Consider the following 56,791-nt stretch of genomic DNA (forward strand, 5'->3'; position numbering starts at 1 on the left):
CACCCACATCGAGGGGATCATCAGGGCGCCGAGGCCGGACTCCTTCGCCCGGTGGATCTCGGCGACCACCCGGTCCACCTCACCGGTGACGGGCAGCAGCGCGACCCCGCAGTGGCGTTCGGGGTGCTGCGAGACGAACTCGGCGAGCCAGCGGTTGTGGGCCTGCGCTCCGGCCATGCCAAGCTCGGGGTCCTGGTCACCGGAGAGGCCGAGGCCTACCCCGAACGGGGCCGCAGTGCGGCTGTCGACGGCGTCCGCGTCGGGGAAGACGACCTCGGCCGCCACCCCGTCGCCGTCGAGCTCCTTCAGCCGCTGCGCGGCGTCCCAACCACCCTTCAGTCCTTCCTCGTTGTCGTGGAACCACTTGTCGGCGAAGGCTTCGTTGCGTACGCCGAGGCGGGTCATCTCCTCGCGGCGGCGGTCACGGCCGGCCAGGAATTCGTCGAACTCCCGGTGGAAACGGCGGTCGAGGTAGGGCCGGTACTCCTCGGTGGGCAGTCCGGCGTGGCAGTCGGAGGAGATGATCAGGTACGGGTCTTCGTCGGTCATCGCTGGTCCTGTCTCCTCAGTCGAGTACGAAACTCTCCAGGTACGACGGGTTGGCCCGGTCCAGCATCGACTGCGACCTGGCCCGGATCTGCCGGTCGCTGTGCTCGCTGTCGGGCAGCATCCAGAAGCGGTCGGCGCGTATCCCGTCCACGACGGTGGCGGCGACGTCCTCCACGGGCGTGAACTCCACCTCGTGGCCGCCCGCCTTCATGGCCCTCTCCCACTGGCCGAGGCTGCGGTACGGGGTCCTGCGCGGGCGTTCCTTCGCGTACCGGTCGGGCCGGTTGCGGTGCGACTCCCACAGGCCGGTACGCAGCATGTGCGGGCCGGGGAAGAGGACCGAGGCGCCGATCGCCGCGCCCTCCGCCTTCAGGTGCGCGTACAGCGACTCGGTCATCGTGACGACGGCGGACTTGGTGACGGCGTACACGGACGCGGTGGGCAGCGGGGCGATCCCGCCGTCACCGGACGAGGTGTTGACGACGTGGCCGGGGGCGCCGTCCGCCAGCATGCGCGGCAGAAAGGCCTGAATGCCGTGGAAGACACCCCACACGTTGACGGCGAAGGCCCACTTCCAGTCGTTCGGGTCGTGCTCCCACATCCGGCCCTCGGCTCCGGAGCCGACCCCGGCGTTGTTGCACAGCACGTGCACCGCGCCGAAGGTGTCGTACGCGGTGTCGGCCAGCGCGGTGACGGAGTCGCGTTCGCCGACGTCGACGGCCGCGGCGAGCACCTGCGCACCCTCGCGGCGCAGTTCGCCGGCCGCCTTGTCGAGTGCGCCTTCCTCGACATCGGCGAGCACGACCTTCAGCCCCTCGGCCGCGAACCTGCGCGCCATCGCGAGACCGATGCCGCTCGCGGCGCCGGTGACGACGGCGACCTGCCCCTCCTGAAGCCTCATCGGACACTCCCCCGCGGCGGGCCGTCGTGGATCTGCTGCGGGTCGTCGTAGCGCTGGTGGATGTACGGCAGCAGCGCGTCGGCGCTCACCCGCTCGACGGCCCTGCCCTGCTGGTCGCTGGTCTTCTCGCCGATGGTGAGGTCGACGACGCGGAGCACGGGGAGGTCGGCGACCGGGTCGTACATGGACTCGCGCAGCACCACGTCGCCGGTGATCCGCTCCAGCCGGCGGACCTTCTCATGGCGGGTGCAGTGGATCAGCACGGGGCCGGAGTCGAAGCCCTCGCCGTCCACCGCGGGCAGGAACTTGAAGTAGAAGTCGAGCTTGGCGGCCGGTGCGGGCAGCGGGAGCGGTTCGCCGACCGCGCCGCGGATCTCGACGAAGGCGATGCCGTGGCGGGCGAGCGAGGCGTGCACGACGAGTCCGTCACGCTCCACGCTCACCTCGCCGAGCTTCTTCGGCTCGCCGAACACCTCACGGCCGCCGGTCAGGGCCCGCTCGTGGGTCATCGGCATGACCAGCGGGTACCAGCCCTCGTGCCCGTCGTGGACGGCGGCGACGGCGACGGAGCCCGCGCCGAGCGGATAGCCGGGCAGATCGACCTTGCTGATGTTCGCCCGGACGAGCGGTCGTCCGGAGGGTTTCAGGGGCGGTGGGAGGACGGCCGCCACCGCGTCGGGGTCGCTCTCCCAGACGGCGCTCACGCCGGTGGACCAGATGTCGGGGAGCCGGGAGCGGGCCTCGCGGGCCGCCGCGATCTCGGCCTCGGTGCGCGCGCCGTACCGTACACGTGCCATGCGGTGCCACCCTTCTCGGTTGTCCGTGCCGGGTTCTGTAACACAGTTACACCCGCGCTCGTGAAGGGTAAATAGCCGTGCATGTAACGGAGTTCGGGAGCCTGGAGGAGCTGTGGCGCGATCGTCGCTGACGCGCGAGGAGGTCCTCGCGGCCGCTGCGGGACTCGTGCGGCAGCACGGCCCGCAGACCCTGACCATGCGCAAGCTGGCCGCCGAGCTGGGCACCGCCGTCACCTCGATCTACTGGCACGTGGGCAACCGCGAGTCGCTGTTGGACGCCCTGGTCGAGCGGACCGTCCAGGAGATGGGCACCCTGCGCCCCACCGGCCGCGTCCCGGCCACCCGGATCGTCTCCGTGGCACGCGGGCTCCGCCGGGAACTGCGCGCCCGGCCGCATCTGATCGCGATGGTCCACGAACGGGGCCTGACGGAACGGATGTTCCTGCCGGCCCAGCAGGCGCTCGCCCACGAGGTGCACGCCGCCGGCCTGCGCGGCGCCCGGGCGGCCGCCGCGGTGCGGGCGGTGCAGTTCCACACCGTCGGCTTCCTGCTCGTCGAGCGCAACCGGGAGCGGTCCCCCGTCCAGTCACCGGCGGAGGGCGATCTGTGGTCCGTTTCCACCGCGGACGACGATCCGGCACTGGCCCGGGCACTGGCCCGGCCCGCCGACCCGGACCGGCTGTTCGTCACGTCCGTACGGGCCCTGGTGGACGGGCTGCTGACCGGTGGCACGACGTCAGGGGGGACGGCCGAATAGGGGACTGTCGGTGGAGGCCCGTATTCTCTGTGACCATGCTCGACGACCGCCAGACCGCAGCACCGTGGCCGACCGCCTACCCACAGGGGTACGCGGTCGTCGACGTGGAGACCACCGGACTCGCACGGGACGACCGGATAATCTCCGCCGCCGTCTATCGCCTGGACGCCCAGGGCAACGTCGAGGACCACTGGTACACCCTCGTCAACCCGGAGCGTGATCCCGGTCCCGTCTGGATCCACGGACTGACGAGCGACGTCCTGGAAGGCGCCCCGCTCTTCCCCGAGGTCGCCGCCCAGCTCTCCGAGCGGCTCGCCGACCGCGTGCTCGTCGCGCACAACGCAGCCTTCGACTGGTCGATGCTCGCCCGGGAGTACGCACGCGCCGCGGTCGTCGCGCCCGTCCAGCAGCGGCTGTGCACCATCGCGCTCTCCAAGGAGCTGCGGTTGCCGCTGCCCAACCACAAGCTGGAGTCGCTGGCCGCGCACTTCGGCGTGGTGCAGCAGCGCGCACACCACGCGCTGGACGACGCACGCGTGCTGGCCGAGGCGTTCCGCCCGAGCCTGCACGCGGCGGCGCGGGGCGGGATGCGGCTGCCACTGCTGGAGTGCCGGCCGCTGACCGAGTGGTCGGACTCCCCCGTCACCCCGCGGGTCGGCTACCAGTCCTCGTACGGCGCGCAGAACAGCTGGCGCCCCTCGCGCAAGCGCCCGGCCTGCCCGTATCCGAATCCGGGGCGGTACGAGAAGGACAAACCTCTCATGCAGGGCATGCGGGTGGCGTTCTCCGGGGACACCTCGATCGACCGTGAGCTCCTGGAGGACCGGGCCGTGGAGGCGGGACTGCATGTGGCGACGAGTGTCTCCCGGCTGACGAGCCTGCTCGTCACCAACGACCCGGACGCGGCGACGTCGAAGACGGTGAAGGCCAAATCGTTCGGCACCCCGATCCTTGAGGAGAGCGCCTTCACCCATCTCCTGCGGGACGTGGCCGCCTCAACGAAGGTTCCGGCCCCCGACGCCGTCATCGGAGTGAACCGGGGGCGACTCGCCCGCCCGCCGCTCGCCCGTCACCGCCCGCGCGTCCCACCCTGTGGCGCATGGCACGTTGCGAGGTATGCGGAAACGACTACGGGATGTCCTTCGAGGTGCACGCGCAGGGCGCGATTCATGTCTTCGACTGTTTCTCCTGCGCCATTCACCGCATGGCGCCGATCTGTGAGCACTGCCGGGTCCAGGTCATCGGCCAGGGTGTCGAGGTCGACGGGCACTGGTTCTGCGGCGGTCACTGCGCCCGCGCGGAGGGGAAGGTGGGCATCATCGACAGAGTCTGAGCACCGGGCGCCGCACCCCTTCCCCCACCCCCTGCGCAATGCACCCCATGACGCAGTTGTACCGTCATGGGGTGTACCGCTTCCTGTTGACCCGGCAGTGGCTGATTCTCGCCCTCATCGCCCTCGTACTCATTCCCACGATGGTCGAGCTGGGCTTCTGGCAGCTGCACCGGCATGAGCACAAGGTCGCGCAGAACGCCCTGATCTCGCACAACCTCAAGGCGAAGCCCGTGCCGGTCGCCACGCTCACCTCGCCCGGTCACACCGTTCCGCGCTCCGACTACTGGCGTGCGGTGAGCGCCACCGGGACGTACGACGAGAAGCACGAAGTCGTCGTGCGCCGCCGGACCGCGACCGACGGCTCCATCGGTGTCCATGTGCTGATTCCGTTCGACCTCAAGGGCGGCGGCACGGTCATGATCAACCGCGGCTGGGTCCCCGCCGCCTCCGACCAGTACGCCTTCCCCGACGTCCCGGCCGTGCCCAAGGGCGAGGTGACCGTCACCGGGCGGCTCAAGGCGGACGAGACGACGGGCGCCAGCGGCATCAAGGACCTCTCGGATCTGCCGGACCGCCAGGTGATGCTGATCAACAGCTCCCAGCAGGCGAAGCTCCTGTCCCGGCCGGTGCTCGGCGGCTACATCGAGCAGACGGGACCGGAGCCGAAGGGCGACAGCCCCGAACTGATCGAGGCTCCCGACGACAGCTCCATCGGCCCGCACATGGCGTACGCCGTGCAGTGGTGGCTGTTCGCCGCCGGTGTCCCGGTCGGCTATGTGGTGCTGGCCCGCCGGGAGAAGCGCGACCGGGCGGCAGCGGCGGCCGAGGCCGCCGCACAGGCCGATGCGGCGGAGCCCGAGCCGGCGAAGGCCTGACGGACCGGCATCCGCCGGGGTGACTCCCGTAATCCCCTGACACCGTGTCTGCTTAGCGGGGACCAGGTTCGGGAACACGCCACAACGTGACCCCACGCATCGAGGACTACGCCCTCATCGGCGATCTCCAGACAGCCGCACTGGTCGGCAGGAACGGTTCTGTCGACTGGCTCTGTCTGCCCCGCTTCGACTCGGGCGCCTGCTTCGCCGCACTGCTCGGCGACGAGGACAACGGCCACTGGCGCATCGCCCCCAAGGGCGCGGACACCTGCACCCGGCGCGCGTACGCGGGCGACTCCCTCGTCCTGGAGACGTTCTGGGAGACCCGCACCGGCACGGTCAAGGTCATCGACTTCATGCCGCAACGCGACCACGAGCCCGATGTGATGCGGATCGTCGAGGGTGTCAGCGGCACCGTCGACATGTCCTCGGTGATCCGGCTGCGCTTCGACTTCGGCTCCGTCGTGCCGTGGATGCGCCGCTCGGACGGCCACCGGGTGGCTGTCGCGGGGCCGGATTCGGCGTGGCTGCGCAGCGAACCGCCGGTCAAGACCTGGGGCCAGCAGTTCTCCACGTGCTCCTCGTTCAGCGTCTCCGCCGGGGAACGGGTGGCCTTCGTCCTGACCTGGCACCCCTCGCACTCGCCCCGGCCCGATCTCGTCGACCCGTACGAGGCACTGGAGAACACGCTGTCCGACTGGGCCGAGTGGTCCGCCCGCTGCAAGTACGAGGGGCCCTACCGGGAAGCCGTGATCCGGTCACTGATCACTCTCAAGGCGCTCACCTTCGGCCCGACGGGCGGCATCGTGGCGGCCCCCACCACCTCTCTCCCGGAGGAGATCGGCGGCGTACGGAACTGGGACTACCGCTTCTGCTGGCTACGGGACTCCACCCTCACCCTCGGAGCACTGGTCTCGGCCGGCTATCTGGAGGAGGCGGCGGCGTGGCGGGACTGGCTGCTGCGCGCGGTGGCCGGGGACCCGGCGGATCTGCAGATCATGTACGGGCTCGCGGGCGAGCGCCGACTGCCCGAGTCGGAGCTGCCGTGGCTGCGCGGCTACGAGAACTCCGCCCCGGTCCGGATCGGCAACGCCGCCGTCAGACAGCGCCAGCTCGATGTGTACGGGGAGGTCATCGACTCGCTCCGGCTGGCCCGGGACGCCGGTCTGGACGACAAGCCGCATGCCTGGAGCCTGCAGCTCAGTCTGCTCGGCTTCCTGGAGTCCACCTGGCGCGAGCCGGACGAGGGGCTGTGGGAGATCCGCGGCCAGCGCCGCCATTTCGTTCATTCCAAGGTGATGGCCTGGGTGGCTGCCGACCGCGCGGTGCGCAGCCTGGAGGAGGACCCGTCGCTGACCGGCGACGCCGACCGCTGGCGGGCGATGCGCGACGCCGTGCACCGGGAGGTGTGCGAGAAGGGGTTCGACCCGGTGCGCAACACCTTCACCCAGTCGTACGGGTCACGGGACCTGGACGCCGCGACGCTGCTGATCGCCCGGACCGGGTTCTTGCCGCCGGACGACCCGCGCGTCATCGGGACGGTCGACGCCGTGCGGGACGAGCTGGGCAGCGATGGGCTGCTGCGCCGGTACAGCACGGACGGCACCTCCATCGACGGACTGCCCGGCGGTGAGGGCGCCTTCCTCGCCTGCTCGTTCTGGCTGGCGGACGCGTTGCGGATGACGGGCCGCACGGAGGAGGCCACCGAGATCTTCGAGCGGCTGCTGGCCCTGCGCAACGACGTGGGGCTGCTGGCAGAGGAGTACGACACCGCGGGCATGCGCCAACTGGGCAATTTCCCGCAGGCCTTCAGCCACATCGGGCTGGTCGGTACGGCGGTGGCGCTGGCCGGGGCAGGGACCGCCGAGGACACGGCGCGGGGTGAGGCGGCAGGATAGGGCCATGGATCTTGGACTGAAGGACCGTGTGTACATCGTCACCGGAGCGACCCGGGGGCTGGGAAACGCCACGGCACGCGCGCTGGTCACCGACGGCGCGAAGGTGATCATCACCGGCCGCGACGAGAAGAGCGTCAGGGAGGCCGCCGACGAACTGGGCCCGGACGCCGTCGGGTTCGCCGCCGACAACGCCGACCCGAGCGCGGCGCAGCAGCTGGTGGAGGCCGCGAAGGAGGGGTTCGGCCGGCTCGACGGCATCCTCATCAGCGTCGGCGGCCCGGCGCCGGGGTCCGCCGCGGACAACACCGACGCGCAGTGGCAGTCAGCCTTCGAATCGGTGTTCCTGGGCGCGGTGCGCCTGGCACGGACAGCGGCCGCGGCGCTCGGCGAAGGCGGTGTCATCGGCTTCGTGCTCTCCGCCTCCGTCCACGAACCGATCGCAGGACTGACCATTTCAAACGGCCTGCGCCCCGGTCTGGCCGGCTTCGCCAAGTCGCTGGCCGACGAGCTCGGCCCGCGGGGCATCCGCGTGGTGGGCGTGCTGCCGTCCCGGATCGACACGGACCGGGTGCGTGAACTGGACGCGCTGTCCGGCAACGCGGAAGCCTCGCGCACGGCCAACGAGGCGTCCATCCCGCTGCGCCGCTACGGCACTCCGGAGGAGTTCGGCCGGACGGCGGCCTTCCTGCTCTCGCCCGCCGCCTCGTATCTGACGGGCATCATGGTGCCGGTCGACGGCGGATCCCGGCGCGGCTTCTGAGAGCGCGGAACGCGTCAGGGCCGGACGATTCCGGTCGTCCGGCCCTGACGCGTCGCCCTCCGCCTGTCAGCTCACCCGTTCCGCACGGTGCTTGACCGCCTTCAGTCGCACCTCGGCGGGCAGCTGCGCCAGCCCGGCCGAGTCCCGGGCATGGGCCAGCGCCTCGTCGGTGAGCCGGCCCAGCGCCTCGTCGGGTGCGGCGTGCGGCTCCATCAGCAGCCGGATCCGGGCCTGGGGAGCGCTGCGCCTTCCGGTCAGGACGACCTGTGCGCGGGCCACCCCGTCCAGGGCGCCCGCCTCTCCCGCGAGCACGCCCTCCAGGGCGCGGCCGCGCAGCAGCGCGCCCTCTCCGTCGCCGCTGTCCACGAGCACTTCGGAGAGACGGGCCCGGCGCAGCTGGGCCAGCAGCCACCACAGTGCGAGCACCACCAGGACCGCGAGGACCGCGATCACCACCGGCCACCACCAGCCCTCGGAGCGCCAGCGGTCCCGGTCCGCCTCACTGAGCAGTACGTCGTGCTTGCCGTACCAGGGCCACCAGGACGGCACGGACAGCCCGAGCGCCGCGGCCAGTACCCCGCCGCCCACGCAGACCAGCACCAGTCCGGCCAGGCCGAGCAGTACCCGGTTGACGGTCCCGATCACGCCGCTCACCCCTTCTTCGCCGGACGGCGGACATGGACGGACAGGCTCGGTTGCCTGGCCAGTCCGAGTTCCCTGATGCCGGTGGAGAGCACGGTGTCCAGATCGGCCCGCACGTCGTCGAGTTCACGGAAGTGCGAGACGGCACGCACCCCCACCTTGCTGCGGCCCATCCGGACCCGGACGGACTGCACACCGGGCACCTCCACGGCCCGGTCGCGCAGGACCATGGCCGCCGCGGTCCGGTCGAGGGCCGCCCGTACGCCCGGGTGGGCCCGGCGCATCGGCAGCAGATCACGCAGTCCGGGCGTGAGCGCGAGGACGATCAGCCACAGGCCGACCGCCGCCGCGACCGAGGCGCCGGTCAGCACCCAGACGTCGTCCAGCGGCCGCTCGGCCAGCTCACGGGCCAGCGAGCGGCGCCAGCGCATCGCCGGGTGGTCGGCACGGACCGCCGCGACGTCGTAGAGAAGCAGTCCCGCGCCCCCCAGGACCACCAGGGCGGTGATACCTGCGGGAATGCGGCGGGCGGACCAGAAGCGGCCCGCTCCGCCCTCGCTCCGTTCCTTGGCCGGGACCGGGTCGTACGCCGCTGAGGACGCCGACTGGTCGAGTGCGAGCACGTCCCCGTGCTCCACCGCCCCGGCGGTGGGCAGACGCTGCGTGCTGTTCTCCGGGTTCTGGGGCTCGGTCATCGGATCCTCCCCTGCGCCGCGAGGCTCGCTCCTGAGGGGTGCAGGCGCTCGACCTGTACGGCCACTTCGGGCACCTCCATCCCCGCCAACGCCTCTACCCGCTCGGCGACCCGACGACGCACGGCACCGCACTGGCGCCCGATGTCGCTGGGGTATCCGAGCTCCAGACTCACCCGTACCCGAGCGGTGTCACGATGCACCGTGACCGTGGCCCGCGGTGACGCGGCGTCCTTCGCGGGTTCGTCGACCGCTTCCTTCGCCGCCTGCGCGGCGATCTTCGCGACGACCCGGTCGGCGATCCGGGTCTCCCCGCGCTCCGCGGCGGCGACCCGGCCGCCCGCCCCCGGCACCCCGGTCACCGCCGTCGGTCGCCGCGATCGCGACTCCGGAAGAAGTCGCCGGGCTCCAGGTCACCGTCGAGGAAGCGACCGGCGATGAAGCCGATCGCCCCCAGCGCGGCCACCAGCAGAAAGGCACCGAACCCGCCGAAGTACCCGGCGAAACCGAGCGCCATGCCGGCCACCATGCCGACCACAGCCATGCTCATCTGTGCTCCTCATTTGCCTTTGACGGGAGGACTACTGGAGACGTGGCTCGGGCTGGCCTTCGTCGTCGTCCTCGTCAGGCAGCTTCACATCACTCACCGCGATGTTGACCTCGACGACTTCGAGACCCGTCATCCGCTCGACCGCCGCAATAACGTTCTCCCGTACATCACGGGCGACATCGGCGATCGACACGCCGTAGTCGACGACGATCTCCAGGTCGAGGGCCGTCTGGGACTCGCCGACCTCGGCCTTCACGCCCCGGGCGACGGACTTGGAGCCGCCGGGGACCCGGTCGCGCACCGCGCCGAACGTCCGCGAGAGTCCGCTGCCCATCGCGTGCACGCCGACCACGTCGCGTGCCGCCATTCCGGCGATCTTCTCGACCACGCCGTCGGCGATCGTCGTACGGCCGCGGGTGGCGGGGTCTCCCCCGCCGCGCTTGGTCAGCGTGCTCCTGCTGTCGCCGCCCGTCGAGTCCTTGTCAGGGTTCTCGGGCCGGTTCCGCTGTGGGGTCTCGGTCATCGACGTTCTTCCCTTCGGGGCAGATTGGACTTCCTTGCCCACATTAAGTGCGCTTGCCCGGTCTCGCGCCGTGGATACGGCAGGCTGAAGCAATGACGACGGCTGACAGCTCGCACAGGGCCCAAGGATGGACGGCAGCGGTTCGGCAACGGCTCGGCCTGGGCCGGCTACTCCCGCTGGGCGGTCCGGCGGACGGGGCCTGGATCTCGGAACGGGCAGCGGTCGCCGTGCTGCGCCGGGCAGTGGGCGGTCCGGGGCCCGGGCCTGTGATCCTGGCGCTGCGGATCTCCGTGGCCGACGCCGAGGCGGCCCCCGCCCCGCAGGTGCCGCCGCCCCCGAGCGCCCTGCCGCCGGGTCCGCTGCGAATCGAGGCCACCGTGGCCGCGACGGCGTACCAGCCGATTCCCGCTGCCGCCGCGGCGCTGCGCTCCGCTCTGCTGACGGCTGCCGCGCGGCGGCTCGGGCTGGTGGTCGACGATGTGGATGTCCAGGTGGCGGAGTTGCTGGACACCGCACCGGAACGGGCCGAACCACCCCCTGTCGAGGTGCGGCCGGCGGATCCGGAGAACGCGGCGGGTCGTGCGGCCGCTGGGGTGACGGGGGTCGCGACGCTGACGCGGGTGCTCGGCACATCCGTGCACACGGGCCCGGACCACGTACGGGTCGAGCTGGCGACGCACGGCGGCCACCGGGCGCTGGACGTGGCCCGCGCGGTGCGGGCAGCGGTGACGCAGGCGGTGGACGGGCATCCGCCGGTCGCGGTGCTGGTCACGGCGGTGACGGAGGGACCCGGGCCGCAGGTCCCGCCGGCCGGCTGACGTGGCACCGGGCCCCGGGCGGTGTGCCCGGGGCCCGGTGCCACGTCAGTGGCGGTGTGATGTCAGTCGACCGTGCCCGAGAGGTCACGCAGCCGACGGCCCTGCGCGGCGCGCTCGGCGGCGCGCTGCTCCTCGTACGAACGGGAGACGGCGCCGCTCAGCAGGGCCTTGGTCTCGATGACGGCATCGCGCGGGGCGGCGAGGAAGGGGCCGGCCAGGTCACGGGCCGCTGCTTCGAGCTCCGCGGCGGGCACCACGAGGTTGGCCAGGCCGGTGCGCTCGGCCTCGTCGGCGTACACGAAGCGGCCGGTGGCACAGATTTCGAGCGCACGTGCATACCCCACCAGGTGCACCAGGGGGTGCGTGCCGGTGAGGTCGGGCACCAGTCCGAGGCTGGTCTCGCGCATGGCGAACTGCACGTCCTCGGCGACGATCCGCAGATCGCAGGCGAGGGCGAGCTGGAAGCCTGCGCCGATGGCATGCCCCTGGACGGCCGCGATCGACACGATGTCGTTGCGGCGCCACCAGGTGAACGCCTCCTGGTACTCGGCGATGACCGCGTCGAGCTCGGCCTCCGGGCCGCGCCCCATGTCGAGGAACGACGGCTCACCGTCGAACCCCTCGGGGGTGAACGCCTGGCGGTCGAGACCGGCGGAGAATGACACACCTTCGCCGCGCAGCACGACGACCCGCACACTGCCGGGCAGAGCCCGTCCGGCCTCTGTCAACGCCCGCCACAGAGCGGGGGACTGAGCGTTGCGCTTGGCCGGATTGGTGAGGGTCACCGTGGCAACCGCGTCGTCGACGGTGAGTCGTACGCCGTCCTTGTCGAGCACAGTGTCGAGCGAGGTCATGGAGCGCCTCCGGATCGGGGTGCAGTCAGTGCAGTCAGCACAGGGCTAAGTGACTGAACAGTAACCACCCGATCGACCGCACGATCGACCGGGTGGCCACCGCCGAAACCGGTGAGCCCCGGGACAGGTCGGCGACCTGTCCCGGTCCGCGGACGCCTTGTCAGGCCGCCGCGGCCTTCTTGCCTCGTGTCGCTCCGCCACGTCCCCGCAGCGTCACTCCGGACTCGCTGAGCATCCGGTGGACGAATCCGTAGGAGCGGCCGGTTTCCTCGGCCAACGCCCGGATACTCGCACCGGAGTCGTACTTCTTCTTCAGGTCTGCCGCGAGCTTGTCGCGCGCGGCGCCGGTTACCCGGCTGCCCTTCTTCAGAGTCTCGGCCACCCGTGCCTCCTCGTGGGAAGTGCGCTCTGGACTCTCATGATCACCCCTCGGGGCCGTCCTGGCCACCCATTCGGCAAGGTCCGTGCAAGCGGATCGGCACCCCGGGAAGACACCGGCACGACCGGAATCATGCATTCCGCTGGACTGTGGGGGCAGTGGAGGAACAGCGCCGGAGGAACGGCCAGGTCAGGGCCGCACGGGGGTCGGGGCCCCTCATGCGTGCACCCGGCAGGTATCTGCCGGGTGCCGCGCCGGGGTACGAGACGTCCTCACACAGATGATGGATCACGCGTAGGCCGAATGATCCAGTGCGAGTGGATCAGCGGACCGCGGCGGCCGGAATGCGGCCCCCACGCGCGCGGGGCCGGGGGCCGGGAGCGGACCCCGGCACGCGGCCGGCCCGGGTCAGGCCAGCGAGACCAGGTCCCGGTAGTCCGCACCCCACAGGTCCTCGACGCCGTCCGGCAGCAGGATGATCCGCTCGGGCTGGAGCGCCTCGACCGCGCCCTCGTCGTGCGTGACGAGGACGACTGCGCCCTTGTACGTGCGCAGCGCGCCGAGGATCTCCTCGCGGCTGGCCGGGTCGAGGTTGTTGGTGGGCTCGTCGAGCAGAAGCACGTTGGCGGAGGAGACCACCAGCGTCGCCAGGGCGAGCCGGGTCTTCTCGCCACCGGAGAGCACCCCGGCGGGCTTGTCCACGTCGTCCCCGGAGAAGAGGAACGAACCGAGGGTCTTACGGACCGCGACGAGGTCGAGGTCCGGCGCCGCGGAGCGCATGTTCTCCAGGACGGTGCGGTTCGGGTCGAGGGTCTCGTGCTCCTGGGCGTAATAGCCGAGCTTGAGCCCGTGGCCCTCGATGATGTCGCCGGTGTCGGGCTTCTCCGCACCGCCGAGGAGGCGGAGCAGGGTGGTCTTGCCCGCACCGTTGAGGCCGAGGATGACGACCCGGGAGCCCTTGTCGATCGCGAGGTCGACGTCGGTGAAGATCTCGAGCGACCCGTAGGACTTGGAGAGGCCCTCCGCCATCAGCGGGGTCTTGCCGCACGGCGAGGGGTCCGGGAAGCGCAGCTTGGCGACCTTGTCGGAGACCCGTACGGCCTCCAGCCCGGAGAGCAGCCGGTCGGCACGCTTGGCCATGTTCTGCGCGGCCACGGTCTTGGTGGCCTTGGCGCGCATCTTGTCGGCCTGGGCGTTGAGCGTCGCGGCCTTCTTCTCGGCGTTCTGCCGCTCGCGCTTGCGGCGCTTCTCGTCGGCCTCGCGCTGCTGCTGGTAGAGCTTCCAGCCCATGTTGTAGACGTCGATCTGCGAGCGGTTGGCGTCGAGGTAGAAGACCTTGTTGACGACGGTCTCGACCAGCTCTTCATCGTGGGAGATCACGACGAAGCCGCCGCGGTAGCTCTTGAGGTAGTCGCGCAGCCAGACGATCGAGTCCGCGTCGAGGTGGTTGGTGGGCTCGTCGAGGAGCAGGGTGTCGGCGTCAGAGAAGAGGATCCGGGCCAGCTCGACACGGCGGCGCTGACCACCGGAGAGCGTGTGGAGCGGCTGGGCGAGCACCCGGTCGGGAAGGCTGAGGGCCGCGGCGATGGTGGCCGCCTCGGCCTCGGCCGCGTATCCGCCCTTGGTGAGGAACTCCGTCTCCAGGCGCTCGTACTTCTTCATCGCCTTCTCGCGGGTGGCGCCCTTGCCGTTCGCCATCCGCTCCTCGTTCTCCCGCATCCTGCGCAGGGTCTCGTCGAGGCCGCGGGCGGACAGGATGCGGTCCCGGGCGAGCACGTCGAGGTCGCCGGTGCGCGGGTCCTGCGGGAGATAGCCCACCTCGCCGGAGCGGGTGATGGTGCCGGCGGCCGGGGTGCCCTCGCCCGCGAGGCACTTGGTGAGGGTGGTCTTGCCCGCCCCGTTGCGGCCGACGAGGCCGATGCGGTCGCCCTTGGCGATACGGAAGGAGGCGGATTCGATGAGCATGCGGGCGCCGGCGCGCAGCTCGATGCCGGAAGCGGTGATCACGGGGAAAAACTCCAGAGCGGTTTGGACGGCGGAGGAACGACTAGCGATTCACGACTCGACGCCGTTACTCACGCACACGCACAAGGAGAATTGCCATGAGAACCAGTCTACTGGCGGTGTCCAACCACTTTTCCGCCTGCTCCCACCGCTGTTGCCGAAAGCTCGCCCAGCGCGCCCGGCCCACTCCATCACGTGAGCAAAAACGGGCATTGCGGTGTGAATTATCTGATACTCGGCGCATGGCTGTGCCGCAGCCGCGGGCGGAGCAGAGGGTGGTGCGATGCAGTTCGACGACGACGCCGATCTGGACACATCCGAGGTCAAGGACGTGCGCGGCAGCCGTATCCCCGGCGGCAGAGCCACCGTGGGCGGCGGCATCGCGGGGGTCATCGCACTGATCCTGGGGCTGCTCTTCGGGGTCGGCCCCGATCAGCTCGGCCTCTCGTCGGGCGACTCGGGCACGACCGCGACCGCCTCGTCGGCCGCACAGGTCCAGCAGGAGTGCCGGACCGGCGCGGACGCCAACACCAAGGACGACTGCCGGATCGTCGCGGTGGTCAACAGCGTGCAGGACTACTGGAACCAGGAGTTCGATCGGCGCAACGCCACGTACGGCGGCGCGCGGACGGTGCTGTTCACCGACCGGGTCTCCACGGCCTGCGGATCGGCGACCTCGGCCGTGGGGCCGTTCTACTGCCCCGGCGACCGGCAGGTCTATCTGGACCTGGGCTTCTTCGACGAGCTGCGGACCAAGTTCGGGTCGAGCGGCGGGCCGTTCGCCGAGGCCTACGTCGTCGCTCACGAGTACGGACACCACGTGCAGAACCAGATGGGGACACTGGCCCGCTCGCAGGACGGGCGGACCGGCGAGAACAGCAACGCGGTGAAGGTGGAACTCCAGGCGGACTGCTACGCCGGGATCTGGGCGAACCACGCGACGACCACGCCCGACGAGTCGACCGGCCGGCCGCTGATCACCGAGCTCACCCGGGCGGACATCCGGGACGGGCTCGACGCGGCCGCTTCGGTCGGGGACGACCGGATCCAGGAGAAGTTCCAGGGCCGGGTCACCCCGGAGTCCTGGACGCACGGCTCGGCCGCGCAGCGCCAGCAGTGGTTCACCACCGGCTTCCGCAGTGGCGACATGGCGGACTGCGACACCTTCCGCTGACCTGCGCCGACGGCAGGGACCCTGCGTCGCGCAGGGCATTGTCAGCGCCCGGTGGAAGACTGAGACGCAGATCACAGACGGGCCGCCACGGGCCCGGTGCGGCGCGAGAAGGGAATGAGCACGATGGCAGACGCAGCGGCGGGCGTCCCGACGGTCTATCCGACGATTCTGTACGACGACGCGAAGGCCGCGATCAAGACGCTCACGGAGGGCCTCGGCTTCACCGAGGAAGCGGTGTACGAGGGCGAGGACGGCACGGTGATGCACGCGGAGCTGTCCTGCGGGAACGGCAGGGTGATGCTGGGATCCAAGGGCCGCGAGGGCGTGTTCGCCAAGGCGATGCACGGAGCGGGGCCGGCCGGCGTCTACGTGGTGGTCGACGAGGTCGACGCCCACCACGCGCGAGCCGTGAAGCACGGGGTGGAGATCCTCATGCCGCCCACCGACCAGGACTACGGCTCCCGGGACTACATGGCGCGGGACACGGAGGGCAATGTGTGGAGCTTCGGGACGTACGCCCCGGGTACGGCCGGCTGAACGGGCCGGCCGACCGGCTCCACGGCCGGAGCTGCGGCAGCCCTGCGGCGTGGAGGCGGCGTGGACCGGCCCGTCCGCGCGACCGGTCCTCCGCGGCTGAGGCTGCGGGCCGTCCGGCGCCCCGGAGAACCCGTGACCACCGGACAGCGGGCAGGCGCCGGTTCAGGCTCCGCCGGTGTGCACCTGGAACGCCGCCTTGCGGACCGCTTTGGCGAGCGCGGGGTCGGGGTGTGCGGCGGCCAGGGCCACCAGCACCTGGACGGTGCGCGGGTGGCCGACGGCCCGTACCTCGTCCAGCAGCGCCGGGACGGTGCCCTGCACGGCCGAGTCGAGGTGGCGGACCAGCAGTCCCGTCTCGCCGTGGTCGGCGACGGCCGCCGCGGTGTCGACCCAGAGCCAGGTGGCCTCCTCGCGGCTGAGGACCTCCTGGGCGTCCTCGGGGTCGGTCCCGTCGTACTCCGCGAGCCAGAGCAGCGCGTAGGGGCGCAGCGACGGGTCGGTGACGACGGATCGCACCTCGGGCTCGGCCGGTGCGCCGACGACGCGGAGCGCCTCGAAGGCGAGCCCGCGCAGCAGGGCGTCCTCACCGCGGGCCACACCGAGGAGTTCGGCGACGGCACTGCCGACAGGGCGGGCGGCCAGCCAGGCGCGGTATTCGGCGCGGGCCGGTCCGGGGGTGAGGCGGGCGCAGCCGAGCAGCATGTCGGCGGCGGACTGCTCGATGTTCCCGGCCGGGCTCTGGGCGGCGACGCAGATCTGCTCCAGCTTGACCCAGACCGCCCAGTTGCCGAGCGGGGTGAGGGTGGCGGTCCCGGCGCCGAGGGTGAGCGCACCGACGGCGGCCAGCCCCTCCAGGGCCCAGTCCAGCAGGAGGGCGACCAGTGCGGCGGGGTGAGCGGTGGGCTCAGGCGCGGCGGGGGCGGGCAGCACCTGCGGCCCGTACGGCACCTCGCAGCGCTCCTCGTGCAGCTCCGCCACGCGCTGGCCGAGCAGGTCCAGGAGGGCGGGCACGGTGACCGGGCCCGCCGAGAGCTGAAGCAGGGACAGCACCTGGGGCACGGCCTCGACAGCCTCGGCGACTGCGGTGGACTCGATGTCCCGCGGCGCGGGGTGGACGAGCGACCAGGCGTCGAAGAGCGCCACCCAGCCGCGGAGCACGGCGGAGTCGTCGCGGTCCCAGGCGCGCAGCCGCCAGCCGGGCCGAGCAGTGTCGCCGTGCAGTTCCACGAGCCCGGCGAGCCTGGCCCGGTCCCAGCCGGAGCGCACCTGGGCCGGGGACAACTCCAGCGCCGCCGCGGCCCGTTCGAGGGCCTGGGCGGCCAGTGGAGGCGTGCCGGAGCTCGCGCCGTCGGCCGCCCAGCGGGCGATCCGTACGGCGTCGGCGAGAGCGGTCCTGGCCTGGCGGGCCAGTTCCGCCCGGGGCGGGGTGCCCTCGGGCGGGCGGGGCGCCGGCCTGGTGCGCCGGGTCGTCACGGCCTTGCGAGCTGTGGCGAGGGGTCTCGGGCGGACAAGTCGCAGCCTGGAGTCGCGCGGGGTACGGGACGTCACGGGGAGCAGTCTTGCCTCTGACGGCCCGAAAGCCCAAACGGAACCTGGAACACCGGTGTCGGGGGTGCGGCCGCACCGGCCGGCACCAACCGGCCGAAGCGGTACATCAGCTCACATCAGGGGCGTGAGGAAGCGTCGTAGCGTCTCTTCGTACCGGGCCGGGCCGGCATTCCACATCGCCGCATGCGGAGCCTGGGGTACGGCGTGCAGGGCGATCAGGTCGGGGCGGCGTGCGGCGAGCTCCCGGGACGACTGCCAGGGGGCCAGGGTGTCGTCGGGCCCGTGGAAGATCAGCGTCGGGACGTGCAGGGCCCCGGGCAGCGACGTGTCCAGGAGCCGGGCTCCGCGCAGTCCGGTCTTCCCCTGGGCGGCACGGACGGCGAGGGGCAGCAGGGCGGACGGGACGCCGCGGGCGACGGCCAGGGCGCGCAGGGTGGCCGCCCAGTCCAGCACCGGCGAGTCGAGGACGAGACCGCAGATCCGGTCCCTCAGCGCGGAGTTGACACAGGCGTGCAGGGCCATCGAGGCGCCGGTGGACCAGCCGTGCAGGACGACTTGCTCGGCGCCGTAGCGCACGGCGAAGCGGATGGCCGCGTCCAGGTCCCGCCACTCGGACTCGCCGAGGTGGGCGAGGCCGTCCGGGGAGCGGGGGGCTCCGGGGTCGCCGCGGTAGGCGAGGTCGAGCACCGGCAGCTGCTGCCCGTGCAGGAAGTCCGTCACGTTCAGCGGGTGTTCCCGGGTGGTGCCGATGCCGTGCACGGTGATGACCCAGGTGTCACGGGGGCCGGGCACGAACCAGGCGGGCAGGCCACCGAGTTCCCCGGGGATCTCCACCTCACGGAATTCGAGGCCGAGGGCCGTGGCGGGGTCACCGCTGTGGAGCTCCGGCGTGATGCGGACCTTGGCGCCGGGGCGCAGGGTGCCGCGGTTCACGCGTTCCAGCCGCCGTACGACGGTGTCGGGGGCCTGGTGGGCCTGGTCGATCACCGGCCCCACGACGGCGTGGACGTCGTCGCCCACCAGCCCGTAGGTGCCTGGCCGCAGCGACGCGAGGGAGCGGGTCAGGGTGACCTGCCCGGCCGCCGTCGCATGCACGGTCAGTCTGCGGTCCGCGGGGAGGGGACGTCCGGACGGCGCCTTGAGGGCGACGTCGCCGGCGTACCGGCCGGCCGCGACCGCTGCCGCGCCGACGCCGAGGATGGTGGTGACGGCTGCTGCCGTTGCTGTAGCCAGGCGCACGGCTTCAGCTTCACGGTCCGGGCCGCGTACGGCCAGCGGGCGGGGGCCGTACGGTGACCTGCCCCCCGCGCAGGGCGGTTCCTGCCCCCGCCCCGCACGGTGACCTGCCCCCGCCCTGCACGGTTCCTGCCCCCGCCCTGCGCGGTTCCTGCGCGGCCTCCGCCAGGGTTCGGCCGGCGGACGCCCGTCTCCCAGGCCGGCGGAGGCCCGTCCCTCAGCCCGGCTGCTGCCCGTACCCCTTCAGCGCTTCCTTGACGTCACTCAGCTGCTCCGGCGTGAGCAGGGCCGGGGTGCGGCCGGGTACGGAGCTTGCGGCGAGCCAGAGGCGGCACAGCCATTCGAGCTGGGCGGTCCGGTCGTACGCCTCGTCGAGGGTGGCGCCGTGAGTGACCGTGCCGTGGTTGCCCAGCAGGCAGCCGGTGCGGTCGCGCAGAGCGGCGAGCATGTTTCCGGCCAGTTCGTCGGTGCCGTACCGGGCATAGGCGGCGACCCTGACAGGGCCGCCCAGCATCGCGGCGGCGTAGTGGACCGACGGCACCTCGGTGACGAGCGTGGAGACGGCCGTGGCGTGCACCGCGTGGGTGTGCACGACGGCGGCCGCGTCGGTGTTCCGGTACACCGCGAGATGGAGCGGGAGTTCGCTGGTGGGGACCATGTCACCGAGGACCTGGTTGCCCTCCAGATCGACGCCGACCACATCCTCGGGACGGAGCCGGTCGTACGGCACTCCGCTCGGGGTGACCAGCACGGTCGCGCCGACCCGCGCGGAGACGTTGCCCGAGGTCCCCACGACCAGCCCCTCGGAGGCCGTCCTGCGGGCGGTGGCGACGACCGCACCCCAGGTCCGTTCAATCGAATCCCGCCACTCGCTGCTCATACGAAGATCCTTTCAACGGATGAGCGGCCCACTGCCACCCCTCCCCGAAGGCCCGCCCGAACTCCGGATTCCGGGCCCACACCGGCCTGTGCCGGAATCCCACCGTCACACGGCGGGTAAAAAGGGCAACGGCACTCCGGTTGGGGTCACCACAACGCCCTGCTCAGTTCATCTTCCGTTCACTCAGATTGCCTACGGTCCACGTGCCACTGACGTCGAACGATTGCCTGGGTAAATGGAACACATCACGCTGCTGCTCGCGATTGTGATCGTGACAGCTCTAGTGTTCGATTTCACGAACGGTTTCCACGACACCGCCAACGCGATGGCCACGACCATCTCGACCGGCGCACTCAAACCCAAGACAGCGGTGGCCATGTCCGCCGTTCTCAACCTCGTAGGCGCGTTCCTGTCGGTGGAGGTCGCCAAGACGATCTCCGGCGGGATCATCAACGAAGACGGACTCAGAACCGAGGTCATCTTCGCGGCGCTCGTCGGCGCCATCCTGTGGAATCTGCTGACCTGGCTGGTCGGCCTGCCGTCCAGCTCCTCCCACGCACTGTTCGGCGGCCTGATCGGCGCCGCGGTGATGTCCGCCGGCTGGTCGTCCGTCGACGGCGGCACCGTCGTCACCAAGGTGCTGCTTCCCGCGGTCGCCGCACCGGTCGTCGCCGGTCTGGCCGCGCTGCTGGCCACCAAGCTGACGTACCGCATCGGCGGGAAGGCCACGGGCGGCGCCCAGGAGAAGGCCACCGCGAAGGGTTACCGAGCCGGCCAGATCGCCTCGGCGGGGCTCGTATCACTCGCGCACGGCACCAACGACGCGCAGAAGACCATGGGCATCATCACGCTCGCCCTGGTCACCGGTGGCGTCCTCGCCCCCGGCTCCAACCCGCCGGTCTGGGTCATCGTGTGCGCCGGCCTCGCCATCGCGCTCGGCACCTACCTGGGCGGCTGGCGCATCATCCGCACCATGGGCAGCGGCCTGACCGAGCTGAAGCCGCCGCAGGGCTTCGCCGCCCAGACCAGTGCGGCCACCGTCATCCTGGCCTCCTCGCACCTCGGCTTCTCCCTCTCCACCACCCAGTCGTGCTCCGGTGCCGTCATGGGCGCGGGCCTCGGCCGCAAGGGCGGCGTGGTCCGCTGGTCCACCGCCACGCGGATGTTCGTCGCCTGGGGTCTGACCCTGCCCGCCGCCGGTCTGGTCGGTGCGGGCGCGGAGTTCCTCACCAAGCAGGGCACCTGGGGTGTCGTGGTCGTCGCCGCGCTGCTGATCGCGGGCTCCGGTGCGATCTGGATGCTGTCGCGCCGCAAGCCCGTCGGGCACGGCGATGTCGCGCCCGGCGGCCAGGACGAGGGCGCGGCGGCCGGTGACGACGAGCCCGCGGGCGTCGTCACCACCGCCATCGCGGCCGTCAGCCCGCCGCCCACCGCGGCTGCCCAGACCCACGGCCTCATGGCCACCATCCCGGCCCCGGCCGGACCGGTCACCGACCCGGCCCGACCCGCCACGGTCTAAGAGCCTCCGGTAAGGACAGATCCACATGAACATCGACTGGGCAGCCCTCGGCACCGTCTTCGGCGTCTCCCTCGTCGCCACCGTCGCGCTCGTGGGGCTCTTCACCCTCGGCATCGTCGGCCTCTCCAAGCAGCCGGAACCGGCCGCACAGGACGGATCGGCGGGCGGATCGCTCGTGCTGGCCCGCACCGGCGCGTACGTCTGCTTCGGGCTGTGCGCCGCGGCAGTGGCCTACGGCATCTACCTGATCGTCGCCTGAGCCCCACCACCCACTCCCCGCTCCTTCGCATCGGGCCGGACGCACCACGTGTGCGTCCGGCCCGATGTGCGTCTGAGCACACTGCACCGTCGCAGGTCAACGGCAAGTTGACGGGCGTTCGCAGAGCGTGGTGGACTGCCGGAGCCATTACGGCGACAGCAGAGGAAGCCGGTGCGAATCCGGCGCGGTCCCGCCACTGTCACCGGGGAGCAGTCCCCCACCACGGAAGTCACGGTCCACGCAAGCGGACTGGAAGGCCGGGGGAACTGCGGATCCGGAAGCCAGGAGACTCTCGTCGCCGTCACGTCGAACCAGGGCGCGGACCCTGAGTGAGGACATATCGCCATGCCCGGCTGCCGTGCGTCCAGTCCTGTGCTGCTCCTGCCAGCAACTGCCTGTCCCAGGGTCCTTCGAGGCGCAACGGCCGGCTGAACCGTGCGTGCCGATCGCATCTTCGCGTACGGCGCCACAGCCGGCCTGATCGGCGATCTGCTGCTCGGTGACCCCCGCAGGGGGCACCCGGTCGCCGCCTTCGGGCGGGCCGCGGCAGGCGTCGAACGCCATCTGTGGCACGACCACCGCGGCTGGGGCGCACTGCACACCCTGGTATGCGCCGGAGGCGCCGCCGGCGGTGCCGCGCTGGCCGCCCGTGCGCTGCGCCGCCACCCTGCCGCGTCCGTCGCCCTGACCGCGGCCGCCACCTGGTCCGCCGTCGGCGGTACGTCGCTGGGGCGCGAGGCCCGGCCCATCGGCGATGCCCTGGCCGCCGGGGACCTCGGCCTGGCCCGTGAGCGGCTGCCGCATCTGTGCGGCCGCGACCCGCAGTCCCTGGACGGCCCGCAGATCGCCCGCGCCGTCGTGGAGTCCGTCGCGGAGAACACCTCGGACGCCGTCGTCGGCGCCCTGGTGTGGGGCGCGCTGGGCGGGGTCCCCGGGCTCGTCGGGTTCCGGGCCGCCAACACGCTCGACGCGATGGTCGGCCACAAATCGTCCCGCTACCGGCGTTACGGCTGGGCCTCGGCCCGCCTCGACGACCTCGCGGGCTGGCCGGGCGCCCGGCTGACGGCCCTGCTCGCCGTGACCGCCGGGGGGCGGCCACGGGGAGCGGTCCGGGCCTGGCGGGCCGACGCGGCCAAGCACCCGAGCCCCAACGCGGGCCCGGTGGAGGCCTCGTTCGCGGGCGCGCTCGGCGTACGGCTCGGCGGGACGCTCGCCTACGGCGGCCGGGTCGAACACCGCCCCGTGCTCAACGGGGACACCGGCCGGGCGGTGGAGAGCGAGGACATCGAGCGTGCCGTACGGCTGTCGCGCCGGGTGAGTGCGCTGGCCCTCGGCGTGAGCGTGGCGGCCCGCCTGGGCGCGGGGCTCGCGGCACGACGGATCGCGGGGGCCCGTACCGCGGGGGCCCGTACCGCAGGAACTCGACTCTCAGGAACTCGACTCTCAGGACGGAGACCGACATGAGCGGCGGACTGCTGGTCGCCGGGACCACCTCGGACGCGGGCAAGAGCGTCGTCACCGCGGGCATCTGCCGCTGGCTGGTGCGCCGGGGCGTGAAGGTGGCGCCGTTCAAGGCGCAGAACATGTCGCTCAACTCCTTCGTCACCCGCGAGGGCGCCGAGATCGGCCGCGCCCAGGCCATGCAGGCCCAGGCCGCCCGGGTCGAGCCGACCGCCCTGATGAACCCGGTCCTGCTCAAGCCCGGCAGCGACCGCTCCAGCCAGGTCGTCCTGATGGGGCGCGCGGTCGGCGAGATGAGCGCCCGCGGCTACCACGGCGGCCGCCAGGAGCAACTTCTGTCCACCGTCGTGGACTGCCTGGAGCAGCTTCGGGGCACGTATGACGCAGTGATCTGCGAGGGGGCGGGCAGTCCGGCCGAGATCAATCTGCGGCGCACGGACATCGTGAACATGGGCATCGCACGGGCGGCACGCTTCCCGGTGGTGGTCGTCGGCGACATCGACCGCGGAGGGGTCTTCGCCTCGTTCTTCGGTACGACGGCGCTGCTCTCGGCCGAGGACCAAGCACTGATCGCCGGCTACCTGGTCAACAAGTTCCGCGGTGACGTCTCGCTGCTGGAGCCCGGCCTGGACATGCTGCGCGATCTCACGGGACGGCCGACGTACGGGGTGCTGCCGTTCGCCCACGGCCTCGGCATCGACGAGGAGGACGGCCTGCGGGTGTCGCTGCGCGGCACCGTACGGGAGTCGGCAGTCGCCCCACCGCACGGCGAGGACATCCTGCGCGTCGCCGTGTGCGCCGTGCCGCTGATGTCCAACTTCACCGATGTGGACGCGCTCGCCGCCGAACCGGGCGTCATCGTGCGGTTCGTGGACCGTGCCGAGGAACTGGCCGACGCCGACCTCGTCATCGTGCCCGGCACCCGCGGCACCGTGAAGGCGCTCGCCTGGCTGCGCGAACGCGGGCTAGCCGACGCGCTGCGGCGGCGGGCCGCCGAGGGCCGTCCGGTCCTCGGCATCTGCGGCGGCTACCAGATCCTCGGCGAAGAGATCGAGGACGACGTCGAGTCGCGCGCCGGGAAGGTCGACGGGCTCGGGCTGCTGCCCCTGCGCGTCCGGTTCGACCGCGAGAAGACCCTCGCCCGGCCGGTCGGCGAGGCACTCGGCGCCCCGGTCGAGGGGTACGAGATCCACCACGGCGTCGCCGACGTGCGCGGCGGCGAGCCGTTCCTCACCGACGGTCAGGGGCAGCGCCTCGACGGCTGCCGCTCCGGGGCCGTGTGGGGCACCCACTGGCACGGCTCGCTGGAGAGCGACGAGTTCCGCCGCCGCTTCCTGACGGAGATCGCGCGGGCCGCCGGCCGGCGCTTCGTCCCCGCCCCCGACACCTGCTTCGCCGGGCTGCGCGAGGAACAGCTCGACCGCCTCGGCGACCTGATCGAAGAACACGCGGACACCGACGCGCTGTGGCGGCTCATCGAGTCGGGCGCACCGACAGGACTTCCCTTCATCGCCCCCGGAGCACCTGGAGCACGCGCATGAACGCCCCACTGACCGCCCCGCTGAGCACCGTGCTGTTGTTGTCGACCGCCGACACCGACCTCCTCGCCGCCCGCGCCTCGGGCGCGCCCTACCGGATCGGCAACCCGACCCGTATCGATGTCCAGGAGGAACTCCCCGCTCTGATCGAGGGCTCCTCCGTCGCCGTGGTCCGCCTGCTGGGCGGCAGGCGTGCCTGGGAGGACGGGCTCGCGACGCTCAAGGCCTCGGGCATCCCGACCGTGCTGCTCGGCGGTGAGGCGGTGCCGGACGCGGAGCTGATGGCCGAGTCGTCCGTACCGGCCGGGGTCGTCGCCGAGGCGCTGCGCTACCTGGTGGAGGGCGGCCCGGGGAACCTCGTCGAACTGGCCCGATTCCTCTCCGACACCGTCCTGCTGACCGGGCACGGCTTCGCCGAACCGCAGAAGATGCCCGAGTGGGGGCTCCACGGCAGCCGTACGTTCACCGAGGGCCGCCCGACCGTCGGCGTGCTCTTCTACCGGGCGCACCACCTCTCCGGCAACACCTCGTTCGTCGACGTGCTGTGCGACGCCGTCGAGGCACGCGGCGCCAACGCCCTGCCCGTGTACTGCGGTTCGCTGCGCGGCGCGGACGCCGGGCTGTACGAACTGCTCGGCCGGGCCGACACCCTGGTCGCCACCGTCCTCGCAGCCGGCGGCACCCGCGCGTCGGACGCCTCCGCCGGAGGCGACGACGAGGCCTGGGACATCGGGGCGCTCGCCGATCTGAACGTGCCGGTGCTGCAGGGGCTCTGCCTCACCTCCTCGCGCGCCGCATGGGAGGCGTCCGACGCGGCCCTGACCCCGATGGACGCGGCGATGCAGGTCGCCATCCCCGAGTTCGACGGCCGGCTGATCACCGTGCCGTTCTCCTTCAAGGAGCAGGGCCCGGACGAGGTGCCGGTGTACCGCGCCGACCCCGAACGCGCCGCGCGCGTCGCCGGGATCGCCGTGCGCCACGCCGTCCTCAAGCACAAGACCAACGCCGAGAAGAAGCTCGCCCTGGTCTTCACCGCCTACCCGACCAAGCACTCCCGCGTCGGCAACGCCGTCGGCCTGGACACGCCCGCCTCCGCGGTCCGCGTCCTGGACGCGCTGCGCGACGCCGGTTACGGGGTCGACGGTCACCCGGACAACGGTGACGAGCTCATCCACCGCCTCATCAACGCCGGTGGCCACGACGTCGAGTGGCTGACCGAGGAGCAGCTCGCGGCGGCGCCCGCGCGGGTGCCGCTGGCCGACTACCGGCAGTGGTTCGCCGAGCTGGAGCCGGGGCTGCGCGACTCGATGCTGGAGCACTGGGGCGAGCCGCCGGGTTCGCTGTACGTGGACGGGGACGACATCGTCCTCGCCTCGCTCCAGTTCGGGAACGTGGTGGTGCTCATCCAGCCGCCGCGCGGCTTCGGTGAGAACCCGATCGCGATCTACCACGACCCGGACATGCCGCCCTCGCACCACTACCTGGCCACCTACCGCTGGCTGGAGAACACCTTCGGCGCGGACGCCGTCGTCCACATGGGCAAGCACGGCACGATGGAGTGGCTGCCCGGCAAGGGCCTCGGCCTGTCCGCCGGCTGCGGTCCGGACGCGGTGCTCGGCGAGCTGCCGCTGATCTACCCGTTCATCGTCAACGACCCGGGCGAGGGCACCCAGGCCAAGCGCCGCGGCCACGCCACGGTGGTGGACCACCTGGTGCCGCCGATGGCCCGCGCCGACACGTACGGCGACCTGGCGAAGCTGGAGCAACTGCTCGACGAGTACGCGCTGGTCAGCGATCTGGACCCGACGAAGGCACCTACGGTGCGGGCGCAGATCTGGACTCTGGTCAAGGCCGCGGAGCTGCATCACGACCTGCATGTCGACGAGCAGCCGGGCGACGACGACTTCGACTCGTTCGTCATGCACATCGACGGCTACCTCTGCGAGATCAAGGACGTCCAGATCCGCGACGGTCTGCACATCCTGGGCGGCGGCCCGGTCGACGAGGCCCGGGTCAACCTGGTCCTCGCGGTGTTGCGCGCCTCCCAGGTGTGGGGCGGCACGGCGAACGCGCTGCCGGGCCTCCGGGCCGCCATCGCCGAGCACTTCGGGCTCAGCGAGAAGGAGCTGCTGGGCGAGCCGGGGGCCGCCGTGAAGGTGCCCGCCGAGCTGACCGGGCTCGTGGACGGCCCTGCCAGGACGGGCGCGGACGCGATCGACCTGCTGGAGCAGCTGTGCCGCCGTCTCGCGGAGGGCATGGAGGCGCGCGGCTGGGACGTGACCGCGGCTGCGGGCCTGGTCCGGGAGGTGCTGGGCTTCGAACTCCCGGACGCCGTCGCCGTCCTGGGCTTCGCCTGCGAGGAGGTCGTGCCCCGGCTGGCCCGGACGACCGACGAGATCGATCACATCCTGCTGGCGCTGAACGGCGGCTTCGTCCCGGCGGGCCCCTCCGGCTCGCCGACGCGCGGACTCGTCAACGTGCTGCCGACGGGCCGCAACTTCTACTCCGTGGACCCGAAGGCGATTCCGTCCCGGCTGTCGTGGGAGGTCGGCCAGTCGCTCGCCAACTCGCTGATCGCCCGGTACCTCGCCGACACGGGCGACTATCCGAAGTCGGTCGGCCTGACCGTGTGGGGCACCTCCGCCATGCGCACCCAGGGCGACGACATCGCGGAGATCCTCGCGCTGCTCGGCTGCCGCCCGGTGTGGGACGACGCCTCGCGCCGGGTGACCGGCTTCGAGGTGGTCCCGGTGAGCGAGCTGGGCCGGCCGCGCATCGATGTGACGGTCCGCATCTCGGGCTTCTTCCGGGACGCGTTCCCGCATGTGGTGGGGCTGATCGACGACGCGGTGCGCGCGGTGGCGGAGCTGGACGAGCCGGCCGACGCCAACTACGTACGGGCGCACGCCGACGAGGACACGGCGGAGCACGGCGACCGCCGCCGGGCCACGGCCCGCATCTTCGGCTCGAAGCCGGGGGCGTACGGGGCGGGGCTGCTGCCGCTGATCGACGCCCGCAACTGGCGCAGCGACGCGGACCTGGCCGAGGTGTACGCGGTCTGGGGCGGATATGCGTACGGGCGCGGCCTTGAGGGGCGGGCGGCGCGCGGGGACATGGAGACGGCGTTCCGGCGGATCGCGGTGGCGGCGAAGAACGTGGATACGCGCGAACACGATCTGGTCGACGCGGACGATTACTTCCAGTACCACGGCGGCATGGTCGCGATGGTGCGGCATCTGACGGGTGAGTCTCCCGAGGCGTACGTGGGGGATTCCGCGACGCCGGATCAGGTGAGGACCAGGACCTTGAGCGAAGAGACGCACCGTGTCTTCCGGGCGCGGGTGGTGAACCCCCGGTGGATGAGCGCCATGAGGAGGCACGGGTACAAGGGCGCCTTCGAGATGGCGGCGACCGTGGACTACCTGTTCGGGTACGACGCGACAGCCGGGGTCGTGGACGACTGGATGTACGAGAAGCTCAGCGCCGAGTACGTCTTCGATCCGGAGAACCGGGAGTTCATGCAGAAGTCCAACCCCTGGGCCCTGCGCGGCATTTCGGAACGGTTGCTGGAGGCGGCCGAGCGGGGGCTGTGGGCGGAGCCGGACGCGGAGACGCTGGAGCGGCTGCGGGCGACGTATCTGGAGCTTGAGGGCGACCTGGAGGGCGACGCGTGAGCGGGCGGCACGTGGCGCCTGCGGCGGGCTCTCTCCCCTGGCCCGCCCCTTCCCGTAGCCGGGGGCTCCGCCCCCGGACCCCCGCTCCTCGAACGCCGGAGGGGCTTGAACACGCCCTGGAGGGGCTTGATCGCTCCCTCGCCAAGGAGGTCCTGTGAGTACGCCTTATCCCTTCACCGCCATCGTCGGGCAGGACGACCTCCGGCTCGGGCTGCTGCTGAACGCGGTGAGCCCTGCCGTGGGTGGCGTCCTTGTGCGTGGCGAGAAGGGGACCGCCAAGTCCACCGCCGTGCGCGCGCTGGCCGCGCTCATGCCCGAGGTGGCCGTCGTCCCCGGGTGCCGGTTCTCCTGCGCCCCGGACTCGCCCGATCCGGCGTGTCCCGATGGCCCCCACGAGGCCGGATCCGGCGTGTCGAGGGCCGCGCGGACGGTGGAGCTGCCCGTCGGCGCGTCCGAGGACCGGCTCGTCGGGGCGCTCGACATCGAGCGGGCGCTCGCCGAGGGCGTGAAGGCCTTCGAGCCGGGGCTGCTCGCCGACGCGCATCGCGGGATTCTGTACGTGGACGAGGTCAATCTGCTCCATGACCATCTGGTGGACCTGCTGCTGGACGCGGCCGCCATGGGGGCCTCGTACGTGGAGCGCGAAGGCGTCTCCGTACGGCATGCCGCCCGCTTCCTGCTCGTCGGGACGATGAACCCCGAAGAGGGCGAACTGCGCCCCCAGTTGCTCGACCGGTTCGGGCTGACCGTCGAGGTCGCGGCCTCCCGTGAGACCGATCTGCGGGTCGAGGTGGTACGGCGACGGCTCGCGTACGACGACGACCCGGCCGCCTTCGCCGCCCGGTGGGCGGACGAGGAAGGCGCGTTGCGGGCACGGATCGTGGCCGCGCGTGCGCTGCTCCCCGAGGTACGTCTCGGTGACGGCGCGTTGCGCCAGATCGCGGCCACCTGCGCCGCCTTCGAGGTCGACGGGATGCGGGCCGACATCGTGATGGCGCGGACCGCCACGGCGCTGGCCGCCTGGGCGGGACGTACCGATGTGCTCGCCGAGGACGTGCGGCAGGCCGCCCTGCTCGCACTCCCCCACCGGCGCCGGCGCAATCCCTTCGACGCGCCGGGGCTCGACGAGGACAAGCTCGACGACACGCTGGAGCAGAACAGCGGCGAGGACGACGATCCGGACCCGGACGGGCCTGGCGGCGGCGGCCGGCCGCCGGAGGGCGACGGGCCCGACACGCCGCCGCAGCCCGAGGGCGGGGCCGACGACACGCCCGCGCAGACCGTGCCCGAGCAGGGCAGGGAGCAGGAGCCGGCACAGGGTCAGTCCCCCGGCGGCGGCGAGCAGCAGCCCGTGCGGGCCGGTGAGCCGTTCCGTACGAAGATGCTGAGCGTGCCCGGTCTGGGCGAGGGCGCGGCGGGGCGGCGGTCCCGGGCGCGTACCGAGCACGGGCGGACGACCGGGGCGCGGCGTCCGCAGGGCGCGCTCACCAAGCTGCATCTGGCCGCGACCGTGCAGGCCGCCGCCCCGCATCAGCGGGCGCGGGGCCGGTCCGGGCGGGGTCTGGTGGTGCGGCGGGACGATCTGCGGCAGGCGGTGCGCGAGGGGCGTGAGGGGAACCTCGTGCTGTTCGTCGTGGACGCGTCCGGGTCGATGGCCGCCCGGCAGCGGATGACCGCCGTGAAGGGTGCGGTGCTGTCCCTGCTGATGGATGCCTACCAGCGGCGGGACAAGGTCGGGCTGATCACCTTCCGGGGCAAGGACGCCGAGGTGGTGCTGCCGCCGACGTCATCAGTGGACGCTGCTGCCGCGCGGCTGGAGATGCTGCCGACCGGGGGGCGCACCCCGGTGGCCGCCGGGCTGCTGAAGGCCCATGACGTGCTGCGGGTGGAGCGGCTGCGCGATCCTTCGCGGCGGCCGTTGCTCGTCGTGGTGACCGACGGACGGGCGACCGGGGGGCCGGAGCCGGTGGCGCTGGCCGCGCGGGCCGCCCGGCTGCACGAGGCCGAGGGCACGGCGTCCGTCGTCGTGGACTGCGAGTCGGGGCCGGTACGGCTCGGGCTGGCCGCAAGCCTCGCGGGTGAGCTTGGCGGCACCGCCGTCACGCTCGACGAGCTTCGGGCCGATTCGATCGCCGGGCTCGTCAAGGACGTTCAGCACAACAACAGGAGGGCCGCGTAGTGCCGCAGGGACAGCCGACCACCGTGCCGGACGACGGGCTCACCACCCGTCAGCGCCGCAACCGTCCGTTGCTGATGGTGCACACCGGCATCGGCAAGGGAAAGTCGACGGCGGCCTTCGGGCTCGCGCTGCGCGCCTGGAATCAGGGGTGGCCGATCGGGGTGTTCCAGTTCGTGAAGTCGGCGAAGTGGAAGGTCGGCGAGGAGAACGCGCTGAAGGTCCTCGGCGCGAGCGGTGAGGGCGGGTCCGTCGCCTGGCACAAGATGGGCGAGGGCTGGTCCTGGGTCCAGCGCGATCAGCAGCTGGACAACGAGGCGGCCGCGCGGGAGGGCTGGGAGCAGGTCAAGCGCGATCTGGCCGCCGAGACGCACCGGCTGTACGTCCTCGACGAGTTCGCCTACCCGATGCACTGGGGGTGGGTCGACACCGACGAGGTCGTCGAGGTGCTCCGTGACCGGCCCGGCAGCCAGCATGTGGTGATCACCGGGCGCAACGCGCCCGCCGCGCTGCTGGACGCAGCGGATCTGGTGACCGACATGTCGAAGGTCAAGCACCCGATGGACGCCGGACAGAAGGGCCAGAGGGGCATCGAGTGGTGAACGTTCCGCGCCTGGTCATTGCCGCGCCGTCGTCCGGCAGCGGCAAGACGACCGTAGCGACGGGTCTCATGGCCGCCTTCGCCGGGCGGGGGCTCGCCGTGTCCGGGCACAAGGTGGGGCCCGACTACATCGATCCCGGCTATCACACGCTGGCGACCGGCCGGCCGGGGCGCAATCTCGACGCGTACATGTGCGGGCCGGAGCTGATCGCCCCGCTGTTCGCGCACGGTGCGCAGAGCTGTGACCTGGCGGTGGTCGAGGGTGTGATGGGGCTGTACGACGGGGCTGCGGGGCAGGGTGAGCTGGCGTCCACGGCTCAGGTGGCGAAGCTGCTGCGGGCGCCCGTGGTGCTGGTCGTGGACGCGTCGTCGCAGTCCCGGTCGGTGGCGGCGCTGGTGCACGGCTTCGCGTCGTGGGACACGCAGGTGCGGATCGGCGGGGTGATCCTCAACAAGGTCGGCTCCGACCGGCACGAGGCGCTGCTGCGGGACGCCCTGGACGAGTCCGGGGTGCCGGTGCTGGGGGTTTTGCGGCGGGCCGCACAGGTGGCGGTGCCGTCGCGGCATCTGGGGCTGGTGCCGGTTGCTGAGCGGCGGGGCGATGCGGTGGGCGCTGTCGCGGCGATGGGGGATCAGGTGCGGGCCGGGTGCGACCTGGACGCCATCCTGGCTCTCGCGCGGTCCGCGCCGGAGCTGGGCGCGGAGGCGTGGAGCGCGGCTGAGGCGGTCGGCGCCTGCGGTGGGGCTGTTCCCCTCCCCGCGCCTTCCCGTAACCGGGGCTCCGACCCGGCCCCCGCTCCTCAAAGGCCGCAGGGGCCGGCAGTGGTCGCCGTCGCCTCCGGGGCCGCGTTCACCTTTTCCTACGCCGAGCACAGTGAGCTGCTCGCCGCCGCCGGGGCCACCGTCGTGCCGTTCGACCCGCTGCGGGACGAGGCTCTGCCCGAAGGGACCCGGGGGCTGGTCATCGGGGGCGGGTTTCCCGAGGTGTACGCGCCGGAGCTGTCCGCCAACGAGCCGTTGCGCAAGGCCGTGGCGGAGCTCGCCGCCTCCGGAGCTCCGGTGGCGGCCGAGTGTGCGGGGCTGCTGTATCTGGGCCGCTCGCTGGACGGGCTGCCGATGTGCGGGGTGCTGAACGCCGAGGGGCGGATGTCGGAGCGGCTGACGCTCGGCTACCGGGACGCCGTGGCGCTCTCCGACAGCGTGCTGGCGGCTACGGGGACGCGGATGCGTGGGCACGAGTTCCACCGCACCGTGCTGGAGCCCGGTGCCGGGGACGAGCCGGCCTGGGGCATGCACCAGCCGGAGCGGCGCGTGGAGGGGTTCGTCCAGCAGGGCGTGCACGCGAGTTATCTGCATACGCATTGGGCTTCGGCGCCCGGTACGGCCCGCCGATTCGTTGAGAGGTGCAAGGGATGAACGACGGTCGCGGTACGAGCACGCTGGTCGGGGTCGGGGTCGGACCCGGCGATCCGGAACTGGTGACCGTCAAGGGCGTCAATGCTCTGCGGGACGCAGCGGTCGTCGTGGTGCCGGTGATGGACACGGGTGAGCAGGGGCGCGCCGAGGCGACGGTGCTGCACTACGTGGGGGCCGAGAAGGTCGTGCGGGTCGTGTTCGCGCTCAACGAGCGGACGGACCGGGCGCGCCGGGAGGCGGCGTGGGACGCGGCGGGTGCGCGGGTCGCGGGGCTGCTGCGTACGCACGGTTCGGTGGCGTTCGCGACGATCGGCGACCCCAACGTGTACTCGACGTTCACCTATCTCGCGCACACGATCGGTGAGCTGCTGCCGGGCACGGCCGTGGTGACGGTGCCGGGGATCACGGCGATGCAGGATCTGGCGGCGCGCAGTGGCGCGGTGCTGACCGAGGGCACCGAGCCGTTGACTCTGGTGCCGGTGACGGCGGGGGCCGCGGTGCTGAAGCAGGCTCTGGAGGGCCCGGGGACGGTCGTCGCGTACAAGTTCGGGCGACTGGCCGAGGAGGTCGCCACTGCGTTGCGCGAGACGGGGCGGACCGAGGACGCGGTGTGGGGTTCGGCGCTCGGGCTGCCGGAGGAGTCGATCCGGCCGGCGGCGGAGCTGGCCGACGGCCCGTTGCCGTACCTCTCCACGCTGATCGCGCCCGCGCCGCGCGACGGCGGTCGGGGCGGCAAGTTGTGAGGCGGTCACTGCGCGAGGCCCACCACCAGCCAGATGAACCCCACTCCGGCGACCGTGCACAGCAGGGTGGAGCGGGCCGGGTGTTCGTGGTGTGCCTCGGGCAGGATCTCGGCTGCGGCGAGGTAGAGCAGCGCGCCGCCGAAGAAGCCCAGATAGCAGCCGAGGAGTTCCTCCGGAAGGGTGAACACGAGCGTCGTCGCCGCGCCGACGACGGGTGCCGCCGCGTCCGCGTAAAGCATCGTCAGGGCCTTGCGGCGGGCGTTCCCGTACAGGCTGGTGATCGTGTACGTGTTGAAGCCGTCGGCGAAGTCGTGGGTGATGACGGCGAGGGCGACGGCCGCTCCCATGCCGCCGCCCACCTGAAAGGCCGCGCCGAGCGCCACGCCGTCCATCAGGCTGTGGAGGACCATGGCGGCCGCCGCTGTCAGTCCGACCTGCGGCACACGTTCCTCGCTCGCGCCGTGTGCCGCCTGGCGTACGGCGAGCAGCCGCTCCACCAGGTGCGCGAAGAGGAAGCCGCCCACGAACAGCAGCAGGGCCGCCGGTACGCCGAAGACGAGGCCGCCCGCGGCTTCGATGGCCTCCGGCAGCAGGTCGAGGCCGACGACTCCGAGCATCAGTCCGCCGGCGAATCCGAGCACCAGGTGGCGTCGGTCGGTGACGCGCTGGGCGACCCAGCCGCCGACCAGGGTCATCAGGAACGCGCCGAGCGCGACGAACACCGCCATGGGCTCTTGCTAGCCGATTGACCCCGGTGCGCGCATCCCAGGATGCCCGCAGCCACGTCCCCTCTCCTCATGTTTCCGAAAGGACCCGTCCCATGTCCGAAGCAGTCGACGCAGCCGCCGCAGCCGCCGCGCCCACCCGCGGCACCGTGACGTTCGTCGGTGCCGGCCCCGGCGCCGCCGATCTGCTGACCTTCCGGGCGGCGCGGGCCATCGCGGACGCCGACATCGTCATCTGGGCGGCCAGCCTGGTGCAGGCCGAGGTCCTCGACCACGCCCGGGAGGGCGCGGAGATCCTGGACTCGGCGCAGATGTCCCTCGAAGAGGTCGTCGCCGTGTACCGGCGGGCGGCGGACGAGGGGCTGAAGGTGGCCCGGATCCACTCCGGCGACCCGGCGCTGTGGGGCGGCACGCAGGAGCAGGTCGACCGGTGCGGCGAACTGGGCGTCGCGGTCGAGATCGTGCCCGGTGTGTCGTCGTTCTCGGCGGTCGCGGCCATCGTGCAGCGCGAGCTGACGATCCCCGAGGTGGCGCAGTCGGTGATCCTGACCCGGCTCGGCGGTGGCAAGACGCCGATGCCGCCCGGTGAGGAGGTGCGGGAGTTCGCCCGGCACGGCACGACGATGGCGCTGTTCCTGTCGGCCGCCCGGTCCGGTCAGCTGACGCAGGAACTGCTGGAGGGCGGCTACCCGACCTCGACGCCGGTGGTGATCGCGTACCAGGCGACGTGGCCGGAGGAGCTGATCCTGCACTGCACGATCGAGACGCTGGAGGCCACGGTCAAGGAGCACAAGCTCTGGAAGCACACGCTCTTCCTCGTCGGCCCGGCACTGTCGGCGTCGGGTACCCGTTCGCACCTCTACCACCCGGGTCATTTCCACGGGTACCGCAAGGCGGACAAGGCGGCGCGCGCCGAGTTGCGCGCCCAGCGGTCCGGCTCGTGATCCGGGTCTTCGGTACGGGTACGGGGGCGCCGCTCTCCCCCGATGCCGTGCGGGCGCTGGCCGGGGCCACGCTCGTGGTCGGGGCCCGGCGTCATCTGGACGGGGCCGCGCTGCCGGCGGGCGCCGGGCGGGTGGTGCTGGGGCAGCTGGCCCCAGCCCTCGACCGGATCGGGAAGCACCTCACCGAGGACGGGGCCCGGGTCGTGGTGCTGGCCTCCGGGGATCCGGGGTTCTTCGGGATCGTCCGGGCGCTGGCGGACCGGTTCGGACCCGCGGCGCTCGATGTGCGACCGGGTGCGCCGTCGATCGCGGTGGCGTTCGCCCGGCTGGGCATTCCGTGGGACGACGCGGTCGTCGTCAGCGCGCACGGGCGTGATCCGCGGACCGCGGTGAACGTGTGCTTCGCGCACCCCAAGGTCGCGGTGCTGACGGGGCCCGGTGCCGGGCCGGCGGAGCTGGCGGCGGGGCTGCTGTACCGGAGCGAGGAGCGGACCCTGGTCGTCGCGACGGCGCTCGGGGACCCGGAGCGGGAGCGCATCGAGCGGCTGACGCCTCAGGAGGCGGCGGCCCGTCAGTGGCCGGATCCGGTGAGTGTGGTGCTGTGCCTGGACGAGTCGCGGGCCCTGTCGCCGGTGCGGACGGTGGCAGGGCCCGCCACCGGGCCGGCCGGATGGGCGCTGGACGAGGCGGAGTTCGAGCACCGTGACTCGATGATCACCAAGTTCGAGGTGCGGGCGCTGGCACTGTCCCGGCTCGGGCCGCGCACGGGTGATCTGGTGTGGGACATCGGGGCCGGTTCGGGCTCGGTGGCGGTGGAGTGCGCGCGCCTCGGCGCCGCCGCCGTGGCCGTCGAGGCGACGGGGGACGGCGTCGAGCGGATCCGGGCGAACGCCGCCGCGCACGGGGTGTACGTGCGGGCGGTGCACGGTGCCGCGCCGATAGTGCTCTCCGACCTTGAGGACCCCGACGCGGTGTTCATCGGGGGCGGCGGGCGTGAGCTGCCCGCGATCGTGACGGCGTGCGCCCGGCGGGCGCGGCGTGCCGTGGTGGTCGCGGTGGCGGCCCTGGACCGGGTGGGACCGGTACGTGCGGCGCTGGCCGCGGCCGGGTTCGAGCCCGAAGGTGTGCTGTTGCAGTCGTCGCGGCTGGCGCCGCTGCCCGGTGACGTGACCCGGCTCGCCGCGGCCAATCCGGTCTTTCTGCTGTGGGGCGTCCGCTCCGCGGCCGGTGCAAGTGAAGGAGCGAACCAGTGATCGGCCTGATCTCCGCGACGGCGGCGGGCGCCGTCGCCCGTGACCGGCTGGCCGCGGCCTGGCCCGGCCGTGCCGTGGTCTACGACGGCCCGGTGCGCGAGGCCGTGCAGCGGGCGTTCGCCGAGTGCGAGCAGCTGGTGTGCTTCCTGGCGACGGGGGCCGTGGTCCGGCTGGTCGCGCCGCTGCTCGCGGACAAGGCGGCGGACCCGGGTGTCGTCTGTGTCGACGAGGCGGGGCGTCACGCGGTGGCGCTGCTCGGCGGGCACGGCGGCGGGGCGAACGCCCTGGCGGTGGCGGTCGGTGAGGTGCTGGGCGCGGCGCCCGTCGTGACGACGGCGACGGACGCGGTGGGCGTTCCCGGTCTCGACATGCTGGGGCTTCCCGTGGAGGGGGATGTCGCGGGCGTGTCGCGGGCGATGCTCGACGGTGCGCCGGTGACGTTGCGGGCGGATGCGGTGTGGCCGCTGCCCGCCCTGCCGCCGAACGTGGGCCCCGATGGGGCGGGCCCCGCGGTGCTGCACCTCACCGACCGGATCGTCGAACTCGGTTCGCAGGCCGCCGTGTTGCGGCCTGCCTCGCTCGCCGTCGGGGTCGGCGCGTCCAAGGACGCGCCGGAGGACGAGGTGCTCGGGCTGATCCGGGGCGCGCTGGAGGAAGCCGGGCTCTCGCCGCTGAGCATCGCGGAGCTGGTGACCGTCGACGCGAAGGCCGGGGAGCCGGGGATCCTGGCCGCCGCCTCGCGGCTCGGTGTGCCGCTGCGGACGTACCCGGCCGAGGAGCTGGCCCGGATCGAGGTGCCGCATCCCTCGGACGCGCCGCTCGCCGCCGTCGGCACGCCGTCCGTGGCGGAGGCCGCGGCGCTCGCGGCGGGGGGTGAACTCCTCGTACCGAAGCGGAAGTCGCAGCCCGAGGGGCGGGCGGCGATGGCCACCTGCGCGGTGGTGCGCCGGGCACCGCGTGGGCGGCTCGCCGTCGTGGGGCTCGGTCCCGGGGCGCGTGACCTGCTGACGCCGCGCGCCCGTGACGAGCTGCGGCGGGCGTCGGTGCTGGTCGGGCTCGACCAGTACGTCGACCAGATCAGGGATCTGCTGCGGCCGGGCACGACGATTCTGGAGTCGGGGCTCGGTGCCGAGGAGGAGCGGGCCCGTACCGCGGTCGCCGAGGCGCGCAAGGGGCATGCGGTGGCCCTGATCGGCAGTGGTGACGCGGGCGTGTACGCGATGGCGTCACCCGCGCTGGCCGAGGCCGGCTCCGACATCGATGTGGTCGGTGTGCCGGGTGTGACGGCCGCGCTGGCGGCGGCAGCGATCCTGGGCGCCCCGCTGGGGCACGACCACGTGTCGATCAGCCTCTCCGATCTGCACACGCCGTGGGAGGTGATCGAGCGTCGGGTACGGGCCGCGGCCGAGGCCGACATCATCGTGACGTTCTACAACCCGCGCAGCCGGGGCCGCGACTGGCAGCTCCCCAAGGCGCTGTCGATCCTGTCCGAACACCGGGAGCCGGCCACGCCGGTCGGGGTCGTACGCAATGCCTCGCGCCCCGACGAGAGCAGCCGGGTGACCTCGCTGGCGGCGCTGGACCCCGCAGAGGTCGACATGATGACCGTCGTCACCGTCGGCAACACGGCCACCCGTGAGATCGCGGGCCGCATGGTCACCCCGCGCGGCTACCGCTGGCAGTCGGCCACCACCGCCCCGGCCCGGGAGACGGCAACGTGAACCGGCCCGCCGCCCCCTCCCCCACAGCCCATGAACACCGAGGAGACCCCGTGATCACCCCGCCCGCCCAGCCCGCACTGCTCATCGCCGGCCACGGCACCCGGGACGAGGGCGGGGCCGCCGCCTTCCGTGACTTCGTGGCCGAGCTCGGCGCCCGTAACCCGCAACTGCCCGTCGCGGGCGGCTTCATCGAGCTGTCGCCGCCCCCGCTCGGCGACGCGGTGACCGAGCTCGTCGAGCAGGGCGTCAGCCACTTCGCCGCCGTCCCCCTGATGCTGGTGTCGGCCGGGCACGCCAAGGGGGACATCCCGGCGGCGCTGACCCGTGAGAAGGAGCGCCACCCCGGCATCTCGTACACCTACGGGCGTCCGCTCGGCCCGCATCCGGCGCTGCTGAACGTGCTGGAGCGGCGGGTCGACGAGGTGCTGGGCGACACCGACCGGTCGGAGGTGACGATCCTGCTGGTGGGGCGCGGTTCCACCGACCCGGATGCCAACGCCGAGGTGTACAAGGCGGCGCGGCTGTTCTGGGAGGGCCGGGGCTACGCGGGCGTGGAGACGGCGTTCGTGTCGCTGGCCGCTCCTGATGTGCCGTCCGGTCTCGACCGTTGCGTGAAACTGGGTGCGGGGCGCATAGTCGTCCTGCCGTACTTCCTCTTCACGGGCATCCTGCCGGACCGGGTGCGTCATCAGTCCACGGAGTGGGCCGCCGCCCACCCTGAGCTGGACGTCCGGCCGGCCGAGGTGATCGGTGCCGCGGAGGAACTGCTCGATCTGGTCATGGAGCGCTACCGGGAGGCCGTCAAGGGCGATCTGCGGATGAACTGCGACTCTTGCGTGTACCGGATCGCACTGCCGGGCTTCGAGGACAAGGTGGGACTGCCGCAGCAGCCGCACTTCCACCCTGACGACGACGGCCATCACCACCACCCCCACCATGGCGGTCATGCACACTCCCATTGAGAGTCCCGACGCGACAGGCGCGGGCGCGCACGATCTGCGGCACCACGGTGACGCGGAGGTACGGGGACGGGGCCGGGATCTGACCGATCTCGCCGTCAACGTACGGGCCGGTACCCCACCGGCCTGGCTCAAGGACCGGATAGCCGCGTCCCTGGGCGAGCTCGCCGCGTACCCGGACGGGCGCACGGCGCGTGCGGCGGTCGCCGCACGGCACGGGCTGCCGCCGGAGCGGCTCCTGTTGACGGCGGGTGCGGCAGAGGCGTTCGTGCTGATCGCGCGGGCGCTGCCGGCCCGGCGGCCGGTCGTGGTCCATCCGCAGTTCACCGAGCCGGAGGCGGCGCTGCGCGCGGCCGGGCACGAGGTGGGACGGGTGCTGCTGCGGGCCGAGGAGGGCTTCCGGCTGGATCCGGCGGCCGTGCCGGCCGATGCGGATCTGGTGGTGGTCGGCAATCCGACCAACCCGACGTCCGTGCTGCATCCCGCGGCCGTGCTGGAGCAACTGGCGCGTCCCGGGCGGACGCTGGTGGTCGACGAGGCGTTCATGGACGCGGTGCCGGGCGAGCGCGAGGCGCTGTGCGGCCGCATGGACATCCCGGGGCTCGTGGTCCTGCGCAGCCTCACCAAGACCTGGGGGCTCGCCGGGCTGCGGATCGGCTACGTGGCGGCCGCGCCGGAGACCGTCCGTCTGCTGGAGGAGGCGCAGCCGTTGTGGCCGGTGTCGTCGCCGGCGCTGGCGGCGGCCGAGGCGTGCGTGGAGCCGCGGGCACTGGCCGAAGCTGCGGCGGCTGCCGACCGGATCGCGGTGGACCGCTGTCATCTGGTGGCGGGTCTGCGGGAGTTCACCGAGATACGGGTGGCGGAACCGGCGCAGGGGCCGTTCGTGCTGGTCCGGCTGGAGCGGGCCGGGGAGATACGTGAGCGGCTGCGGATGCTGGGCTTCGCGGCCCGGCGTGGCGATACGTTTCCCGGGCTCGGCGCCGAGTGGCTGCGGCTGGCCGTGCGGGACCGCACGACGACCAACCGCTTCCTGCAGGCGTTCGACCAGGCACTCCAGGCGCTGTCCGCGGTCAGCCGCTGACTCGGTCGGTGACGGTCCTGCCGGGCCCCTGACACGTGTCGCCCCGCTTGAGAGCGCCGCCCTGCACGCGGAGCTCTCAAGCGGGGAGCGGTGCTCACGCGTTGAGCAGTGCTCTGCGTACGGAGCGCCACTCAAGCGGGGAGCGGTGCCCCGTATACAGAGCACCGCTCCCCGCCCCCGTCTTCTTTCCCTACGACCCCCCGGCCGCCCCCTCGGGCACTGATGCGTTCCGCCGAGGGTCAGTCCTGCGCGCGCCGCCGGGCGACGACCATCGCGCCGGCTCCGACTGCCAGCAGCAGGGCGGCACCACCGGCGACGTACGGCGTGGTGGAGCTGCTGCCCGTCTCGGCGAGGTCGGCGTCGACGGCCTGGGGTGCGTGACCGGTGCCGGCCTGGGGCTTCACGTCACCGCCGGTGTCACCGGCCGTGGAGCCCGCCGTGGAGCCCGCGGTGCCGGCTCCGCCGTCAGTGGACCCGCCGTCACCCGAACCACCGCCACTCGAACCACCGTCGGTCGAACCGCCGTCGGTGGACCCGCCGCCACTGGACCCGCCGTCAGTCGAACCGCCGTTGTCACCACCGCCGTTGTCACCACCGCCGCTGTGACCACCACCGCTGTGACCACCACCGTTGCCACCGCCACCGTTGCCACCGCCACCGTTGTCACCGCCGCCCGTGCCGGCCCCCTTCGGCGTCTCGCAGGTGGCCTCGGCGAGCGTGACCTCGCCCTTCACATCGGCAACGTTCAGATCGAGCGGGTTGACCGAGACCTTCAGCTGGAGCGCCACCGCGGCCGCGGTGCGCGAGGTGGTGCTCGTCTTCGACAGGTCGAGCGTCACCTCGCCGACGCCCTTCACCGCGACCTGCGCGGTGCCTCCGGCGGTGAGGGTGACACGCTTGCCGAGGACCTTCACGTGCCCCAGCACGTTCGACTCGGCGACCGGCTTGCGGCCGGCCTCGCAGACCGCCTTGGAGGTGACCTGCTGGACCTCGATCAGCGAGAGCAGCGGCAGACCGGGCAGGTGCAGCCGCGCCTTCACCACATTGCTGTAGCCCTCGGCGCGGTGCTTTCCGACGGTCGCCTTCGCCGTGGCCACATCGGCACGCAGCACGCTGACCCGCCGCCCGCCCTCCACTCCGTCGAGCCTCACGGCGAGGGCGGTCTTCTCGGCGCTCCGCGGGGCCTGCACCTCATTGAGCGTCGCCTTGAGCGGCACGTCGATCGTCTTGTTGAGGAGCGAGACGTCGAGTGCGGTACGGAGCACGACCGCGCTCGCCTTCCCGTCGCCGGCGGTCGTGGTGGCGGCCGTGGTGGCGGCGTGCGCCGGGACGGCGACCAGCAGGGCGACGGGAGCGGCGGCGACCGCCAGGGCAGCGAGGCGGAAGGTGTTGCTGTTCAAGATGGTGGAACCCCCACAAGAGACATGGAGCCACCGGCGCCGTCCAATGGGGGACATCGCGGGCACCGGTGGCCTCGACTCCGTGAATCTTTACGCACAGAGGGTGAACTGGCAGATACCTGACGTGAGTTCACCCCAAAGGGGGGTTTCCGTGTCTGTATTCGATTATTCCGGCACGTGCGTTCCTTGAGTTCACCCGTTTCACCGAACGCGGGCGGCTCGGACGGCCTCGGCGCCGTGGTGCGCGGAAGTGATTCAACGAGCGGGACCGCTCCCGGTAACTGCCGGTCAACACGGCGCATCCCGGACCCGGACGGGCCCGGGACACACCCGGGTCAGCCGATCACGCGCCCGTTCAGTACGACCCGGCGCGGGGCCGCCAGCACGCGCACGTCCTCCCGCGGGTCCTCGTCGTACACCACCAGATCGGCCGGCGCACCCTCCTCCAGCCCCGGCCTGCCGAGCCAGGTGCGGGCAGCCCACGTCGTCGCGGACAGCGCCTCCAGGGCGGGGATGCCCGCCTTGACGAGCTCGGCGACCTCGTCGGCCACCAGGCCGTGGGCGAGCACACCGCCGGCGTCGGTGCCGACGAACACCGGCACCCCCGCGTCGTACGCGGCGCGCACGGTGTCGTACCGGCGCTCGTGCAGCCGGCGCATATGGGCGGACCAGCGGGGGTACTTGGCATCCCCACCCTGTGCGAGCGCGGGGAAGGTGGCGATGTTGACCAGGGTGGGGACGATCGCGACCCCGCGCTCGGCGAAGAGCGGGACGGTCTCCTCGGTCAGCCCGGTGGCGTGCTCGATGCAGTCGATCCCGGCCTCGACTAGATCGCGCAGCGAGTCCTCGGCGAAGCAGTGCGCGGTGACCCTGGCGCCCAGCCGGTGCGCCTCGGCGATCGCCGCCCCGACCTCCGCGCGCGGCCAGCATGGGGTCAGGTCGCCGACCTCGCGGTCGATCCAGTCGCCGACGAGCTTCACCCAGCCGTCCCCGCGGCGTGCTTCCTGCGCGACGTACGCCACCAGTTCGTCCGGCTCGATCTCGTGGGCGTAGTTACGGGTGTAGCGCCGGGTCCTGGCGATGTGCCGCCCGGCCCTGATGATCTTCGGCAGGTCCTCGCGCTCGTCGATCCACCGGGTGTCGGCGGGCGATCCCGCGTCCCGCAGGAGCAGCGCGCCCGCCTCCCGGTCGTCGAGGGCCTGCTTCTCGGTGGTCGCCTCGTCGACGGCGCCGTGATGGTCCAGCCCGACGTGACAGTGGGCGTCGACCAGTCCCGGCAACGCCCAGCCGGTGATGACGACCGCGTCGTCCGCGCCGGCCGGCCGCTCGTACGAGATGCGCCCGTCGACCGCCCAGAGCTCGTCCCTGACCTCCTCGGGTCCGACGAGCACCCGCCCCTTCACATGCAGCACCCTAGGGCCTTTCGTTCGGATCATGGACAGCACTGTACGAGGCAGCGGACCGGGTGCCTCGCCCCGTCCGGACCGATCCGGCGGACGGGTCCCGGGCGCCCGTGGAGGGCTCGGTACCCTCGGGGCAGGCCTGGCTCGCAGGCCGGGCCGCACACCGATCCGATCCCGAAGAGAGCACCACCGTGACGCACCCCTTCCTCGACCTGACCCCGCTCACCGCCGCGCATTTCGCGGCGATCGAGCGGCGGGTGGCCGGTCTCCTCGCCACCGAGCAGGACGTCGTCATCATGCAGGGCGAGGCGCTCCTCCCCCTCGAAGGCTGCATCAGGGGCGGTGCCCGGCCCGGTTCGACGGCGCTGAACGTCGTCACGGGGCCGTACGGGCAGACGTTCGGCAACTGGCTGCGCGACTGCGGCGCCGAGGTGGTCGATCTCGCGGTGCCGTTCCACACGGCCGTCACCGCCGCCCAGGTCGAAGAGGCGCTGGCCGCTCACCCGGAGATCGACTTCGTCTCGCTGGTGCACGCGGAGGCCGCGACCGGCAACACCAACCCGGTCGCGGAGATCGGTGAGGTCGTCCGGGCGCACGGGGCGCTGTTCATGCTGGACGCCGTCGCCTCGGTGGGCGCCGAGCCGCTGCTGCCGGACGCGTGGGGTGTGGACCTGTGCGTGATCGGGGCGCAGAAGGCGATGGGCGGCCCGGCCGGGGTCTCGGCGGTGTCGGTGAGCGCACGTGCCTGGGAGCGGATCGCCGCCAACCCGCAGGCCCCGCGCCGTTCCTACCTCTCCCTGCTGGACTGGAAGGAGCGCTGGATCGACGGCGGCCGCAAGGCGCTGCTGCACGCCCCGGCCCAGCTGGAGATGCTGGCACTGGAGGCCTGTGTGGAGCGGATCGAGGCGGAGGGTCCGGATGCGCTGATGGCCCGTCACGCGGCGGCGGCCGCTGCCACCCGGGCCGGTGCGGTGGCACTGGGCGGCGGCCTGGCGCCGTTTGTGCACGAGGCCCGGGACGCGGCCCCGGTGGCGACCACGCTGCGCACGCCCGAGGGCGTGGACGCCTCGGACCTGGTGGCGCAGGCGCTCGCGGGCGAGCCGTCGCTGCCGCTCATCGCGGGGGGCGGGGCACTGTCCAAGGAGATGATCCGGGTCAATCACTACGGGGTGGATGCGACGCGGGGCGCGGTGCTCTCCTCGCTCGCGGCTCTGGGGGCGGCGCTGGCCGAAACGGGCCGGCAGGTCGATCTGGAAGCTGCCCGGAAGGCCGTTTCGGAAACCTGGCCCAGCGCATAAATTCCGACGTAATCCATAAATGCGGGGAGCTGCCTTATTCAGAGCAGCTCCCCGCATTCTTCTGCCCGCTTTCCCGTGGGCTAAACACTCCAGTTTCCGAGACGGCCGATCTCCACAATTCGGTTGCGTCGCATGAGAGTTACGAGCTTGTGACCGACTCCACAACGGGGGCATTATGTCGGATATATGCATACCAAATCGGCGGAAACCGTAGCCGATTCGCGCAGGAGCGCACACTCGCGTGATAACACAAGGAGTCGCGTCACCCAACCCCCTACGTCGATGCAATTTCGAAATTTGCTGGGTAAATTCAATTCGCATGACCGCCGCACCAGCAGAGTTTGCACGTGCCCGAAGCGAATTCATCACCATCGACACCCCACGAGTGGAGGACGGAGCCGCGATCTGGCGCATTGCCCGCGACTCCGAGGTCCTGGACCTCAACTCCTCGTACAGCTACCTGCTGTGGTGCCGGGACTTCGCGGCGACCTCCGTGGTCGCACGCGACGAGACCGGCTCCCCGGTCGCCTTCGTGACGGGGTACATCAGGCCCGACCGCCCCGAGACGCTCGTCGTCTGGCAGGTGGCCGTCGACCACGGCCACCGGGGCACCGGCCTGGCAGCGAAGCTGCTGGACGCCCTGACCGCACGCGTCGCCGGCGAGCAGGGCCTCGCCTCGGTCGAGACGACCATCACCCCGGACAACAAGGCATCGGACCGCCTGTTCACCTCCTACGCACGGCGCCACGACGTGGCACTGGAACGCGAGGTGCTCTTCGACGGCGGCCTGTTCCCCGAGGGCACCCATCTACCGGAAGTGCTCTACAGCATCGGCCCGTTCCACGCCTGAGCAGGCACTTCCGCCTTCCGCCGACGGGTGCCGCCCGTCGCAGTCACCTTCACCGCCGCCCGTCACACCCCCCTCACGCAGGAGACCCGCTGTGACCATCACCCCGCCCGCCCTCAGTGTCTTCGAGACCCTGGAGTCCGAGGTACGGAGCTACTGCCGCGGCTGGCCCGCCGTCTTCGACCGCGCGCAGGGCGCCCGGCTGACCGACGAGGACGGCCACTCGTACCTCGACTTCTTCGCCGGAGCCGGTTCGCTCAACTACGGCCACAACAACCCCGTGTTGAAACGCGCGCTGATCGACTACATCGAGCGCGACGGCATCACCCACGGCCTCGACATGGCGACCACCGCCAAACGGGCCTTCCTGGAGACCTTCCAGAACGTCATCCTGCGGCCCCGCGACCTGCCGTACAAGGTGATGTTCCCCGGCCCGACCGGCACCAACGCCGTCGAGTCGGCACTGAAACTGGCCCGCAAGGTCAAGGGCCGCGAGTCCGTGGTCTCGTTCACCAACGCCTTCCACGGCATGTCGCTCGGCTCGCTCGCCGTCACCGGCAACGCCTTCAAGCGGGCCGGCGCCGGCATCCCGCTGGTGCACGGCACCCCGATGCCGTTCGACAACTACTTCGACGGCCAGGTCCCCGACTTCCTCTGGTTCGAGCGGCTCCTGGAGGACCAGGGATCCGGGCTCAACAAGCCCGCCGCCGTGATCGTCGAGACGGTCCAGGGCGAGGGCGGCATCAACGTCGCCCGTGCCGAGTGGCTGCGTGCGCTCCAGGAGCTGTGCCACCGCCAGGACATGCTGCTGATCGTCGACGACATCCAGATGGGCTGCGGCCGCACCGGCAGCTTCTTCTCCTTCGAGGAGGCCGGCATCACGCCGGACATCGTGACGCTGTCGAAGTCCATCAGCGGCTACGGCATGCCCATGTCGCTCTGCCTGTTCAAGCCCGAGCTGGACATCTGGGAGCCGGGCGAGCACAACGGCACCTTCCGCGGCAACAACCCCGCGTTCGTCACCGCCGCCGCCGCGCTCGACGCCTACTGGGCGGACGGCCAGATGGAGAAGCAGACGCTGGCCCGCGGCGAGCAGGTCGAGCACGCGCTGCTGGCGATCTGCGGCGAGCACGACAGCGCGCAGTTCCGCGGCCGCGGACTGGTGTGGGGCCTGGAGTTCAACGACCCGCAGCGTGCGTCGGCCATCTGCGCCCGCGCGTTCGAGCTCGGACTGCTGCTGGAGACCTCCGGCCCGCAGAGCGAGGTCGTGAAGCTGCTGCCGCCGCTGACCATCACCCCCGAGGAACTGGACGAGGGCCTGCGCACGCTGGCCCGCTGTGTCCGCGAGACCGCCTGACCCGGGGCCGTCACGAACGGCCCCGCAGAGAAACACCGTTGCAGAGAGAAAGGCACCGACCCACCGTGATCGTCCGATCGTTCAGTGACATCGAGAACACCGACCGGCATGTGAAGTCCGCCTCCGGGACCTGGGAGAGCAAGCGCATCGTGCTCGCCAAGGAGAAGGTCGGCTTCTCGCTCCACGAGACCGTGCTGTACGCGGGCACGGAGACGTCGATGTGGTACGCCAACCACATCGAGGCCGTGCTGTGCACCGAGGGCGAGGCCGAACTCACCAACGACGAGACCGGCGAGAAGCACTGGATCTCCCCCGGCACGATGTATCTGCTGAACGGGCACGAGCACCACACGCTTCGCCCCAAGACGGACTTCCGCTGTGTCTGCGTCTTCAATCCCCCCGTCACCGGACGGGAGGACCACGACGAGAACGGTGTCTACCCGCTGCTGACCGAGGAGGGCTGAACCATGACCACTGACCTACGCGCCGACCTGTACCCCTCGCGCGGTGCCGCCGAGATGACCACTCCCCGCCAGGACCCGGTCATCTGGTCCGCGCCGGGCGCACCGGGTCCGGTCGCCGCCAAGGAGCTCCAGGGCTTCGAACGCGACGGTTTCCTCACCGTCGACCAGCTGATCACCCCGGACGAGGTGGCCGGCTACCACGCCGAGCTGGAACGGCTGGTCGCCGATCCGGCGGTGCGGGCCGATGAGCGCTCGATCATCGAGCCGAAGTCGGACTCCGTACGGTCGGTCTTCGAGGTCCACCGGCTCAGCGAGGTCTTCGCCCGGCTCGTCAGCGACGAGCGCGTGGTGGGCCGGGCCCGTCAGATCCTCGGCTCGGACGTGTACGTCCACCAGTCGCGGATCAACGTCAAGCCGGGGTTCGGCGCCTCGGGGTTCTACTGGCACTCGGACTTCGAGACCTGGCACGCCGAGGACGGTCTGCCGAACATGCGGACCGTGTCGGTCTCGATCGCGCTGACCGAGAACTACGACACCAACGGCGGCCTGATGATCATGCCCGGCTCGCACAAGTCGTTCCTCGGCTGTGCGGGCGAGACGCCGAAGGACAACTACAAGAAGTCGCTGCAAATGCAGGACGCGGGCACCCCGTCCGACGAGGCGCTGACGAAGATGGCCGACCGGCACGGCATCAGGCTCTTCACGGGCAAGGCCGGTTCGGCGACCTGGTTCGACTGCAACGCGATGCACGGGTCGGGCGACAACATCACCCCGTACGCGCGCAGCAACGTCTTCATCGTGTTCAACAGCGTGGAGAACAAGGCCGAGGAGCCCTTCGCGGCGCCGGTCCGCCGCCCGGAGTTCATCGGGGCGCGGGACTTCACGCCGGTGAGGTAGGACGGTCCCGGTAGCGGCGGGGGCGGGGACGGAGTGCCGTCCCCGCCCCCGCCGTCGTCGTGACGGCCTCCCCCACGGCGGTCGGCGCCGTCGTAACCCGCTGGACCCGGTGACGGCCACAGGCGAAAGTGAGACCCATGACTTCACACGTACACCACGTCACCGTCGACTGTGCCGACGCCTACAAGCTCGCCACGTTCTGGGCCGAGGTGCTGGGATCCTCCCTCGCCGACGACGATTTCCCCGGTGACCCCGAGGCACTGGTCCGGACCCCGGGTGCCGCCCTGCTGTTCGTCACCGTGCCCGAACCGAAGAGCACCAAGAACCGCGTCCACTTCGACGTCCAGCCGGACGACCGCACCCGGGACGAGGAGGTCGAGCGGCTGCTGGCCCTCGGTGCCACCCTGGTCGGCGATCACCGCAGGCCGAACGGGCGGGGCTGGGTGACTCTGGCCGATCCGGAGGGCAACGAGTTCTGTGTGGAGTGCGATGCGCGTGAGCGGGCGCGGCTGACCGGGACACGGCTGCCGGTCACCGCGGACGACGTGACGTCGGCGGTGGGGCTGGCGGTGGCCGCGTTCAAGGAGTCGCCGGCGGACGACTGGCACATTCCGGCGGGGACGCTCACCTGGGACTGCTGGGAGACCGTGGAGCACCTGAGCGACGACCTCTTCGCGTACGCCGCCCAGCTGGGCGCGCCCTCCTCGTCGTCGGACACCGACGTGCCGTTCCACTGGACCCCGCGGCGCGAGGGCGGTCCCCACAACGCGGTCTTCGCGGATCCGGCAGCGGGTGCGTCCGGGCTGTTGCGGACCCTGGAGGCGAGTGGGGCGCTGCTGTCTGCGATGGTGCGGACGACCGCTCCGGACATCCGCTCCCACCATGTGTTCGGGGCCTCGGACGCGGAGGGCTTCGCCGCCATGGGCGTCGTGGAGACCCTGGTGCACGCGCACGACGTGGCCGAGGGCCTCGGCATCGGCTGGACCCCGCCCGCGGACCTGTGCGACCGGGTCCTGGCCCGGCTCTTCCCCGATTCCCCGGCCGACGAGGACCGGTGGACCGTCCTGCTCTGGTCCACCGGCCGTGCGGATCTGCCGGGCCACGAGCGTGTGACGTCGTGGAAGTGGCACGGGGCCCCGCTGGAGGAGACCCCGCAGCCGTAGTCCCGGACCGTTGTCCGGGGCCGTAGAGTCCTGAAGGGCCCCGCCAGGACGTCACTTGATGAAAGATCATGCACCATGAGCCGCACGGAACAGACAGGTACGGGACGGCGCCGGGCGCCGACGATCCACGACGTGGCGCGTGAGGCCGGAGTCTCGCGCGGCACGGTCTCCCGGGTGCTGAACGGCGGCCACAACGTCAGTCCGGCGGCGCTCGACGCGGTCAACTCCGCCATCCGCAAGACCGGTTACACGGTGAACCGGCATGCCAGGTCGCTGATCACGGGCCGCTCCGACTCGGTGGCGTTCCTGCTCACGGAGCCCCAGGAGCGGTTCTTCGAGGACCCGAACTTCAATGTGCTGCTGCGCGGCTGCACCGGCGCGCTCGCCGCGCACGACATCCCGCTGCTGCTGATGATCGCGGGCACGGAGGCGGAGCGCCGCCGGAACATGCGGTACATCGCCGGCCATGTGGGCGGGGTCCTGCTGGTCTCCAGCCACTCGGGCGACCCGGTCGCCGCGCAGCTGTACGAGGCCGGGGTCCCCCTCGTCGCCTGCGGAAAGCCGCTCGGGCAGGGGTCGAAGGTCAGCTATGTGGCGGCCGACGACCGGGACGGCGCCCGGGACATGGTGCGTTTTCTGTACGAGTCGGGGCGCCGCCGGATCGGTACGGTCAGCGGCCCCCTGGACACCCCGGGCGGAGTGGAGCGGCTGGCCGGATACCGCGAGATGCTCTCCGTCTGCGGGCTGCCCGCCGACGACGCGCTGATCGTGCCGGGCGACTACAGCCGGGCGGGCGGCGAGGCGGCCGCCGCGCTGCTGCTGGAGCGGGCGCCTGACCTGGACGCGGTGTTCGTCGCCTCGGACCTGATGGCGCAGGGCGTGCTCGCGGCACTGGAGAGGGCCGGGCGGAGCGTGCCGCACGATGTATCGGTGGGCGGGTTCGACGACTCCCCCGCGGCGCTCGCCTCCCGGCCGGCGCTGACGACGATCCGTCAGCCCTGGGACCGGATCAGCGCGGAGATGGTACGGGTACTGCTGGCCCAGATCGGCGGCGAGGACCCGGCCGCGGTGATACTGCCCACCGAACTGGTCCGCCGCGACTCGGCGTAGGGACGTACGGCGGCCGCGGCGCCCGTCGGCGCCGCGGCCGGCCCGTTCGGTCGTTACGCGCCGAGCACGGGGTAGTCCGTGTAGCCGCGGTGGTCGCCCCCGTAGAAGGTGGCAGGGTCCGGGGTGTTGTAGGGACCGCCCGCGCGCAGCCGCTCCGGCAGGTCCGGGTTGGCCAGGAACAGTGCGCCGTACGAGACGATGTCCGCCACGCCCTCCTCGACCAGGGCCAGCGCCTCGGGTCCGGTCACGTCCTCGCTCGCCGGGTTGAGGACGAGGGTTCCGTTGAACTGCTTGCGCAGCGACTCGGTCAGCGCCCGGTCGTCGGCCGTGCCCTCGACGAGGTGCAGATACGCGAGCCCGAGCGGTTCGATGGCCCGCACCAGCGCGCTGTACGTGGCCTCCGGCGCGGGCTCGGCCACGTCGTTGAACGGGTTTCCGGGCGAGAGGCGGATCGCGGTGCGGGCGGCACCGATCTCGGCGACGACGGCACGCACGGTCTCCACGGCGAACCGGATCCGGCCCTCCACGGAACCGCCCCACGCGTCGGTGCGCTGGTTGGAGTTGGGCGCCAGGAACTGGTGGATCAGATAGCCGTTGGCACCGTGCAGTTCCACGCCGTCGAAGCCTGCGTCCACCGCGGCACGTGCCGCGGCGACGAAGTCGGCGATCGTCTCCCTGATCTCGGCGTCGGTCAGCTCGCGCGGGGTGACGAAGTCCTTCGGTCCCTCGTGGGTGAAGACCTGCCCGGTGGCCGCGACGGCGGAGGGACCGACGGGAGTGAGCCCGTCGGGCAGCAGGACCGGGTGGCCGATGCGGCCACTGTGCATGACCTGCGCGAAGATCCTGCCGCCCTTGTCGTGCACGGCGTCGGTGACCTTGCGCCAGGCGGCGATCTGCTCCGCGCTGTGCAGCCCCGGGGTGCTGGGGTAACCCTGCCCGACGACCGACGGCTGGATGCCCTCGGTGATGACGAGCCCGGCCGAGGCGCGCTGGGCGTAGTACTCGGCGACCAGCTCCGTCGGCACCCCGCCCTCGCCGGCCCGGCTGCGGGTCATCGGTGCCAGGGCGATGCGGTTGGCGAGCTGTGTGCCGGCCAGGTCGAGCGAGTCGAAGGCGGTGGTCATGGAGAGCCCCCCAAAGAAATATGTGGTCGGCCAATCACAACTATGTGGTCGGCCAAGTATCTGCGACGAGTGCCACTGTAGCGCATTACTTGGCCGACCAAGGTAAAGTCGGAAGGAACCCGCACCCGGCAGCCGAAGAGCCGCCCCGCACCCACCCGAGGAGCTCCCCATGACGCCCGACCCCGCCTGTACCGAGCTGCCCAGCGCCGCCCGCGGCGGCCCGGTCAGCCATGCCGTGTCACGGGTCGCGCGGCTCCACCGGATCGCGGCGGGCAAGCTCCTCAAGGGCGCGGGCCTCTACCCCGGCCAGGAGTTCCTGATGATGTACCTCTGGGACGCGGGTGCGGTCCGCCAGTCCGAGGTGATCAAGGCGGTCGACCTGGACCCCTCCACGGTCACCAAGATGCTCCAGCGCCTGGAGCAGTCCGGGCACGTCCGCCGCAGCCCCGACCCGGCCGACCGCAGGGCCGTCCTGGTCGAGGCCACCGACAACAGCTGCGCGCTGCTCTCCGACGTGGAACGGTCCTGGACGAATCTGGAGGAGCACACCCTCGCCGGCCTGGACTCGGGGGAACGCAAGGAACTGGCCAGGCTGCTGGCCAGGGTCGAGGAGAACCTCTGCCGGGAGACGGCGGACTGCCCGGAGAACCACTGACCCACCCGTCCGCGCTGCCGCGCGTCAGCCGGAGAGCACGTCCAGCGCGCGGTCCACATCGGCCTCGGTGTTGTAGAGGTGGAAGGCCGCCCGCAGATTGCCGGCCCGGTTGGAGACCATCACCCCGGCCCGCCCCAGCACCGGCGCCCGGTCACCGAGTCCCGGCACTCCGACGACGGCCGTCTCGGCCGGCACGGCCTCGTGCCCCAGTCCGGCCAGACCGGCCCTGAAGCGGGCCGCCAGCCCGGTGGCGTGGCCGTGGAGGGCGTCGATGCCGATCTCGTTCAGCAGCGCGAGGGAGTGCTCGGCGCCGTGGTACGAGAGGAACGCGGGCGGCTCGTCGTAGCGGCGGGCATCGGGGGCGAGCTTCGCGACCGGCCCGTAGGTGCTGCCCCACGGGTCCTCGGCCGCGACCCAGCCGGCGAAGACCGGCGGCAGGGACTCCTGCGCCTCCTCCGTGACGGTGAGGAACGACGCACCCCGCGGGCAGAGCAGGAACTTGTAGCCGCCCGCGACCGTGTAGTCGTACGCCCCGGAATCGAGCGGCAGCCAGCCCGCGGACTGGGTGGCGTCCAGCAGCGTACGGGCACCGTGGGCGGCGGCCGCCGCCCGCACCGCGTCCAGGTCGGCGAGCCGGCCGTCGGCGGACTGCACGGAGGAGAAGGCGACGAGCGCGGTCTCGGGGCGCACCGCGTCGGCCAGCTCCGCCAGCGGGACGTACCGCATCCGCAGGTCGCCACGGACCGCGAACGGGGTGACGACCGAGCTGAACTCCCCCTCGGGCGCCAGCACTTCGGCCCCGGCAGGCAGCGAGCAGGCGATCAACCCGACATGAACGGCGACCGAGCTGCCGACGGCGACCCGCCCGGCGTCGACACCGGCGAGCCGCGCGAACCCGCCCCGGGCCCCGTCCACCGCCTCGAAGTCGCCCGCACCGTCCCTGCGACCCGTGGTGTTCCCCTCGGCGAGGGCTCGCACCGCGTCGACGGTACGGCGGGGCAGCAGCCCACAGGAGGAGGTGTTGAGGTAGGCGGTCTCCGGCGCGAACTCGGCGGCCGCCGCACTGCTGAGCGAAGAGATCATCATGCGCCCAGCCTGTAGCCCCCTTAACTCATAGTCAATCGCCGAGAGTTAAGGGGGAAGCCCAAGCAATGCTTATGGCCGGCGGGACCGTAGGACTCAGGCGCTGCTTCCGGCCTGAGGAACCTCGCACGCCCCGTCGGCGTCGCACGCCGCCGCGTCCCCGCCGATCGCGGTCAGCGGGCGGTCCTTCCACGCCTGCTCCAGCGCCTGGGCGAAGACCTCGGAGGGCTGACCGCCGGAGATCCCGTAGCGCCGGTCGAGCACGAAGAACGGCACCGCGTTGGCGCCCAGTTCGGACGCCTCCTGCTCATCGGCCCGCACCTCGGCCGCGTACGCCTGCGGGTCGGCCAGCACCGCGCGGGCCTCGTCGGCGTCGAGACCGGCCTCGACGGCCAGCTCGACCAGCACCCCGTCGTCGTAGACGGAACGCTCCTCGGCGAAGTTCGCCCGGTAGGCCAGGTTCAGCAGCTCGTCCTGACGGCCGCGGGCCTTCGCCAGGTGCAGCAGCCGGTGGATGTCGAAGGTGCTGCCGTGGTCACGGCCCTCGGTGCGGTAGCCGAGGCCTTCGGCCTGCGCGTTGGCCGCGACGTTCGCCTCCATCGACTGCGCTTCCTCGCGGGTGCGCCCGTACTTCTGCGCCAGCATGTCGATGACCTGCGCCGTGTCACCCTTGGCGCGCCCGGGGTCGAGCTCGAACGAGCGGTGGACCACCTCGACCTCGTCGCGGTGGGCGAAGCCTGCCAGGCCCTTCTCGAACCGGGCCTTGCCGATGTAGCACCACGGGCAGGCGATGTCGCTCCAGATCTCGACGCGCATGACTCTTCTTCTCTCCAGGCTCTCGTGCGGCTGCTCCCACAGCGCGGAGGGACCCTCCGCTCACCGGGAAACGCACATCGGGTGCCCGTCATTCCCCGGGCCGTGTCCCTGGGGCGGAGCGCGGTCCGGCTCACAGCGAGGCCGGGCGAAACGGGAGGTCCTGCTAGAGGGCGGTGCGGTTCGCGGTCCTGCTAGAGGGCGGTGCGGTTCGCGGTCCTGCTAGAGGGCGGTGCGGTTCGCGGTCCTGCTAGAGGGCGGTGCGGTTCGCGGTCCTGCTAGAGGGCGGTGCGGTTCATCGGGCGAGGCAGAGGTTCCAGCGCACCGGCGTCGCGCAGGCGCACATAGGCGTCCACGACGGCCTCGACGTCCCCGGGCGGTGCGATGTCGAGGAGCACGCCCGCCCCGGGCAGTTCCTTGCGGGCCCTGCCCACACCGTCGGGAGCCAGCGCCGCACGCCCCGGGGAGAGGTAGCCGAGCCGGCCGACGCACAGCTGGGAGAGCGTGTAGTCGTAGCCGGCGTCGTCCTCCAGGGCGTCGAGCAGGTCGTCGTCGGTCACATCGCCGATGTCCGGCTGCCAGACGTCCGCGATCAGTGCGAGCAGTGCGGCCTCGGGGACCTCGGCGCCGTCCGGGGAGAGCACCGTCAGCACGACGGCCTGGGTCACGTACTCCGACTCACCGCCGGCGCGCCCGGAGACGCTGATCTCCCAGCCCGGCCCGCCCGTGCTCGCCAGGCTCAGGCCCGCTCCGTCCGAGGTCTGCGGGGAGTCGTGGTCGGCCTGCAGCGCGGCTGCCAGCTCCGCCTCGTCGGACCGGAGTTCCGTGGGGCGGCCGGAGGCGTGGTGGTGGGTCCAGGTCCACGGCTGTCCTGCCGGGGCGGAACCGGCCTCCGGAAGCAGTGCGGGCAGCGCGTCCAGCATCGCCTTCCAGCGTCCCGCGAGCTCCAGGGGCGACTCCTTCCGGGGTCCCCAGAAGCCCCGCACCACACGTCGCATGTCCTGCCTCCACCGTCGTGAGCCGTCGTAGGTCCCCGCCCGCAACCCGCGCGGATCGGCGCGCGCCCCAGGCTAGTCGAAGGCCCCGGGCTTCCTCGTGCTCAGCTCCGGGTTCTGCTTGCTGTAGACGACCTTGATCGGGAGGCCCTCGTCACGGAAGGCCTTCCGGGCCGCCTTGGCGACGTCCGGGTCGGAGAAGTGCCATTCGACCGGACGCCCTCCGGAGGCGTTGACCTGCTCCGTCGCCTCCTTGACGAACTTCTCCCGGCCGGACGGAGTGAGCGTTCCCTTGTCGCCCTTCGACAGGTAGCTCTTGTAACCGTTCTTCGCCTCCAGGAACGTCTGCCTGCCGGAGTCCCAACCGTCGTACTCCACCGGAGGTTTGCCCTCCTTGGGGTTGGCGACGATGTACTCCTTGCCGCGATTGGTGCCGGTGATCTGTTCCTGGTAGCGGAGCCACGACTCGTTCTTCCAGTTGGGCTTGGGGTTGCGGTCGCGGCTCCCCCAGTACCCGTCGCCCGCGTCGGCCGATCCGAGCTCCGGGTCCTTCAGGTCCTTGGCCCAGTCGGGCGAGTTGTAGTTCCGCGGGTCGGAGGTGTCGTTGCGCTTGGCGTCCGGCCACGGCTTCTTCTTCGCCAGCGCCTTGGCCGCTCGGTCGGCCTCCTCGGCGCGCTTCTTGTCCGTCCAGGCGGCACGTTCCTGGTCGCGGGCCTCCTTCGCCTTGGCCTCGGCCGCCCTGTCGCAGCCGTCGTCGGCGAGGATCACGTGGCCGGGCGGGCCTGCGGCGAGCACCCCGGTTCCGGATCCGGCGACGCCGGTGCCCCCGTAGCGCGTCCTGGGTCCGAGGGGTCCTGAGGCGATGGAGCAGCCTGTCCTACGGGCCGAGTCCTCGGCCTTGTCGGCGGCCTCGTCGGCCTCCTTCGCCGCCTTGCGGGCGCCGTCGACGTCCCCGGCCTCGGCCGCCTTGCGTGCCCTGCGCGAGGCCGCCCCCGCGTCCTCGGCGGCCTCCGCCACGTCGGCGGCGATCTTGCCGATGTGGCCGAGCCTGCTGGTCTTGCCGATCACCTTCGCGACGTCGTACCCGGGAATGAACAGGGAGCCGACGTTCCACACGACGTCGGTGACGGCGCGGGTCTTCTGCCCGTTGTTCCACCGCTCGCGCACGTCGTCGCCGACGAACATGTCGTCGCCGACCTTGACCACGGTGTTGAACGACGCCTTGCCCCAGTCGCCGACCGCGCCGAAGTAGTCGCCCTTGTCCCACTTGCTTGCGGCGTCCTTGGAGTCGTCCATCCACTGGCCGCCGAGCTGCTTGCCGTAGTCGGCGATACCGGACCAGGTCGAGGGCTTGAAGAGGTCGATGACCCCGGTCACGTCGCCCCAGATGCCGTCCACGAAGACGCCCTCGACGACCTGGGTGCCGCGGTCCCAGGCGCAGCCGAAGAAGCCCCAGCCGCCGCAGTCCTCCTTGTCCTCCCCGTCGCCCGAGTCACCGGAGTCCCCCGAGTCGTCCTCGCCCGAGGCGGGGATGTCGTCGTACTCGGCCTCGGGTTCGGCGGCGGTCTCCGGGTAGGTTTCCGTGCCGGGCCTGTCGGTGCCGGACCCGTCGGGGCCGCCGGTGGTGTCGGTACCGCCGGTGGTGTCCGCTCCCCCAGTGGTCTCGGATCCCCCAGTGGTCTCGGATCCCCCAGTGGTCTCGGATCCGGCCGGTCCGCCGGTGGAACCCCCGGCGCCTCCGGCCCCGCCCTCGGTGGCGCCCTCAGTGGTGCCGCCCGCTCCCGCGCCGCCGGCTCCGCCCGTACCGGTGGACGCGCCTCCGGCGGCACCGCCGCCGTCCGTGCCGCCCCCGTCCGCACCGCCGACCACCGTGGCGCCCTCGTCCGCGCCGCCCGCATCCGCGCCGCCCGCGCTGTCACCCGCGTTCACCGTGTCGCTGCCGGTGCCCGTCGCCGGGCAGGACGTACCCGTGACGGAGCAGACCGCGGCCCGGAAGCGGTCCGCCATCGGGCCGCCCACGCCGCTCAGCAGCAACGCCACGACGATGGCCGCGACGAGCATGACCAGCCCGACGTACTCCAGGGTCGACTGCCCCCGGTCGCGGCGCCACGTGATCATGTGGGGCAGCGAGAAGTCCGGCTTGTCCTCCCGTTCCCGCTCCGAGAGCCGGAACCACTCACGGCTCTCCGGCCGGGTCAGGAACACCAGGATCAGCACCGGCAGGAACACCTGCGTGAAGCCGTGCATCGATCCGTCCGCGGCATTGGCCGCGCCACCGATGATCAACCACACCTGTACGGCGACGAGTCCGCCCCACACGCCCCGGCCGCCGGTCCACACCCGCCGCGAGAGCAGCCAGCCCACGACCCCGGGGACGGCCCCGTACAGCAGCAGGCCGACCACGA

51 protein-coding genes, 2 pseudogenes and 1 riboswitch (2 of these 54 running past the window's edge) are annotated in these 56,791 nt (G+C 72.0%); of the genes and pseudogenes, 31 read left to right on the top strand and 22 right to left on the bottom strand.

What is annotated here, in order from left to right; all coding sequences use genetic code 11:
• The 3 genes in view from SH922_RS08570 to SH922_RS08580 are tightly spaced (at most 16 nt apart) and all read right to left on the bottom strand, a layout consistent with a single transcriptional unit that may run on beyond the window.
• A protein-coding gene (locus SH922_RS08570; protein WP_393056584.1) for an amidohydrolase family protein crosses the window boundary here: on the bottom strand, positions 1-549 show its 5' portion. The gene continues 732 nt to the left of window position 1, outside the view; 549 of the gene's 1,281 nt are visible here — the first part of the coding sequence; its start codon is at positions 547-549; its stop codon lies beyond the left edge, outside the window.
• Positions 550-565: 16 nt separating this feature from the next.
• A complete protein-coding gene (locus SH922_RS08575; RefSeq protein ID WP_393056586.1) occupies positions 566-1,450 on the bottom strand; it encodes an SDR family NAD(P)-dependent oxidoreductase in 885 nt (294 codons plus the stop codon).
• Positions 1,447-2,247 (bottom strand): acetoacetate decarboxylase family protein, encoded by an 801-nt coding sequence (locus SH922_RS08580; RefSeq protein WP_393056588.1) that lies wholly within the window; start codon positions 2,245-2,247, stop codon positions 1,447-1,449. Before SH922_RS08580 ends, SH922_RS08575 begins: the two co-directional genes overlap by 4 nt.
• 112 nt (positions 2,248-2,359) lie before the next feature.
• Here SH922_RS08580 and SH922_RS08585 point away from each other — a divergent pair, with 112 nt between their 5' ends.
• The 6 genes and pseudogenes from SH922_RS08585 to SH922_RS08610 all read left to right on the top strand — a co-directional run bounded on the left by SH922_RS08585 (position 2,360) and on the right by SH922_RS08610 (position 7,870).
• Positions 2,360-3,004, top strand: coding sequence for a TetR/AcrR family transcriptional regulator (locus SH922_RS08585; protein ID WP_393056590.1), 645 nt, complete (start codon positions 2,360-2,362; stop codon positions 3,002-3,004).
• Between the two features lie 29 nt (positions 3,005-3,033).
• A pseudogene (locus SH922_RS08590) lies at positions 3,034-4,032 on the top strand (DEDDh family exonuclease); the annotation flags it as partial.
• 71 nt (positions 4,033-4,103) lie between these two features.
• The gene (locus SH922_RS08595; RefSeq protein ID WP_393063495.1) at positions 4,104-4,337 is read left to right on the top strand and encodes a hypothetical protein; all 234 of its coding nucleotides are present in this window, start codon (positions 4,104-4,106) and stop codon (positions 4,335-4,337) included.
• A gap of 71 nt (positions 4,338-4,408) precedes the next feature.
• Complete coding sequence (locus tag SH922_RS08600) at positions 4,409-5,212, top strand: SURF1 family protein (RefSeq protein ID WP_393056592.1); 804 nt, start codon at positions 4,409-4,411, stop codon at positions 5,210-5,212.
• 86 nt (positions 5,213-5,298) lie between these two features.
• Positions 5,299-7,110: a glycoside hydrolase family 15 protein gene (locus SH922_RS08605; protein WP_393056594.1), complete on the top strand. Its 1,812-nt coding sequence runs from the start codon at positions 5,299-5,301 to the stop codon at positions 7,108-7,110.
• A 4-nt stretch (positions 7,111-7,114) separates the two neighbouring features.
• The gene (locus tag SH922_RS08610; RefSeq protein ID WP_393056597.1) at positions 7,115-7,870 is read left to right on the top strand and encodes an SDR family oxidoreductase; all 756 of its coding nucleotides are present in this window, start codon (positions 7,115-7,117) and stop codon (positions 7,868-7,870) included.
• A gap of 66 nt (positions 7,871-7,936) precedes the next feature.
• On the opposite strand, the gene amaP is transcribed toward SH922_RS08610, so the two are convergent.
• The 5 genes from amaP to SH922_RS08635 are packed head-to-tail and all read right to left on the bottom strand — an operon-like array spanning position 7,937 to position 10,277.
• Positions 7,937-8,524: an alkaline shock response membrane anchor protein AmaP gene (gene amaP, locus SH922_RS08615; RefSeq protein WP_393056599.1), complete on the bottom strand. Its 588-nt coding sequence runs from the start codon at positions 8,522-8,524 to the stop codon at positions 7,937-7,939.
• A complete protein-coding gene (locus tag SH922_RS08620) occupies positions 8,521-9,207 on the bottom strand; it encodes a DUF6286 domain-containing protein (RefSeq protein ID WP_393056601.1) in 687 nt (228 codons plus the stop codon). Before SH922_RS08620 ends, amaP begins: the two co-directional genes overlap by 4 nt.
• Entirely contained in the window at positions 9,204-9,566 is a 363-nt protein-coding gene (locus SH922_RS08625) for an Asp23/Gls24 family envelope stress response protein (protein WP_393056603.1), read from the bottom strand. Before SH922_RS08625 ends, SH922_RS08620 begins: the two co-directional genes overlap by 4 nt.
• Positions 9,563-9,754, bottom strand: a complete 192-nt coding sequence (locus SH922_RS08630; protein ID WP_136330255.1) for a hypothetical protein — start codon at positions 9,752-9,754, stop codon at positions 9,563-9,565. The genes SH922_RS08625 and SH922_RS08630 overlap by 4 nt, the downstream gene beginning before the upstream one ends.
• Positions 9,755-9,785: 31 nt before the next feature.
• Positions 9,786-10,277: an Asp23/Gls24 family envelope stress response protein gene (locus tag SH922_RS08635; RefSeq protein ID WP_393056606.1), complete on the bottom strand. Its 492-nt coding sequence runs from the start codon at positions 10,275-10,277 to the stop codon at positions 9,786-9,788.
• Positions 10,278-10,369: 92 nt separating this feature from the next.
• On the opposite strand from SH922_RS08635, the gene SH922_RS08640 reads away from it, so the two are divergent.
• The gene (locus SH922_RS08640) at positions 10,370-11,095 is read left to right on the top strand and encodes a hypothetical protein (protein ID WP_393056608.1); all 726 of its coding nucleotides are present in this window, start codon (positions 10,370-10,372) and stop codon (positions 11,093-11,095) included.
• A gap of 62 nt (positions 11,096-11,157) precedes the next feature.
• On the opposite strand, the gene SH922_RS08645 is transcribed toward SH922_RS08640, so the two are convergent.
• The 3 genes from SH922_RS08645 to SH922_RS08655 form a co-directional block, all read right to left on the bottom strand.
• Positions 11,158-11,949 (bottom strand): enoyl-CoA hydratase/isomerase family protein, encoded by a 792-nt coding sequence (locus SH922_RS08645; RefSeq protein WP_393056610.1) that lies wholly within the window; start codon positions 11,947-11,949, stop codon positions 11,158-11,160.
• Positions 11,950-12,109: 160 nt separating this feature from the next.
• On the bottom strand, positions 12,110-12,331 hold the full coding sequence (locus SH922_RS08650) for a helix-turn-helix domain-containing protein (RefSeq protein ID WP_007263382.1): 222 nt from the start codon (positions 12,329-12,331) through the stop codon (positions 12,110-12,112).
• 405 nt (positions 12,332-12,736) lie between these two features.
• Positions 12,737-14,335, bottom strand: coding sequence for an ABC-F family ATP-binding cassette domain-containing protein (locus SH922_RS08655; RefSeq protein WP_393056612.1), 1,599 nt, complete (start codon positions 14,333-14,335; stop codon positions 12,737-12,739).
• A gap of 280 nt (positions 14,336-14,615) precedes the next feature.
• On the opposite strand from SH922_RS08655, the gene SH922_RS08660 reads away from it, so the two are divergent.
• Positions 14,616-15,506 (top strand): neutral zinc metallopeptidase, encoded by an 891-nt coding sequence (locus SH922_RS08660; RefSeq protein WP_393056614.1) that lies wholly within the window; start codon positions 14,616-14,618, stop codon positions 15,504-15,506.
• Positions 15,507-15,629: 123 nt separating this feature from the next.
• Positions 15,630-16,043, top strand: coding sequence for a VOC family protein (locus tag SH922_RS08665; protein ID WP_393056616.1), 414 nt, complete (start codon positions 15,630-15,632; stop codon positions 16,041-16,043).
• A gap of 162 nt (positions 16,044-16,205) precedes the next feature.
• Here the strand turns inward: SH922_RS08665 and SH922_RS08670 are convergent, their stop codons facing one another.
• The 3 genes from SH922_RS08670 to SH922_RS08680 all read right to left on the bottom strand — a co-directional run bounded on the left by SH922_RS08670 (position 16,206) and on the right by SH922_RS08680 (position 19,707).
• Positions 16,206-17,516 (bottom strand): hypothetical protein, encoded by a 1,311-nt coding sequence (locus SH922_RS08670; RefSeq protein WP_393063496.1) that lies wholly within the window; start codon positions 17,514-17,516, stop codon positions 16,206-16,208.
• 186 nt (positions 17,517-17,702) lie between these two features.
• Positions 17,703-18,830 carry an alpha/beta hydrolase gene (locus SH922_RS08675; protein ID WP_393056618.1) on the bottom strand — a complete coding sequence of 376 codons (1,128 nt, stop codon included), beginning with the start codon at positions 18,828-18,830 and terminating at the stop codon, positions 17,703-17,705.
• A gap of 214 nt (positions 18,831-19,044) precedes the next feature.
• Positions 19,045-19,707 carry a class II aldolase/adducin family protein gene (locus tag SH922_RS08680; RefSeq protein ID WP_393056620.1) on the bottom strand — a complete coding sequence of 221 codons (663 nt, stop codon included), beginning with the start codon at positions 19,705-19,707 and terminating at the stop codon, positions 19,045-19,047.
• Between the two features lie 235 nt (positions 19,708-19,942).
• On the opposite strand from SH922_RS08680, the gene SH922_RS08685 reads away from it, so the two are divergent.
• The 9 genes from SH922_RS08685 (at position 19,943) to cobI (ending at position 33,094) form a co-directional block, all read left to right on the top strand.
• Entirely contained in the window at positions 19,943-21,226 is a 1,284-nt protein-coding gene (locus SH922_RS08685; RefSeq protein WP_393056622.1) for an anion permease, read from the top strand.
• 25 nt (positions 21,227-21,251) lie between these two features.
• Positions 21,252-21,485 carry a hypothetical protein gene (locus SH922_RS08690; protein WP_393056624.1) on the top strand — a complete coding sequence of 78 codons (234 nt, stop codon included), beginning with the start codon at positions 21,252-21,254 and terminating at the stop codon, positions 21,483-21,485.
• Between the two features lie 160 nt (positions 21,486-21,645).
• A riboswitch (cobalamin riboswitch) is annotated at positions 21,646-21,777 on the top strand.
• A gap of 143 nt (positions 21,778-21,920) precedes the next feature.
• The gene (locus tag SH922_RS08695; protein ID WP_393056626.1) at positions 21,921-22,949 is read left to right on the top strand and encodes a cobalamin biosynthesis protein; all 1,029 of its coding nucleotides are present in this window, start codon (positions 21,921-21,923) and stop codon (positions 22,947-22,949) included.
• Positions 22,946-24,487 (top strand): cobyric acid synthase, encoded by a 1,542-nt coding sequence (locus tag SH922_RS08700; protein ID WP_393056628.1) that lies wholly within the window; start codon positions 22,946-22,948, stop codon positions 24,485-24,487. Before SH922_RS08695 ends, SH922_RS08700 begins: the two co-directional genes overlap by 4 nt.
• Before the next feature lie 20 nt (positions 24,488-24,507).
• Positions 24,508-28,158 carry a cobaltochelatase subunit CobN gene (cobN, locus tag SH922_RS08705; protein WP_393063497.1) on the top strand — a complete coding sequence of 1,217 codons (3,651 nt, stop codon included), beginning with the start codon at positions 24,508-24,510 and terminating at the stop codon, positions 28,156-28,158.
• Positions 28,159-28,312: 154 nt separating this feature from the next.
• Positions 28,313-30,337: a putative cobaltochelatase gene (locus SH922_RS08710; RefSeq protein WP_393056630.1), complete on the top strand. Its 2,025-nt coding sequence runs from the start codon at positions 28,313-28,315 to the stop codon at positions 30,335-30,337.
• Entirely contained in the window at positions 30,337-30,936 is a 600-nt protein-coding gene (gene cobO / locus SH922_RS08715) for a cob(I)yrinic acid a,c-diamide adenosyltransferase (protein WP_393056632.1), read from the top strand. Before SH922_RS08710 ends, cobO begins: the two co-directional genes overlap by 1 nt.
• The gene (locus SH922_RS08720; RefSeq protein WP_393056634.1) at positions 30,930-32,351 is read left to right on the top strand and encodes a cobyrinate a,c-diamide synthase; all 1,422 of its coding nucleotides are present in this window, start codon (positions 30,930-30,932) and stop codon (positions 32,349-32,351) included. Before cobO ends, SH922_RS08720 begins: the two co-directional genes overlap by 7 nt.
• Positions 32,348-33,094, top strand: a complete 747-nt coding sequence (gene cobI / locus SH922_RS08725) for a precorrin-2 C(20)-methyltransferase (protein ID WP_393056636.1) — start codon at positions 32,348-32,350, stop codon at positions 33,092-33,094. The genes SH922_RS08720 and cobI overlap by 4 nt, the downstream gene beginning before the upstream one ends.
• A 5-nt stretch (positions 33,095-33,099) precedes the next feature.
• On the opposite strand, the gene SH922_RS08730 is transcribed toward cobI, so the two are convergent.
• Positions 33,100-33,822, bottom strand: coding sequence for a ZIP family metal transporter (locus SH922_RS08730; RefSeq protein ID WP_393056638.1), 723 nt, complete (start codon positions 33,820-33,822; stop codon positions 33,100-33,102).
• Between the two features lie 92 nt (positions 33,823-33,914).
• Here SH922_RS08730 and cobM point away from each other — a divergent pair, with 92 nt between their 5' ends.
• The 5 genes and pseudogenes from cobM to cobC all read left to right on the top strand — a co-directional run.
• Entirely contained in the window at positions 33,915-34,763 is an 849-nt protein-coding gene (gene cobM, locus SH922_RS08735) for a precorrin-4 C(11)-methyltransferase (RefSeq protein WP_393056640.1), read from the top strand.
• Entirely contained in the window at positions 34,760-36,016 is a 1,257-nt protein-coding gene (gene cbiE / locus SH922_RS08740; protein ID WP_393056642.1) for a precorrin-6y C5,15-methyltransferase (decarboxylating) subunit CbiE, read from the top strand. Before cobM ends, cbiE begins: the two co-directional genes overlap by 4 nt.
• Positions 36,013-37,737 (top strand): precorrin-3B C(17)-methyltransferase, encoded by a 1,725-nt coding sequence (cobJ, locus tag SH922_RS08745; RefSeq protein ID WP_393056644.1) that lies wholly within the window; start codon positions 36,013-36,015, stop codon positions 37,735-37,737. The genes cbiE and cobJ overlap by 4 nt, the downstream gene beginning before the upstream one ends.
• Positions 37,738-37,787: 50 nt before the next feature.
• Positions 37,788-38,699 carry a sirohydrochlorin chelatase gene (locus tag SH922_RS08750; protein WP_393056646.1) on the top strand — a complete coding sequence of 304 codons (912 nt, stop codon included), beginning with the start codon at positions 37,788-37,790 and terminating at the stop codon, positions 38,697-38,699.
• A pseudogene (cobC, locus tag SH922_RS08755) lies at positions 38,668-39,777 on the top strand (Rv2231c family pyridoxal phosphate-dependent protein CobC); the annotation flags it as partial. The gene SH922_RS08750 and the pseudogene cobC, both read left to right, overlap by 32 nt.
• Before the next feature lie 239 nt (positions 39,778-40,016).
• Here cobC and SH922_RS08760 read toward each other — a convergent pair.
• The gene (locus SH922_RS08760; protein ID WP_393056648.1) at positions 40,017-41,177 is read right to left on the bottom strand and encodes an SCO1860 family LAETG-anchored protein; all 1,161 of its coding nucleotides are present in this window, start codon (positions 41,175-41,177) and stop codon (positions 40,017-40,019) included.
• A gap of 335 nt (positions 41,178-41,512) precedes the next feature.
• On the bottom strand, positions 41,513-42,589 hold the full coding sequence (locus tag SH922_RS08765; RefSeq protein ID WP_393063498.1) for an amidohydrolase family protein: 1,077 nt from the start codon (positions 42,587-42,589) through the stop codon (positions 41,513-41,515).
• 182 nt (positions 42,590-42,771) lie between these two features.
• Between SH922_RS08765 and SH922_RS08770 the strand changes: the two genes are divergently transcribed.
• The 7 genes from SH922_RS08770 (at position 42,772) to SH922_RS08800 (ending at position 49,716) form a co-directional block, all read left to right on the top strand.
• Complete coding sequence (locus SH922_RS08770; protein WP_393056650.1) at positions 42,772-43,878, top strand: pyridoxal-phosphate-dependent aminotransferase family protein; 1,107 nt, start codon at positions 42,772-42,774, stop codon at positions 43,876-43,878.
• 319 nt (positions 43,879-44,197) lie between these two features.
• Positions 44,198-44,728, top strand: coding sequence for a diaminobutyrate acetyltransferase (ectA, locus tag SH922_RS08775; RefSeq protein WP_393056653.1), 531 nt, complete (start codon positions 44,198-44,200; stop codon positions 44,726-44,728).
• 91 nt (positions 44,729-44,819) lie between these two features.
• Positions 44,820-46,082 (top strand): diaminobutyrate--2-oxoglutarate transaminase, encoded by a 1,263-nt coding sequence (gene ectB / locus SH922_RS08780; protein ID WP_393056655.1) that lies wholly within the window; start codon positions 44,820-44,822, stop codon positions 46,080-46,082.
• Positions 46,083-46,147: 65 nt separating this feature from the next.
• Positions 46,148-46,546, top strand: coding sequence for an ectoine synthase (locus SH922_RS08785; protein WP_219573115.1), 399 nt, complete (start codon positions 46,148-46,150; stop codon positions 46,544-46,546).
• 3 nt (positions 46,547-46,549) lie between these two features.
• Entirely contained in the window at positions 46,550-47,443 is an 894-nt protein-coding gene (gene thpD, locus SH922_RS08790) for an ectoine hydroxylase (RefSeq protein WP_393056658.1), read from the top strand.
• A 137-nt stretch (positions 47,444-47,580) separates the two neighbouring features.
• Positions 47,581-48,606 (top strand): VOC family protein, encoded by a 1,026-nt coding sequence (locus SH922_RS08795; protein ID WP_393056660.1) that lies wholly within the window; start codon positions 47,581-47,583, stop codon positions 48,604-48,606.
• 75 nt (positions 48,607-48,681) lie between these two features.
• Entirely contained in the window at positions 48,682-49,716 is a 1,035-nt protein-coding gene (locus SH922_RS08800; RefSeq protein WP_393056662.1) for a LacI family DNA-binding transcriptional regulator, read from the top strand.
• A 53-nt stretch (positions 49,717-49,769) separates the two neighbouring features.
• Here SH922_RS08800 and SH922_RS08805 read toward each other — a convergent pair whose 3' ends face one another.
• Complete coding sequence (locus SH922_RS08805; protein ID WP_393056664.1) at positions 49,770-50,840, bottom strand: alkene reductase; 1,071 nt, start codon at positions 50,838-50,840, stop codon at positions 49,770-49,772.
• Positions 50,841-51,009: 169 nt separating this feature from the next.
• On the opposite strand from SH922_RS08805, the gene SH922_RS08810 reads away from it, so the two are divergent.
• Positions 51,010-51,495: a MarR family winged helix-turn-helix transcriptional regulator gene (locus tag SH922_RS08810; protein WP_393056666.1), complete on the top strand. Its 486-nt coding sequence runs from the start codon at positions 51,010-51,012 to the stop codon at positions 51,493-51,495.
• A 24-nt stretch (positions 51,496-51,519) separates the two neighbouring features.
• Here SH922_RS08810 and SH922_RS08815 read toward each other — a convergent pair whose 3' ends face one another.
• The 4 genes from SH922_RS08815 to SH922_RS08830 all read right to left on the bottom strand — a co-directional run.
• The gene (locus tag SH922_RS08815; RefSeq protein WP_393056668.1) at positions 51,520-52,581 is read right to left on the bottom strand and encodes an aminotransferase class V-fold PLP-dependent enzyme; all 1,062 of its coding nucleotides are present in this window, start codon (positions 52,579-52,581) and stop codon (positions 51,520-51,522) included.
• A gap of 93 nt (positions 52,582-52,674) precedes the next feature.
• Positions 52,675-53,394, bottom strand: a complete 720-nt coding sequence (locus SH922_RS08820) for a DsbA family oxidoreductase (protein WP_393056670.1) — start codon at positions 53,392-53,394, stop codon at positions 52,675-52,677.
• Positions 53,395-53,669: 275 nt separating this feature from the next.
• A complete protein-coding gene (locus SH922_RS08825) occupies positions 53,670-54,389 on the bottom strand; it encodes a hypothetical protein (RefSeq protein ID WP_393056672.1) in 720 nt (239 codons plus the stop codon).
• A gap of 72 nt (positions 54,390-54,461) precedes the next feature.
• Positions 54,462-56,791, bottom strand: the 3' portion of a protein-coding gene (locus SH922_RS08830; protein WP_393056674.1) for a Tox-REase-5 domain-containing protein. It continues 184 nt past the right edge of the window; 2,330 of the gene's 2,514 nt are visible here — the last part of the coding sequence; the start codon falls outside the window, past its right edge — the gene reads right to left on this strand; its stop codon occupies positions 54,462-54,464.

Source organism: Streptomyces sp. LN549 (assembly GCF_043203805.1).
Lineage (GTDB): Bacteria > Actinomycetota > Actinomycetes > Streptomycetales > Streptomycetaceae > Streptomyces.

Coding starts and splice junctions, on each gene's coding strand:
- cobI (WP_393056636.1), top strand. CDS start 32,348: ATGAACGACGGTCGCGGTACGAGCACGCTGGTCGGGGTCGGGGTCGGA.
- SH922_RS08665 (WP_393056616.1), top strand. CDS start 15,630: ATGGCAGACGCAGCGGCGGGCGTCCCGACGGTCTATCCGACGATTCTG.
- SH922_RS08805 (WP_393056664.1), bottom strand. CDS start 50,840: ATGACCACCGCCTTCGACTCGCTCGACCTGGCCGGCACACAGCTCGCC.
- SH922_RS08825 (WP_393056672.1), bottom strand. CDS start 54,389: ATGCGACGTGTGGTGCGGGGCTTCTGGGGACCCCGGAAGGAGTCGCCC.
- SH922_RS08815 (WP_393056668.1), bottom strand. CDS start 52,581: ATGATGATCTCTTCGCTCAGCAGTGCGGCGGCCGCCGAGTTCGCGCCG.
- SH922_RS08795 (WP_393056660.1), top strand. CDS start 47,581: ATGACTTCACACGTACACCACGTCACCGTCGACTGTGCCGACGCCTAC.
- SH922_RS08820 (WP_393056670.1), bottom strand. CDS start 53,394: ATGCGCGTCGAGATCTGGAGCGACATCGCCTGCCCGTGGTGCTACATC.
- SH922_RS08580 (WP_393056588.1), bottom strand. CDS start 2,247: ATGGCACGTGTACGGTACGGCGCGCGCACCGAGGCCGAGATCGCGGCG.
- SH922_RS08680 (WP_393056620.1), bottom strand. CDS start 19,707: ATGAGCAGCGAGTGGCGGGATTCGATTGAACGGACCTGGGGTGCGGTC.
- SH922_RS08640 (WP_393056608.1), top strand. CDS start 10,370: ATGACGACGGCTGACAGCTCGCACAGGGCCCAAGGATGGACGGCAGCG.
- SH922_RS08690 (WP_393056624.1), top strand. CDS start 21,252: ATGAACATCGACTGGGCAGCCCTCGGCACCGTCTTCGGCGTCTCCCTC.
- SH922_RS08645 (WP_393056610.1), bottom strand. CDS start 11,949: ATGACCTCGCTCGACACTGTGCTCGACAAGGACGGCGTACGACTCACC.
- SH922_RS08810 (WP_393056666.1), top strand. CDS start 51,010: ATGACGCCCGACCCCGCCTGTACCGAGCTGCCCAGCGCCGCCCGCGGC.
- thpD (WP_393056658.1), top strand. CDS start 46,550: ATGACCACTGACCTACGCGCCGACCTGTACCCCTCGCGCGGTGCCGCC.
- SH922_RS08595 (WP_393063495.1), top strand. CDS start 4,104: ATGGCACGTTGCGAGGTATGCGGAAACGACTACGGGATGTCCTTCGAG.
- SH922_RS08575 (WP_393056586.1), bottom strand. CDS start 1,450: ATGAGGCTTCAGGAGGGGCAGGTCGCCGTCGTCACCGGCGCCGCGAGC.
- SH922_RS08630 (WP_136330255.1), bottom strand. CDS start 9,754: ATGAGCATGGCTGTGGTCGGCATGGTGGCCGGCATGGCGCTCGGTTTC.
- SH922_RS08685 (WP_393056622.1), top strand. CDS start 19,943: ATGGAACACATCACGCTGCTGCTCGCGATTGTGATCGTGACAGCTCTA.
- SH922_RS08610 (WP_393056597.1), top strand. CDS start 7,115: ATGGATCTTGGACTGAAGGACCGTGTGTACATCGTCACCGGAGCGACC.
- ectA (WP_393056653.1), top strand. CDS start 44,198: ATGACCGCCGCACCAGCAGAGTTTGCACGTGCCCGAAGCGAATTCATC.
- SH922_RS08635 (WP_393056606.1), bottom strand. CDS start 10,277: ATGACCGAGACCCCACAGCGGAACCGGCCCGAGAACCCTGACAAGGAC.
- SH922_RS08730 (WP_393056638.1), bottom strand. CDS start 33,822: ATGGCGGTGTTCGTCGCGCTCGGCGCGTTCCTGATGACCCTGGTCGGC.
- cobM (WP_393056640.1), top strand. CDS start 33,915: ATGTCCGAAGCAGTCGACGCAGCCGCCGCAGCCGCCGCGCCCACCCGC.
- SH922_RS08620 (WP_393056601.1), bottom strand. CDS start 9,207: ATGACCGAGCCCCAGAACCCGGAGAACAGCACGCAGCGTCTGCCCACC.
- SH922_RS08800 (WP_393056662.1), top strand. CDS start 48,682: ATGAGCCGCACGGAACAGACAGGTACGGGACGGCGCCGGGCGCCGACG.
- SH922_RS08660 (WP_393056614.1), top strand. CDS start 14,616: ATGCAGTTCGACGACGACGCCGATCTGGACACATCCGAGGTCAAGGAC.
- SH922_RS08700 (WP_393056628.1), top strand. CDS start 22,946: ATGAGCGGCGGACTGCTGGTCGCCGGGACCACCTCGGACGCGGGCAAG.